Raw genomic sequence first — 57,671 nt, 5'->3', positions numbered from 1 at the left:
GGGTTATCTGGGTCAGAAAAAAATAACCAGTGTTCTCCTGGAGGGAGGTAGTACTTTGAATGGTGCTATGCTGGAAAGGGGTTTGATAAATAAATTATACTGGTTTATTGCACCTAAAATCGTGGGAGGAAGCCATGCACCTGGTCCGGTTGGAGGGGCAGGAGTGGAGTTAATGTCCCAGGCTCTGGTGCTCAAGGATTCACAATTAACCAGGCTGGGGGAAGATTATTTAATAACTGCATATACAGGTTGGTGATGAATTATTTTTACTGGAATCGTAGAAGAAATGGGAAAAGTAAACCGGATGGTACGTGGGGGACAATCATTTCAACTGACCATAGAAGCCGGAAAGGTTCTGGAAGATGTCCAAATAGGTGATAGCATAGCGGTAAATGGTGTTTGCCTTACCGTAATTAGCTTTAATGATCAACAATTTACGGTGGATGTAATGCCTGAAACGGTAGATAAAACTAACCTAAAGCACCTACGCTCAGGTCACCCTGTGAATCTTGAAAGAGCTCTGCGATTAGGGGACCGGATGGGAGGACATCTAGTGCAGGGACATGTGGATGCCGTGGGCACTATAGCTCAGAAAGAGAAGCTGGATATAGCTATTATATATTGTATCAAAGCCCCCCAGCAGGTATTAAAATACACCGTACCCAAAGGGTCAATAACCATTGACGGTATAAGCCTTACGATTATCGATGTATTTCCAGATAGTTTTACCGTATCACTTATTCCCCACACTGCCCAGCAGACTGTTCTGGGGAATAAAATACCCGGCGATGGGGTTAATCTGGAAAGTGATATTATTGGACGTTATGTAGAACATCTCCTGAATTTTGATAAAGATCATAAACAGGGTGGTCTAAGTGTCGAAGTGCTGGCTGAAAACGGATTCTTATAAAGGAGGTTGGATTTATGTTTAAATTTAATACTATTGAAGAGGCCATCAATGATATACGAGAAGGTAAAATGGTAATTGTAGTAGATGATGAGGATCGCGAAAATGAGGGGGACATTGTTGTAGCTGCTGAGAAGGCGACTCCCGAAATTGTAAACTTTATGGCTACTTATGCCAAGGGATTAATCTGTGTACCCATGACTGGGGAAAGGCTGGACGAGCTGGAAATCCAACCTATGGTTATTGACAATACTGATAATCATGAAACTGCCTTTACGGTTTCAGTAGACTATAAAACTACTACCACGGGAATTTCAGCCCATGAGCGCGCTACTACGGTTAAGGCGCTGATATCTGCCGATTCTGTTCCAGCAGATTTTCGTAAACCCGGTCATATTTTTCCGTTACGTTATCGTCCGGGGGGAGTTTTAACCAGAACCGGCCATACTGAGGGATCGGTAGATTTAGCTAAATTGGCAGGACTATATCCTGCGGCAGTAATATGTGAAATCATGAATAATGATGGGACAATGGCCCGTGTTCCCCAGCTAATGGAATTTGCCCGGGAGCACAATGTAAAAATAGTTACTATAGCCGATCTGATTGAATACCGGCGTCGTAAAGAAAAATTGGTTCTCAAGGTAACAGATACCAAATTACCTACCCGTTATGGTAATTTTACCGCGGTTGCCTACGAGTCTCTTTTAGATGGTAAGGAGCATATTGCGCTAGTTAAAGGACAATGGGAAGAAGATGAACCCATACTAGTAAGGGTCCATTCTGAGTGCTTAACTGGTGATGTTTTTGGATCTAACCGCTGTGATTGTGGAGACCAACTTAGTAGAGCACTAACCATGATAGAAGAGGCCGGTAAAGGAGTATTGCTGTATATGCGCCAAGAAGGGCGGGGTATTGGACTGGTTAACAAAATTAAGGCGTATCACCTACAGGATAATGGTCGCGATACCGTTGAAGCCAATTTGGAACTTGGTTTTCCGGTTGATTTGAGGGATTATGGTATCGGGGCTCAGATTCTGGTTGATCTGGGGGTACGTAAAATGCGTTTGATGACTAATAACCCTAAAAAGATAAAAGGATTAGAGGGTTATGGTCTGGAAGTAGTGGAAAGGGTGCCTATAGAAATAGCCTGTAAGTTAGAAAATCGCCGCTATCTGCAAACTAAAAAGGAAAAAATGGGGCATATACTGGCTGGCCTATAAAATCTCAGTTAGAATTAATCATTTCAATCATTAGTACCATGAATAGGGATGGGAAGATAATCCTGTACCCGTCTAAAATAGACTTAGGAGGAATTTAATTGGGCAAAATATATGAGGGTAAGCTGGTTGGAGAAGGGCAAAAAATAGGTATAGTAATATCCCGGTTTAACGAATTTATCACTAGTAAGTTACTGTCCGGATGTTTGGATGCTTTAACCAGGCACAACGTAAAAACTGATGATATTGAAATTGTATGGGTACCGGGAGCATTTGAAATACCGCTAGTGGCACAAAAAATGGCCCTGATGAATTATGATGCCGTTATCTGTCTGGGGGCGGTTATTCGTGGGGCTACTCCCCATTTTGAATATGTATCAGCAGAGGTCACTAAAGGTATAGCCCAGGTAGGACTAGCCAGTGGCAAACCGGTAATTTATGGTATTATTACTGCTGATACCATTGAGCAAGCTATCGAACGGGCTGGAACCAAGGCTGGTAATAAGGGGGTAGATGCTGCCATATCGGCTATAGAAATGGTCAATATTATAAAACAGTTAAATTAATAATACCTTTAAGACTATTAAATTCGTTTTTTAGCAATGCAATAGGTATTAATAAGCTATTGGCAGCTATAAATGTTTTAAGAGCAGGCCGGCGCTGCACAAAATATGGCAAAATATTTTAACGCAGCGCCATTTATATATCTATATCGATTGCCAAATTGCACCAAAAAGAAACAAAAGGATTGTCCCCTTGCTTCCTTTTGGTTAATTTAGTCGGTAATGATGGCATCAGCCCGCCTGCTTAAGGTTTCTGCAATGGAATGTAAATGCTGGACAACGGCTGCCAGCTCCTGAACGATGGCTGCCTGGTTTTGTACCGCATCACTAATTCCTTCTACTTCACCATTTACATTGTTTGAGGCTACATGGATGTCATGGAGGATTTCATCAATAACCTTTATGTAACCCACGCTTTCATCTGATAACTTCCGGATTTCCTGGGCTACCACCGAAAAACCGGCTCCCACCTGTCCAGCCCGAGCTGCTTCTATAGCGGCATTAATACCTAAAATATTAGTTTGCGTAGCTATTCCCCGGATAAATCCTAGCACTTGATCAGTGCTGCTAATTTTCTCGAGAGATTGCATGGATTGTTCATGGAGATGGTTACCAATCCGGTCTAATCCGGTATTAGACTGTTCTAATGAACCAACCATTTCAACCACTTGTTGGGTAGCTTCGTTAAGATTTTCTGCTGCTAAACTAATCTCTTCCATCATTTTAATGTTTTCACAATAAATGATTCCGCCCACTATATTATCTTTGGGATCAATTACTGGAAAAGCCGTCCCGATATAAGGAAACCCGAAAAGGGAGCTGTCATTGCGGACACTGACCCGGCTTCCGGTATGAACTGCCTGGTACATAATTGAACCCGGAATGAGTTGATCCCCAGCTTTTAGTTTATGATCAATCTCTTTTCCGGGCAGGTAAACGCGGTATTTGTCAATATCAGCAACTGCAATTACACAACGCCGGTTAAAAATTTGATGAAAACTGAAAGCGGCCACCGTTAAATAATCCAAAAACTCATATTCTTCCGGATAATCCGGCAAAATAACCCTAACCTGTTCATATCCTTTTGCTTTATACATATTTTCACCACTTTCATTTAAATTAATTTGACTACATGAATCTACAGTGTATAGATTTTTATTGCGGGATTGAAATTTATAACCAGCAGTATAAAGAACCAGAGCGGCGGGTTCGGACCCTATTAAGGGCCCGGTCGCCTCTGTTTTTTGGTTAAAGGGATGTCTAGGGACGAATCTACGTAGTGTCAGGTTTTTTGCCTTGAACTCTTCCGGTTTCACTCTGTTCCAGATTATGCTTTTTAGCCCAATACCATCCTACCTGTCGCAGTACTCCATCTGGATCAGCCAGATTATACATCCAGGTCTTTACGCGCAGCATTAAAAGCTCTGATAACAGGTAGATAATCGGAATCCGATCTACAAGTATATACCAGATAAAAGGTAACAGGGCGTATAGAATACTGTAGCCATTCCGGTATAGGAGAATAGCAAAAATCATATTGATTAGTAGTTTGGGAATGTTACTCGATGCCGGTTTAACCAGGTATTTATTAATAAAATAGTTATAGGAACTCTGGTTAAAAAGAGACATGGACATCATCAGACCAAGTGCTGCCAGTAAAGAATAGCCAATCTTCTTAGTTATAAATAGCAGCACTGGAAACGAGTACACTGCGATTAGGCTAGGAATTAGTACCCAGTAAGCTGTTTCTCCGGCCAGTATTTCCAGGGGACGTTTTTCTAAAAGGATATTAAAGTAGTCAGACAATTCCCGGCGGGAAAAGCTGATTTTCATACCCCCTTTGGTAAGGAGAGCATCTTCGCCAGGTACATCTCTTAGTTCCTCCCAAAAATCGTGAGCCACTAATATTCCTCCTTTCACTGTTATTATTTATAGCTTGCAATAATTGTACCATGTGTAAAAATTACCACATATTTAATCCCAAATAATGTTTGCTATTCTGTCGAAAATAGTCTAACTTTATAGTATATATTAAAAATCAATCCAAAGGATGAGGAATTATGCAGGTAAAAGACATTATGACTCACAATCCCCTGGTGCTTAGCGGCAAAGAATCTTTGCGGACAGCAGCAGGTTTTTTTTTAGAAAACCATATTGATGGGGCACCAGTTGTTGATGAGGAAGGTAACCTGGCGGGTCTGTTGACTAAGTCCCATATCCTTAGGGCGGTGAGTGGTGGGGATGACCTTGAAGTCCTGGTGGAACAGGTTATGGAACGGCAGGTAACCCATATTACTGCTGAGCAGGACCTGCAGGAACTTACTCCCTACAGGGTAGGACGTTTCCCGGTGGTGGAACAGGGCAAAGTAGTGGGAATTGTTACCAGGTCTGATCTGGCCCGGACCTATTACCATTCTACTAAAGGCTTGGAACAGGAACTAACTACGGTTATTGATTCAGTTCATAATGGTATTGTTACCATTGATGAAAAAGGTGATATACGGGTATTTAATACCGCAGCGGAAAAGATACTGGGGGTAGGCCGGGAGGAGGCTATCGGCCGGCCCCTTACTAATATACTTCCTGATAGTACCCTAGACAGTATTATTGAGACAGGTAAAACTGAATTTAGTCAAAAGTTAACTATTAACAACCGTACCCTGATATCTAACCGGGAACAGGCCCAGGAACTTCGCCAGCATTATCAAGAACAATTAAATAAATATCGAACCTCAGATAAATATGTTTTCAAATCCCACAAAGCCAAGGATTTAATTGATCTGGTAATGCGATTAGGCCAGGTTGATTCTACGGTTCTCATAACTGGTGAATCCGGGGTGGGAAAAGAAATAATCGTGGAAATATTGCATAGCAATAGCATACGAAAGGACAAGCCTATGGTAAGTATTAACTGTGGTGCCATTCCCGAAAGCCTGCTTGAATCTGAACTATTCGGCTATGAGTCAGGTGCTTTTACAGGGGCTAAAAAAGGCGGCAAAATGGGACTTTTTGAAATTGCTAATGGGGGAACTATATTCCTGGATGAGATTGGAGAGTTACCACTGCAATTACAAGTTAAGCTTTTACGGGTTATTCAGGAAAGGGAAATAACCAGGGTGGGGGGAACTAAGCCGATCAAAGTTGATGTCCGCATTATTGCGGCTACTAACCGGGATCTATGGGAAATGGTCCTTAAGGACCAGTTTCGCAGGGATCTGTTTTATCGGCTTAATGTTGTACCAGTTAATGTTCCTCCTCTAAGGGAGCGTAAAGAGGAAATACCAGCTCTAGCTTCACATTTTATGCATCTTTTTAACAGCAAGTACGAATTAAATAAAAGATTGGATAGTAGTGTTATTACTAAATTGATTAATTATGATTGGCCCGGAAATATCCGCGAATTGGAAAATGTCATTGAACGGGCGGTAGTAACTTATCCTGGTGATGTCATATATGATATCTGCCTGCCCGAAAGTAACGATGAGTCGGATGGATGTTTGCAGATGAAAAATAGCTCCGCCATTCCTAAATTGAAATCGGCGGTGGAGAACCTGGAAAAGCATTTAATTGAAAATGCGCTAAAGAGGTGTGGTTCAACTCGCAAAGCAGCAGCTGTATTGGGGGTAAGCCAACCTACGGTGGTGCGTAAAGCAGCTCGTTATGGAGTGGTTATAGAGGAAGAAAAGGCGATACAAAACGGTATCGGCGATACAAATGTTGATCAGTAAGTTTTAGTGGTGGTGGGAAATAGGCTCAAGGGACGGTTTATCGGGGTATTGAATATAGTTTTAACTCGGAAGTAATTTGGTTAGTATTCGAAACACTTTTTATGATTAAGTCTTATCAAAGGCCGGCAGGTACTTCTTTTAAGATGTTTGCCATTTACCTGATACAAAAAGGTATCGCTAAGTAGATGGTGGAAAGCTTGTCTAGATAGGAGACCTGATACAAACTAAAATTTCTTCATAATCCAGGCTGGAGTAGCTGTTTTTCCGGGTTGTCAAGGCTATTTATCTTAGACAATCTGGCTTTTTTATCATCATCTCTAAACAGTTGGCACAGACCTTGCAAAATAAATAGGGCAGCAGGTTGATGAATGGTAAAAGGAGGCGAAGTAATAACAGGGACTTGCTAGTATGCATGGGGTGTTAGACTGGAAAAGTTACGGAATTTTAAAAAGAGGTGATTTACATGGCTTTAAAGACTCCCCAAGAGTATTTAGATGACCTGAGAAAAATGAAAATCGATCTCTACATGTTTGGAGAAAAGGTAGAAAATTATGCTGACCATCCTATAATTCGTCCTTCCATTAATGCCATGGCTATGACTTACAAGTTGGCCCTGGATCCAGAGTACGAAGATATCATGACTGCTACCTCTAACCTGACCGGTGAAAAGGTAAACCGTTTCACTCATTTACACCAGAGTACAGAAGACCTGGTTAAAAAGGTTAAGATGCAGCGCCTCCTGGGTCAAAAAACCGGTTGCTGCTTCCAGAGATGTGTTGGTATGGACGCTTTTAATGCGGTATTCAACACCACTTTTGAAATTGATGAAGCTAAAGGTACTAAATATCATGAGCGCTTTATTAACTACATGAAATATGTGCAGGAAAAAGACCTGGCAGTAGATGGCTGTATGACCGATGCCAGAGGTGACCGTTCCAAAGGGCCGGGACAGCAACCTGATCCGGATAGTTACCTGCATGTAGTTGAAAGAAGAGAAGATGGAGTGGTAGTCCGGGGATGCAAATTACATCAGACCGGTATGATTAACTCTCACGAGATCCTGGTTATGCCTAATAATACCCTTAAAGAAGATGAGAAAGAATGGGCCATTTGTTTCGCTATCCCCCTGGATACTCCGGGAATGATTTATGTATATGGCCGTCAATCCTGTGATACCCGTAAACTAGAAGGCGGAGACATTGATATCGGTAACAAATACTTTGGCGGTCAAGAAGTTATGACCATTTTCAATGATGTCTTTGTTCCCTGGGAACGGGTATTTATGGATGGTGAAACAGAGTTTTCCGGAATGCTGGTAGAACGTTTTGCCGGCTATCATCGCCAGAGTTATGGTGGATGTAAAGTAGGTGTAGGTGATACCTTAATTGGTGCGGCCAAAGCCATTGCTGACTACCAGGGTGCTGGGAAGGCTTCCCACGTAAAAGATAAAATTATCGAAATGTGTCATCTAAACGAAACCCTGTATTCCTGCGGTATCGCTTGTTCAGCGGAAGGAAGAAAAACTGCTGCTGGTAACTATTTGATTGATTTACTGTTGGCTAACATCTGTAAGCAGAACGTAACTCGTTTCCCGTATGAAATTGCCCGGTTAGCTCAGGATCTGGCGGGAGGTTATTTTGTCACCATGCCTTCGGAACAGGACTTTAACCATCCGGAAATTGGTCCTCTGGTTAAGAAATATTCCGCTTCCCGTGCTGAAGTACCGGTAGAAAACCGGCAGAGAATGTTACGGCTGATAGAAAACCTAACTCTGGGTTGTGCAGCAGTAGGTTATTTGACCGAGTCTATGCACGGTGCCGGATCACCACAGGCCCAAAGAATTATGATTACCCGTCTGGTGGATCTTGAACACCGTAAGCAATTGGCTGAAACCCTTTGCGGTATTAGAGAAAACCCGGATATAGATTGGAAATAAATATGATTTGACTGGGTGTGTCATAGCAGGTTAAAATCAAATTCTTAAATAGTCAGGTTTAAATAGAAGCAGTAATTAAACTCAACAAATCGTCAAAAAAAGTAATCTATATCTATCACGGCAAGAAAAACAGCTACCCCAGTCTTTTATAAAAGTACCAAGTAGATCAAGTAGACCAAATTAGGTGAGATCTTCAAAAACTAGGAGAGGTAGTCTAGATGAAGTTAAGAGTAAAGTATTGTGGAGGATGCAATCCGAACATCAACCGTTCCCAATTGGTGCAAGAAGTTATTTCCAGGCTAAAAGAGGTAACTGATGTCGAATTAGTTAATGACGGTGCTGATATAGGGCTTATCATAGGTGGTTGTTCGGTGTGTTGTGTAAATATTTTCGAAATTGAAGATCAAGCCGCAAGTTGGATAGTGGTAGGTGGGAGCTTGCTGGACCAGGTGCAGGTTCCTACCCATCACTTACCCCACCTGATTTGCACGAAGATTTTACGGAAGGGAGGATCTAAAAGTTGTTAAATTGGCAAGCACATTATAATAGCCGCATAGTTACAGCAGAGGAAGCAGTAAAAAATATTAAATCGGGTGACCGGGTAGTATTAGGCCATGCCTGTGGTGAACCGAGAATATTGCCTGAGGTAATGGTTAAGAGGGCAGAGGAACTGGAAAATGTGGAAGTAGTTCACATGGTAGCTATGGGCAAAGGCCTTTATGCTCAACCGGAGATGGAGGGACACTTCCGCCATAATGGTTTATTCATTGGTGGACCTACCCGCAAAGCAGTTACTGAAGGAAGGGCCGATTATACCCCCTGTTTCTTTTCTGAAATCCCTACCCTGTTTAGAGATGGGAAAATGCCCATAGATGTAGCTTTAGTCGTTGTAACGCCTCCTGATCAGTATGGCTTTTGTAGTCTGGGGGTTTCAGTGGATTATACCATGCAGGCCATACAATCGGCTAAATTAGTTATTGCCGAGGTTAATCCCAATATGCCCAGAACCTATGGTAACTCCTTTGTGAGGGTTGAAGAAATAGACTATTTTGTTCCTTCCGAAATGCCGATTATTGAGCTTCCTAAACCAAACATTGGTCCGGTGGAAACCGAAATTGGGCGAAACATTGCTAAGTTAATTGATGATGGAGCTACCCTACAGCTTGGCATAGGGGCTATACCTGATGCGGTACTGAATTTTCTTACCGATAAACATGACCTAGGGGTCCATTCAGAAATGTTTTCCGATGGGGTAATGGAACTAGCCAAGAACGGGGTAGTGAATTGTGCCAAAAAGACCCTTCATCCCGGCAAAATGCTAGTAACCTTGTTAATGGGTACCAAAGCTCTTTACGAATGGGTTAATGAAAACCCCGCGGTAGAAATGTATCCAGTAGATTATGTCAATGATCCTTATGTGGTTATGCGTAACGACAATTTAGTAGCAATAAATTCAGCATTACAGGTAGATGTGCTAGGACAAGTAGCTGCCGATACCCTGGGGCCTGTTCAATTTAGCGGAGTAGGCGGACAAGTGGATTTTGTCAGGGGGGCGGCTCGGTCTAAAGGCGGAAAATCTATCATTGCCCTTCCTTCTACGGCTGCTAAGGGAAAAGTTAGCAGAATAGTAGCATTGTTGGATAAGGGTGCAGCAGTTACCACCTCACGTAATGATATTGATTATGTAGTAACTGAATACGGTATTGCCGCCTTAAGGGGTAAGACGGTAAGGGAAAGAATGAAGGCACTTATTAATATTGCGCATCCAGATTTTCGTCAGGAAATTGAGGATCAAGTTAAGTCGGTTTATTTTAAATAGTGATTTCCTTATTAGTCTATATATAGGAAGGAGATTAATATATGCGTGAGTTTCGTCAATATGGTGGAGAAAACCGGTTTATATCTGCTGGACCGTTTAAAGTTCGCCTTCCCGGCGTCCACTATAAATTTGAATGGGCTGACTATATTCAGGGATTAATCATGTGTGCGGTATGTCTCTCTATTATACCGGTTTTACAGGAAACCCTGGGGATGCCTTTTGAGGTAGCTATCGCTATAGTTATTTTGAATGGTTTTCTATATACCTGGCATACATTACTGGGAGATCCAGTAGTACCCGGGTGGATTACCCCGGCTATCCCCCTGCTGACTGCCTATTGTTTAACCTTCCCGGCCGGTGTACCGCGGATGCATGCCCTGATTGCGTTTGAACTAGGTCTAGGCATATTCGCCATCTTTTTAGGTGTTACCGGACTAGCCGGTCGTTTGATCAGCTTAGTGCCCCAGGCCATTAAATCCGGTGTCATAATGGGGGCAGGATTTTCAGCTATATTTATGATCTTTAAAGATGGTGGAAAATTCGAAGCTTTTCCGATTACCACCACCATTTGTTTGGCGGTAGCTTTCTATCTGCTGTTTTCAACCCACTTTCAGAAATTATCCACTCAGGGAGGGATCTGGAAGTCGGTGGCCAATCTGGGTATACTCCCATGTATAGTAGTAGCTATTATTGTTGCACCATTGCTGGGGGAATGTGCCTGGCCGCAGATTGAGTGGAGCATTACTAAACCGGCATTTGGAGTTTTATGGACCGAGTGGGTTCCCTGGGGAGCCTTAGGTTGGCCTTCCGCCAAAGAGTTTATTATGGCTATCCCAACTATTCTGGCTACCTATATAGTTCTGTTTGGTGACGTAGTTCAGAGCCAGGCTTTGGTTAAAGATGCTGAGATTGCCAGGGATGATGAGCATGTCGAATATAACCCGAATCGCGCCCATTTAATATTTGGTATCAGAAACTGCATCATGGGTGTATTTGGCCCTGATATTTCCATGTGTGGTCCCTTGTGGGCCGCTATGCAGGTGGTAGTTTGTGAGCGCTATAAGAAAGGGCGCGACAGTATGGATTCCCTGCTGGGCGGGGCCGCCTCCTTCCGTTGGGGAACCTTTACAGGCTACTGGCTGATGCCTATTGTAACCATTACCAAACCAATTCTTCCGGTAGCACTGTCATTAACCATGATTGTGCAGGGATTTGTTAGTGTACGTATCGGTGCCATGGAAGCAAGAAGCTTTAAGGATTTAGGTATTGCCGGTGTCATAGGCGGTGCCTTACTGGCCCAGGGGGCAGCCTACGCCTTTGCAGTAGGTATCCTGGCCTGTTTGCTAACCTATGGTGGCAACTTCTTTAAAGGTGATCCTGATGCCGGTCGTTTATGGGCTGAGGAAATAGAATCGCAATTAAGTGCGGAAGAAAAACGCTTAAAGGAAGAACTAGCCACAACCGAAGCTTAAATAGTCATTATATTGTTGCACCTCCTTTCGGAAAAGGTGAGGATCAATCCTCACCTTTTCTCTTTATAAATACGGCTATAGCCACAATTATTGAAAATAACGGGCCAGAAACTGCTTATTATACCATAAAGATTAATATTTATTAAAAGCTCCCCTTGATTTTTTTATTCTTTTGCCGTAAATTCAAATAGGACGTTGGCCATTGCAATATTTCACCAAAAGACAGAGCAAGGAGAGATAATATGGTTATTGCTGGACTTGTAGGTATTCTCATTTTAGTATTGGTGCTTCCCTTTGCCGTCAAGAAGGTCGAAGAAAACCTGGAAGCCTTCCTATTTATCATGGGTGTGGCTGCCAGCTCGATTTCCGGCCTCATGAGCAAGGAGTTGGCCTTAAAAGCCCTGGAAGAACCAATTATGATTGCATCAGCGGTTTTTATCGCCGGAGCACTATTCTATTTGCTGCACGATAAGTTCCAGAAGTTTATGAACAAGGTATATGAGAAGATACCGGTGCCGATAGTGGTATTCCTGGTAGTGGCCATATTAGGGCTGCTGTCCAGTGTTATTACGGCTATTATCGCATCTATTGTGCTAGTAGAAGTAATTTATTTGTTGCCGTTGGAGCGCAAACATAAGATCAATGTATGTATTATAGCCTGTTTTTCCATAGGTTTGGGTGCCGCCCTAACACCTATTGGTGAACCACTGGCTACCATTGCCATATCCAAGCTAAATCAGGATTTCTTCTACCTGGTACGTTTATTGGGCAAATTTATTATTCCCACCGTTGTAGCCTTTGGAGTGCTGGGAGGATTATATGCGGCCCGTGCTTTAAAAGATAATAAACAAGCAGGTGAAAATGAAATTGCTGCTGCTACTGTTGAAGTAGAAGAAGAGGAAGTTGAACAGGAAAACTGGAAGGGTATTATTATCCGTGCTTTGAAGGTATACTTGTTTGTTATGGCTCTGGTATTCCTGGGTGAAGGTTTTCAGCCCCTTATTGATAAATATGTACTATCTTTAAATTATAAGCTGTTGTACTGGGTAAACATGGTATCAGCTGTGCTGGATAATGCTACCCTGACTGCGGCTGAAATTAGTAATCAGATGAGTACCATGCAGATTGAAGCCATACTGATGGGACTGCTGATTAGCGGCGGAATGTTAATACCGGGAAATATCCCCAATATTATATCTGCTTCTAAGCTGAAGATAAGCAGTACCGAGTGGGCGAAGCTCGGATTACCCCTGGGCCTGATTGTAATGGGATTATTCTACGTAATCCTCTTTGTTTAATATGGTTTGACTAAAGTAATCTGGTCAAGCTAATGCCGGGACTTAAAGTAATACTGGATTGATGGTATTAGCAGCTACCTGTTTAAAGCCTCATGGGTAAATATATGGTAAGATTCGAAGGCCAACTGTCATAGCATTAAACATGCTTGTTAATCTTGTACAATATGTAATGAAAAACCCCTGCCCTATGGTTTAGCTATAGGACAGGGGTTTTGCTTTGTTATATAATTAAGATTTTAGAAAGACGGGACGCAGGAATCCGGATAGTTATCTTCTAAAAACTTTTTGACTTCAGGTGACTGCAAAGCTTTGATAAGTTTTTGTACACTTTCTTTATTTTCATCGCCAGCCCTTACGACTAGGACATTAGCAAAGGGTGAATCTTTAGGCTCCATAAAAATAGAATCTTTAACCGGATTTAGATTAGCTTCCAGTGCGTAGTTGCTGTTAATAACACATAGGTCAAGATCTTCCAGGGCCCGGGCCAGCATGGGAGCATCCATCATTTTGATATCGAGGTTTTGGGGATTTTCAACTATATCGCGATCAGTTGCCAGTACCCCTACACCTTGTTTAAGTTTAATTAAACCAGCGCTTTCCAGTACTAAGAGGGCCCGGCCACCATTAGTGGCATCATTGGGGATACCTACTGTAAAACCGTCGGCTGTTTTGCCGATATCATCTATTTGTTTAGAATATACCCCCATAGGTTCATTGTGAACTTTAACTACCCATTTAAGATCAGCGTTATTTTTAGCATTGTAATCATCCAGGTAAGGTATGTGCTGGAAGAAGTTGGCATCAATTTGCTTATCCTTTAAAGCCGGGTTTAATAAAGCATAATCGGTAAATTCCTTTATCTCCAGATTAACACCTTGTTCCGCTAATAATGGTTTTACTACTTCCAAGATTTCGGCATGTGGCTTAGCAGTAGCACCTACTACAATTTTATCTGCTTGGGCAGATGGTTGGCTGTCCTTATCATTGCCAACGGCGCAACCAACTAGGGATGATATCGATAGCAATAATACCAGGGTTAAAACTAAAAACCTTTTCATTGCCTGTTTACCTCCTTATTTTAGCTGTTTTAGCTGCCAGGCTATCACCCAGCACCTGAATGGCCTGTACCATAATTATGAGTACTATTACGGTTATCCAGAGAATACCGGTTTCATAGCGTTGATAACCAAAATAATAGGCGAGAGTTCCTAATCCACCTCCTCCCACTATACCAGCCATGGCCGAGTAACTAATTAAATTGATGGTGGTTATAGCCACGCCCAGAATAAGGGACGGTTTGGCCTCCGGTAGTAAGACTTTGGTAATGATTTGCCACGAGTTAGCCCCCATAGAAAGGGCAGCTTCAATAAGTCCCCAATCAATTTCTTTTAATGAAGTTTCCACCATCCGCGCCACAAAAGGTATGGCTGCCAGAGTTAATGGAACCATGGAGGCAACCGTACCTATAAAACCGCCTACAATTAATTGGGTCAAAGGAATAACCAGGATCAAAAATATAATAAAGGGTATAGAACGAAAGGTATTGACCAGAAACCCTAATATTTTGTTTACCGGCATATTTTCTAGAATATGGCCTTTTTCGGTGGTAACCAGAATAACCCCTAAAGGAAGACCAAAAACATAGCTTAAAGCAGTAGAAATAGCTACCATATATATAGTCTCCCAGGTAGCAATTAAAACCCGCTCGGTAACCCAACTATAGTCCTGGTTTACTGCTCCTAGTAATACCGATAAGTCAATCGCCGATAATAGCTCAATCATTTTTCAACACCTCAATCTCCAGACCTTTACTACGCAGATAATCCATGGCTTGAGCCAGGATGGCAGCATCACCAATAAGTTCTAAAATCAGGTTGCCAAAAGGAGTATCCTTAACCCGATCAATGTTACCAAATAGAATATTAGAAGTGATGTCAAATTTGCGCAGCATTGATGATATAATAGGTTCGCCGGCTGATGGTCCGATAAAGGATACCCGCACCACACAGCTATGCTGGTGATCCAAATCGGTCTGAAAGTTAGCTAGATCTTCGGGGAGTTCATTTTTCATTACCGCGCTAATAAAGCTGCGCGAAGTTGAAGTGCCCGGATTAGAAAACATAGTCAGGACATCTCCCACTTCCACAATACGAGAATTATCAATAACGGCAACCCGGTCACATACCTGCTTAATTACATTCATATCATGGGTAATTAAAAGTATGGTAATATCAAGCTGCCGGTTAATATCTTTGAGCAGCTTTAAAATAGATCGGGTTGTTTGCGGGTCTAAAGCCGAAGTCGCTTCATCGGATAACAGAATTTGCGGGTCATTAGCCAGAGCCCTGGCAATACCTACTCTTTGTTTCTGCCCGCCACTAAGCTGGTCGGGAAACACTTTAGCCTTATCTGCAAGCCCGACCAGTTCCAATAATGATTCCACCTTTTTCCGTGCCTCCTGAGACGGTTTGCGCGCGATTTCCAGTGGAAATAGAACATTATCGAAAACTGTTCGTGAGGATAAAAGGTTAAAGTGTTGGAATATCATACCGATCTTCTGACGGGCAAAACGTAATTCGTGTTTGCTCAGGCTGGTAATATTTTGTCCGCCTACTAAAATCGATCCACTGGTGGGCTTTTCCAGCATATTAATACAGCGTATTAATGTACTTTTGCCGGCTCCGCTTAATCCGATGATACCGAATATTTCGCCTTTATTGATAGAAAGGCTGACATCGTCCAGGGCTAGAACCTCCTGGGTAGGTGTCCGGTATACTTTGGTGAGATTTTTAATTTCAATCAAGGGTTAAGCCTCCCAATTTGCAAAAAATAATGCCCCCTGGGCTAACCCAAAGAGGCAAGATACACCTATATCTTGCTCTTATCTGCCAGACAATGCAATCTGCAGGAATTAGCACCATACCAGATTTGGCTGGTTGCCGGGCGTCATTGGGCCAGTCCCTCAGCCACTCTCGATAAGAGAATGAATGGATTCGGTTATTGCAACACTACACATATATTAGCATTCAGCAGGTTTTGCCGTCAATAGACGAGCATGACAGTAAAACTTAACGTTTTATAGGGTCATTTTGTAATATGATTTTAGTTACCTTATTACCCCTTACCTGGAAAATTATACTGCGATTATTGTCACTACCGTAAACAGCATCAAAGTCATCGGGATGGCCACGAGAATAAACATAAGCATAATTTTGTCCATATAAAGCGATAACATCCTCAAAAGCATCTCCCACTTTGCTGCCGTGGGAGGTGGGAATATCCGGGGTTTGAATATGGACGCGATGTAAGATGTTTTCATGTTTAGTAAAGGTAAACAAACAATCTAAATCATTGGAGGAAAAAATAGTACTCATACCCAGGGTCTTTCCCTCGGGGTATAAAGCAGTAACTTCATCCCAATGACTTTGACCTACGTTAACAATACCCTGGCTGGTAGCCAGGCGGAAATCATCGTCAGTTAGCATCACGAGCTGCTGTGGATAGACTGTAACCAGTTTATCCTGGCTAAATACTGCTATTAAGCCGATCAGTGCTGCTACAATAACAATAATGGCGACTAACCGGTATTCTTTAAATATTGATCCCATAGATGTTATCCCCCCATAAATTCCATACCTAATCATTATATACTGCTAAAGGTTTAAAGAAAACGTTACTTAATTCGCATCCGGTAATCTTATGGAATGGTAATTTTTTCCGTTGTCACTGCTTGGTCATAGGCTTTCGATCCTATTTAATACCATGAGTATATCGTTACCATGGTATTTGACAGGTTTCAAGGCAAAACTAACCGGATGGCTACAAGCTTGATTAGAGTTATTTTTTATATGATATTATATTATGGAACTAGAGCAAAGAGGCGATTTATAATGAGTAACCAACTGGACCCGGCCATACTATGGGATGGTAAGAGATATCATAGCTTAAGTTATCACTTGCGTAAGAAGTTCGGAGGAAAAGTCTTTAAAATTCCCCTGGATGCAGGTTTTACTTGTCCGAACCGGGACGGAACCCTGGGAACAGGAGGATGTCTATTCTGCAGTCCCAAGGGATCAGGTGATTTTGCCGGCAGTCGTAATCTCACCATCCCGCAGCAGTTTGAAAAGATCAAGACCATGATGCACCGGAAGTGGCGGGAAGGATCTTATATAGCTTATTTTCAGGCCTTTTCCAACACTTATGCAGATGTTACCCATCTGAACGAATTATACAGCCAGGCAGTTAAACAGCCTGGTGTTGTAGGACTAGCCATTGCTACCCGGCCGGACTGTTTGCCGGAAGAGGTACTAGACCTGCTGTCTATACTTAATGAACGTACTTACCTATGGGTGGAATTAGGCTTACAAACTATCCATCCCCGGACAGCCCATAATCTTAATCTCGGTTATGATTATGAGCAGTTTTACCAGGCGTTGACTAAGTTACGCCGCCTAAATATTGAAACTGTAGCCCATATTATCCTGGGGCTGCCTGGCGAAAACCGAGCGGATATGTTGGCTACCGGTGAGGTAGTAGCTAATCTTGACCTGCAGGGCATTAAAATACACCTGCTTCACCTTATGAAGGGCACCGGGTTAGTTAAATTATATGAGCAGAATAAGCTGCGTTTTTTAGAAAAAGATGAATATATAAACCTGGTAGTTGATATTATGGAAAAGTTGCCTAAAGATATGATTATTCACCGGCTTACTGGAGATAGCCCCCGGGAACTATTAATAGGACCCGAATGGAGTTTGCACAAATGGGAAGTGTTAAATGCTATCGATCATGAAATGGCTAAAAGAAACACCTGGCAAGGGAAATATCAGTAGTCTTATAAAACCTAATTCATTTCTTGACAAGCGTTTAGCCTGTATACTATAATAAATCTTGCTGAGAGCAAACTAAATAAAACAAGCGGCAGTGGCGGAATTGGCAGACGCGCTAGATTCAGGTTCTAGTGGGGGCAACTTCGTGGAGGTTCAAGTCCTCTCTGCCGCACCATAGTAAAAGAAGGAGTTCATTAAGAACTCCTTAATTTTTTTACTAATTATTTTTGCTTTACTTGTTGCCTGGGGGGATTTTTTCTTTGGGGTTGTAGGCCAAGCTTAACAAGGGGATTTTCTGCTAAGCACTGCCATTCATATCGGTTTTACCCTCCGTGTTAGCTGCGGTATTAGCTTATTTCTATTCCCAGTTCATCCCTTTTATCATTCCAATAGGTTCTATTTATTATATATTCATCAGTATTAGATCTTCTAATCCTGGTATCTAAGAAATCATAAGTCCGGCCATCGTACTCAAAGCTATCGGGATCTATAATATATAGATCCCGGTTATCCAATCTTACCCAGCGGTTGTTTATCCGCAGTTCTACCTGGGAAGGTGGCCAGGTGAGCTCAACCCCCTTACGAATAAATACCAGATCACTAACCGCGATACTATCAATATTATCAGTCCGAATTACAATTAGTTCATCGTCACGATCATAGTAAATACCTTTGATAACTTCTTTGCGGTTATTGTATTCGCATTTAAAGGTGTAGTTGTTGATATTATAATTAGTATCATCTATCCTTATCCGATCCCGGGAAAAAACTTCGATATCATCTAAATCATACCGGGTGTTGCCGCGGTAAATCGTTACCTGGGATACCCGGTAACGTCGGCCGTTAATTTCTACATGGCTGGCAAAATTTGATTCCCGCTCGTTGCAGTCCAGGATAATTTCATCTCCCCGAAAACGTATTTCTTTCAACTTAAGCTGATAAGATTTGTCATTGCTTTCTCGTATCCGTATGGTAATCTGATCAGCAGGAAAACGGCGGTTTTTTACTAAAAATACGCCCTCACTATCTATTTTCACCTGGTCTAAATCGAAGTAATCCCCATCAATACGAAATTGAATGGAGTCTATACTGTTGGGGGAGAGGCGATCACCTTCCGAATCATAAATGGCATATATATCGGAAACATTAAGGTATTCCCATTGTTTAATACGGCTGCCTACCTCTATAACCGGCTTTCCCTGGGAATCATTTACTACCCGGGAGAGAAGATAATAATCCCCCTGTAGATATACTCTTAATTCGCCGCTGGGAAGGGCGAAAGTCCTTCCGGCTAGTTTAACAGAATATTGATTAATTACTTCTACATCCGATAGAAAATAGGGACTTGTTTCGCCGTCGATATATACATCCACATAAAATGGATCATAGCGGTGGTCATCATGGATAAGGCCGGCTATTTTCTGGCTGCTTACACTAGAATAGGCCGGATTCCAGATAGGACCGGTACTCTGCAGTTTATCTATTAGGTTTAAACAGACAGTAGCAGCCTGGGCGCGGGTAACGGGATTATAAGGTTTAAATTTCCCATCGGGATAACCAGATATAATACCCTCGCTATAGGCTGTTTTTATATAACCACGGTAAGCACTGTTAGCTATCTGTTCAGCGTCGCTAAATGGCAGGGGACCGTAATCAGGCTGTTTTTTTAAGGCTCTAATCACCATGGTGGCTAACTCCCCTCGGTTAAGGCTGCCATCGGGCTCATATCCATAGGGATATTCATGAAGAAGGATAATACCCTGATCAACTGCCTGGTCGATTTGTGCTTGAGCCCAATGGGTAGATGGTCCCGTCAGGGAAAATGATGGTTTTACATGTAGTATATTCAGTAATAAAGTGATAAACTCGGCCCGGCTAATAGGCTGATCAGGACGAAAAGTGCCATCTGGGTAACCGTTAATATAATGGTAAGTAACTAGAGATTCGATGTTTTTTTGTGCCCAGTGTCCAGATAGGTCCTTATATTCAGCTGCTCCGGCTAACAAGGGAGAATTAAATTGTAAAGTTGTAATCAGTACTACTATAATGATGCTTTTGATAAAATCCTGCACTATGTTCACTCCTGATCAATGTTATTTTAGTGAATAGTAACTATACTATTTACTATACACTTGAATTAGCATAATTCCTCTAAAGACGGTTAATTTTAGAGGCCATATTTTATGCTCATGCCCCGGGAAGATAAGATTTTATAACCAGACTCCTTAAAAAGAAGCCCTTAAAAAGGGTATAATATAAGGAAAGGTATGAAAGGGGAATCGTGACATGCAAACAGTGGAAGTAGGGTTTAAAAAACTAGTAAATTGGGCTCGCCTGCCGGAATATGATACCCGCGGGGCAGCAGGATGTGATATTAGTGTAGCTATTCAGGAGGAAGCAGTATTATATCCTCAAGAGGTAAAAAGCTTTCCGACCGGTTTAGCCCTTCAGTTACCAGATGGATATGAAGCCCAGATGCGCAGCCGCGCCGGGATGGCCCGTAAAGGCATTGTGGTGGCTAATGCACCAGGAACCATAGATTCCGAACATATCGGAGAGGTTACAGTACTGCTTTTAAATGTAACTGATAAGCCGGTAAAAATTTTACCCGATCAGAAGGTAGCCCAGATGGTTTTTGCTCCGATAGTCAGGGCCAACTTTAAACCGGTAGGCGAGTAATTCGTATTAAAATAAGACCCGGTAGTGCGGGCACGATATCTCTCAATTATATATTTTTAAATCAAGGCATCATGATAATATTCAAAGGAGGTATCAACAGATGAAAAAATTCAAACTAGATGCTCAGGATACTCTGTTAGTGGTAATTGATTTGCAGGAAAAGCTGATGAATGCTATGAAAGACCGGGAACGGGTTTATAAAAATACTAACCTGCTTATAAATGTGGCTAAGACCTTTGATATACCTGTGGTGGTAACCGAACAATACCCCCGGGGCCTGGGCAAAACCGTACCGGAAATAAGTGATAATTTACCTGCTTGTGAGGTTTTTGAAAAGACATGTTTTTCGGCTTGTTTACCAGGTTTAATGGACTTTATCCGCCAAACTGGGAGGAAAACAATAATTGTGACTGGTAGTGAAACTCATGTCTGTGTGTTTCAAACTGCACGTGACTTAATAGAGGCCGGTTATTATGTTCACCTGGTAAGAGATGCGGTTTGTTCAAGATTTGATGAAAACTATGAAAATGCTCTTAGTCTCATGCAGGAAATGGGTGCCGTTATTACCAACGCAGAAACTGTCACCTTTGACCTGCTTAAAGAAGCGGGAACTCCCCAATTTAAAGCTATATCACCTTTGGTGAAATAAACAAATAAAACCTAAGCCAATATATGGGGGCCAGTGAATTACTGGCCCTTTACTAACTCAATAGTAAGCAAAGGGACGGTTATGTTGCTTCCCTTGGGTGTGATCTTGTTAAGGTGTTAAAAAAGGAGTGATCCTGCTTCCCACGTATACACTGGGTTATATGGTGTTATTTAACTTGTGCCCGGGTGCCAGAGGCTGTGATAATATTATAAAAGTAGTTTATACTCATCCTTTTTCGAAATGGGAGGAGAGTTCGATGTCTAGAATACTGGTGGTTGATGATGAAAAATCCCTAGTTAAAGGATTAGTACATGCTTTTACGCAGGAAGGGCATGAGGCAGTAGGGGTTTATGATGGGATAACGGCCTTGGAGGAAGCGCGAAAGGGTATATATGACTTAATGATTCTGGACCTGATGCTGCCGGGTATTGACGGTTTTAGCCTATGTCGAAAAATTAGGCAGGACTCCGGGTTGCCTATTATTATGCTAACTGCGCGGGGGGATGATCTCGATAAAATAGCCGGACTGGAAATAGGGGCTGATGATTATCTGGCTAAACCTTTTAACATACGCGAACTAATCGCCCGAGTGCATTCAGTGTTACGGCGTACTACGCCCCGACCAGCTAAGATTATACGCTATGATGATTTTGTTCTAAACCTGGATCAGCGTACTCTAAAAAAAGGGGGAAAATACCTGGAAGTTACCAGCAAGGAGTTTGATTTATTAACCGTTTGCATGAGCGAGCCGGGGCGAGTATTTACTCGCGGACAGCTGCTCGATGCAATATGGTCGCTAGATATTGCTGACGAAAGAACTGTGGATGTAAACATAAGGCGCTTAAGAGAAAAAATAGAGTCCGATCCGCGTAAGCCGGTTTATCTTTTAACCCGCTGGGGAGTCGGATACTACTGGCGGGAGTTGGTATAATTGTTTCCGTACTATTAAGGGAAAGCTGTTATTGGCTTACCTGGTTATTATCATTGTTTTGTTAATCAGCCTTAATATTATAACTATGAGATCCATGTTACAACGAACCTTGGCAATCAGGGGAGAAGATTTAATTGCTTCTACACGCATCATTGCAGTTGAAGCATCTAATTATTTAGAATCTCCTAAACGGTTAGGTCTGGTAGCCAGAGAAAATGCCCTTAAGTATAGAATGAGGGTTTTGATATTAGATAATAAACGGCAGCTAGTAGCTGACTCTCAAAATGAATCTGGGCTGACAAATCGGTCTCTTGGGTACCCCGAATTACTATCGGCTTTAAAAGGTAAGAGCTTCTGGGGGGTTCATACCCTTCCTACTGGTAAAACAGCTATTTATGCTTCTTCACCAGTTATATCCGGGGGAACTATCCGGGGAGCCATTATGGTATCGGCTCCTGGGGATGATATTATCAGCCTTTATCATGATATCCGCAAACAGGTTCTTATATTTTCCTTAATGGCTTTAATATTAGCTTCTGGATTAGGTTTTTTGTTGGCCACGCGTATATCAAATCCGGTAGTGGAACTGACTCGGGCTGCCAACCAGGTTAAAGAAGGGTATCTAGGCAGACAGGTTAAAGTAAAGGGGAAAGATGAACTTGCTCAGTTAGTCGAGTCCTTTAATGATATGAGCCGTCAATTGAGCAAAGTACGAAACCAGCGCAGCAGGTTTTTTCATAATGCCTCTCATGAACTAAAGACCCCGTTGGCTACGTCAATCTTATTAGTTGATAATATCTTATTGGATTTGGAAAAGGGTAAGATTCCGCGTTATGACTTTATAGCGGATGTCCGGGATCAATTAGAAAGATTGCAGGAATTAATAACCCAACTGACTGTGTTGGCACGATTAGAGGAACGGGAGCCGCCGAATTATGCGCCCGTTGACCTAGGAGAAATTCTCCCCCAGGTTTACAGTACCCTGGCGCCGATTTGTGCCCAAAAGCAGATATCCTTTAATAAGGAATTTGATCCGAATAGGCAATATATGGTCTGGGGTAATTATCACCTGCTAAGGGAGGCCATAATAAATGTAGTCGACAATGCGGTTAAATATACCCCGGTTGGAAAGAGCATCTGGCTTAAAATAAGAGAAGAAGATAATACCATAAATATAATAATAGAAGATACGGGTATGGGGATCCCGTCTGAAGACCAAGCACATGTATTCGAAAGGTTCTACCGGGTTGATAAAGCCCGTAGCCGGGAACAGGGGGGGAGCGGCCTGGGTTTAAGCATAACCAGGGAAATTATTAGAGCTCATGGTGGTGACATATTCCTAACTAGTTCATTTAAAATCGGAACCCGGGTACAGATTAGATTACCGGTTTTAGGGCCAAGTGATGGGCAGTATCAAAATGCTGATAGGGTGGAATAATATTATTATGAGCAGTTTATGATTTGTTCTTGACAAAGTACAGAGAGGCCCATATAATTTAGCCTTGGGTGTGTTTTTAGGGGAAAAATCGTAAAAACTTGTTATTTGGGACGATTTCGGCATTTACTTATAGTGATGCCGATTCGTTTTTAGAGGCTATAGGAGGAGTGAAACTATTTTATGCTGGCAGACTTGAGAAATATTGGAATTATAGCACATATTGATGCCGGGAAAACGACAACTTCAGAACGTATATTATACTATACCGGATTAACTCATAAACTTGGTGAAACCCATGATGGACAAAGCGTTATGGACTTTCTCCCTTATGAAAAAGAACGGGGGATAACGGTTGCTTCGGCGGCTACCAAGTGTGTATGGAAAGGAAAATCAATTAACATCATTGACACACCCGGACATGTTGATTTTACTGCGGAAGTGGAAAGAAGTCTGCGTATTCTGGACGGAGTTGTGGTCATCTTCTGTGCCAAAGGCGGGGTAGAACCTCAATCTGAAACGGTATGGAGGCAGGCTGATAAATACCACATTCCCCGGATAGCATATATAAATAAAATGGATGCAGTCGGGGCCGACTTCTTCCGGGTAGTTGAACAGGTAAAAACCCGGCTGGGTGCTAATCCGTTAATTCTAACCATCCCTGTTTTTGATGGAGAGGTGTTTAAAGGGATTATTGATCTGGTGGGTATGAAATGTTATACTTTCGCCGGTCAATTAGGTAATGAGATCCAGGAAATTGAGATTCCCGAGGCATATCAGGATAAGGCAGAAGAATGGCACCAGGTAATGCTGGAAGCCCTGGCCGAAACCAGCGAAGAATTATTGGAAATGTATTTTAATAACGAACCTATACCAGAGGAATTACTGCTTAAAGCTATCCGTGAAAATTGTATAAATGGCAATGTAGTACCGGTATTCTGCGGTAGCTCCTACCGTAATATTGGGGTGCAGCCATTACTGGATGGGATCATTGAGTTTCTGCCGTCCCCGCTGGATGTTCCTCCTACCCGGGGAATTGACCTGAAAACTGGCGAGGATTTAGAGGTCATTCCCGATCCTGATCAACCGTTTGCTGCCCTGGTATTTAAAATTGTGGCCGATCGCCATGTAGGTAAACTGGCCTTTGCTCGTGTCTACTCAGGCACTATTAATGCAGGCAGCTATGCTTTTAATGCTACCAAGCGCAAGAAAGAGCGGATTGGTCGTCTAGTGAAAATGCATGCCAATCATCGTGAAGAAGTAAATGAGGTTCATGCAGGTGATATAGTAGCTTTGATCGGTATGAAGGATATTAATACTGGTGATACCCTTTGTGCAGAAGGACACGAAATATTATTAGAATCAATAGAATTTCCTGAACCGGTTATCCAGATAGCCATTGAACCGAAAACCCAATCCGACCAGAACAAACTGGGAGAGGCTATGGCTAAAGTTGCCTCGGAAGATCCTACCTTTAGGATTTCGTATAATAAGGAAACTGGACAGACCTTAATTGCGGGAATGGGTGAGCTTCATCTGGAAATTGTGGCCGAGCGCTTATCCAAGGAGTTTGGAGTTGATTTTAACTTGGGACAGCCTGAAGTTGCTTACAAAGAAACCATTACCACTTCGGCTGAACAAAATACTCGCTATGTCAAACAGACTGGTGGTAAAGGACAGTACGCTCATGTGGTATTGCAGCTTGAACCGGGTGAAGGCTTTGAGTTTGTAAACAGGATCGTAGGTGGTGCTATACCCCGCGAATACATTCCGGCAGTAGAGGCAGGAATAAAACAGGCCCTGACCGAGGGAGTTTTAAAAGGGTATCCGGTAGTAAATGTTAAAGCCACCTTACTAGATGGGTCTTACCATGAAGTAGACTCATCAGAAATGGCTTTTAAAACTGCAGCTATGCTGGCTACCAAGGAATGTATGAAAAAGGCGGGACCACAACTCTTAGAACCGATTATGAAGTTGGAGATTACTTCACCAGAAGAGTTTACTGGTAATATTATAAGCAATATTAATAACCGCCGGGGCAGGCTTGAATCCATGGAAATGCAGAATAACACTCAAGTGATACGCAGTTGTGTACCACTGGCAGAGCTGTTTGGCTATTCTACCGTGTTACGTTCCCTGACTCAGGGAAGAGCCGGATTTTCTATGGAATTTTCTCATTACGAAAAGCGCCACATAGCATCATAAGTTTAAAAAAGCAACCATCTTTCGGTGGTTGCTTTTTTTTTATGTGTCATAATAATCAGTTTTTATTCCAGTAATTATAAATATATATGTGCTGCTTCCGGCTACGATTATGCAGCAAAGTTAAGATTTGTGGGGATTACTGCATGTATTCAGGTTAAGGTTTGTACCAGTACCTACTAGAACATCGGTGGGGGAGTGTATCCTATTTATTAGGCTAATCGGTTTTGCGTACTAGATTATTTAAGTTCAAATGTAACGATTACATGTGAACTCACTTTTACATCTTCTGGGGGAAGGGGAACTGTTTTTTTTAAGATCATCCCATTAAAATCTTTAGTATTAAGTGGTTTCACCAGCCCCGAGGAGGAAAAGTCTTTCTCAATATCAATTATACTCCCCAGGGTACGTTCGGCAGTAGCAGCAACGATAGCTGCTTTCTCGTGACATTTATGTAGGGCCTTTTCTAGAACCAGGTTTTCCACGGTAGTAATGTTTTTAGGTTCGAAACGAATAAAATTACAATCAGCACCGCTATTAATAGCCGTATGTAAAATCTGGTCTAGCTTATCAAAATCAGAAATTATAACCAATACTTCATTCCTTATCAGGTATCCGGTCAGGACAGGGGGCAAATTACTTTCATAATTATATTGAGGATAAATACTATAATTAAGTGTATGGAGATCCATGCTGGATATTTGCTCCTTTGTTAATGCCTGTATCACCTGACGGGAAAGGCAGGTATTTTCATATTGGGCCTGGTTAAGGCTTTTATCAGTATTATTGACGACTAAAGATATGATGGCCTGATCAGGTGGCACTGAGACTTCCGCATTAGCGCTTACCACTACTACAGGGGTTAGCTCCCTGGAAGTAGTGGCCGGGGAAGCCTGGACAGGAGTATTTAATCCCCCTATAAGCCATAAAGTCATTACTAAAAACGCCACTAAATATGACATTTTAATTGCCCGAACCATTATTTCGTGACCTCCTTAATCTGAATCATAGTAGCCAATTTAGCTAATTTCTCGTAGGAAAGGTCACCTTTAAGGGTAACTGTGTAAGTTTGGCCGGATTGAACCGTAACCCAGGTGTAGCCTGGCTGGGTGGTATTATCCATATAAATCGGTGCTGTCTTTTGGGATATTGAAGTTTTTGGTGGTTCACTGGATGAAGTCACTTTTCCAGAAACGGATGCCATATAAAGCATTTTAGCTGTATCTGTGTTCGTATCATCTGGATGGACTGCGATAGTAATCACCATAGTACTGTTTTGATTATCTGCAAACTTAAAGCTAATTTCCTCCTCCTCATCAGCCATTATCTGCACAAGTTGATAAGCAGAGGGAAGATTAGCCGGATACAGATTAAGTAGACGAGATCTGGGCCCAGTAGACTGTTTATTAGCCTCTGCTACCATCCGACTAGATGCCGATCCTACTGCCTCTTTATCTGCCATGATAGCAATTGTGTTAAATGTTTTTCCCCGGGGTGAATCTAATGATGGTAGGTTAGGAGAGTGACTTTCATCCCTATTTAAATCCGGTGACTCCGAAGACAAAGCATCAGTAGTTACAGCTATAGGTGGTGCTTCTTTTTTACTATCTGTTTTGCTATCCATTGTTTCTTTAGAAGTTTCCGGCATTGATTCCCTTTCATCTGCAGGGGTAGTAAAATCTAGCAGTGCATTGCCCTTATCAGCAACACGAGTAGAATAAACATCTGTTAAACCTGGAACCATAACGAAAAAGAGCAAAATCATAACCGCAGCCACTGAACCTAGTAATATATTCTTCCAAGGGAGTTGTTTACGTCGGGTGTTCTTTATATTCAGATCAGCACACGGGTGTAAAGTCTGAATAGCCGTCATTACCCGGCCGGTAAAATTTTCTGAAAGATCCGGGATATTTGAAATATCTTGCAATATTTCATTTTCCATTCGGGTCAGCTGGTAATTATTTTTACATGTTTGGCAATGAACCATATGGGTCTCTAATTCCTTTTGCAAATGGGGGGACAGGGTGCCATTACAATAAGCATAAATATAATTATCTACCAATTGACAATTCATCACTAACACCCCTTTCCTGCCACTTTTTTTGCAGTTCCCGCCGCAAGGCTTTGCGGGCCCTGTGTACTCGTACTTCAATATTCTCCCTGGTGATGCCCAGAGTATCTGCAATTTCCTGGTTAGTCAAATCTAATTGATAACGTAAAATTAAGACGGTACGATAATTATCAGATAGCTCGCTAATTGCCGAATTTATTTCATCGGCTAATTCTTGACGCTCAAACATAAGCTGTGGGTCAGCCTTATAAAAACCAGGATATTCATGATAAGGTTTACCATAACTATCGTCAAAACTTATACTTATGACTTTCTTTTTCTTACGCAAAGCGCTAATGGTAGTATTTACTGCGATGCGATGGATCCAGGGACCAAACTTTTTCCGGCGATCAAACTGATAAAGTTTTTCATAGACCAGGATAAAAACTTCCTGGGAAATATCTTCAGCTTCCTGATACTGGCCAACCATCCGGTACACGATAGCAAAAACACTTTTTTTGTAGCGGTTAACCAGTTCCTCAAATGCTGATAAGTCACCATTTAAGGCCTGCTCAGCCAGCACTTCGTCGGTAATCACATGACCAGCTCCTCAACACTTTCCATAATATAATACGAGAAAAAACCACCTTGAGCTTACACTAAACGAAAGGAAAAGCCTACCAGTACTTTCGATTATTTCTTATCATATTCCGTTTTCAGTGATAGGATGAGTTGTAGCTATCCGAATTGGATAGTGTTTTTCTCTTCATATTATAGGATATCATAGGAAAGTAGGTAGTAATTTTTATCTTTGGATCAGACATAAAATAAAATATCGAGATAAAACACCGATGGAATTACAAAGATGGGGCTATATCTATGCGATATATACCAATACTAAGTAATAATAAGAATAATCTGTCCTTTGAAGTAAGGGGGGCTAAGGGACTAATTCTGATAGGTGTGATCGCTCTGGAGGATAGTATTAGCAGGATCTACCGATCACCGTGGTTAAGGTACCAGTATCTGCAGCCAGGTGTGTCTGCTGCCCAGGTTGATCACCTATTACCATGGTTAAGGTGCCAGGCTATTCTAGTGTTTCCGGTTAGGAAGGCAGAATTGTCATAAAAGTTATAGAATTTCACTGGAATGAAGAATGTTTATTTTTCTTATGATCTGGTATATTGAACTAGTTGATGAGCATATATGAAAAAATAATATTTGCCACTAGCTGTTACCAATAGCTGTGGGTTAAACGGTTTATCGTTACTAACTGGAGCATAGGTAGGCCCGTAAGTTTAACCAGGGTTTTCTATTCCCGTTCACCCTGAAGAACAAGCGGGCATATGCACGAAAATTACTTGCATAGGGTAAGTTATGGTGTTTATAATTGGATTATAAGATTTATGCTGGAAGGGAGTATATTATGTCGGATCAATGTAAAACTTGTCCATCGAGTGCAGGATGTAATTCCACCCCGGGTAATTGTGGGGTAGAACCGGAAAAATCCTTACTCGGGGCACTAAATGATATTCAACATGTTATTGTAGTAATGAGCGGTAAAGGTGGGGTAGGGAAATCTTCCGTCACCGGCTTAATTGCCACCACCCTGGCCAAACAGGGTAAGAAAGTAGGAATATTAGATGCTGATATAACTGGCCCTAGTCAGCCTAAAGCCTTCGGATTAGGCAAAACCGCCGGTTTAAAAGCTACCGATTATGGAATTATACCTCCTGAGACGGCGTTGGGGATAAAACTGATGTCTATAAACTTTTTCCTGCCTAATGAGGATGATCCGGTAATCTGGAGAGGACCTTTGCTGGCCGGTGCGGTTAAACAATTCTGGGAAGAAGTTGACTGGCGCGATTTGGATTACATGGTGGTGGATTTACCACCGGGAACTGGTGATGTACCTTTAACGGTAATGCAGTCACTTCCGGTTAGTGGTATTGTAATTGTATCTTCTCCTCAGGATCTGGCTTTTATGGTAGTTAAGAAAACCATCAAAATGACCCAAAAAATGAATATTCCTATCCTGGGTTTGATAGAAAACATGAGTTATGCTGTATGTAGTCATTGCCATGAAAAGCTGGAGATATTCGGCAAGACTCAGGGGGCCAAAGTAGCTGCAGATACCGATATTGATTTTCTGGGCGGCCTTCCCTGGGATGCTAGTTTCAATGCCCTGGTTGACAAAGGTAAAATAGAGGAGTACGAATCAAAAGAAATGAAAGATGTGGTAGGCAAGCTGTTAGAACGCCTTTCTTAAGGTATCGTTATATATTTAATAATGAAAGGGTACGCTACAATATGTTACTGTAAGCGTACCCTTAGTTTTTCACGATGCTAATTAAAGCTAGTGGTATATAAAGTAATTAGTTTTCAAGTACCGTATCAGGCGGAGTAATTTCGGTGATATCTTTAGCTGAGCTTACATCCGGGGCAGTAAAAGGAACATCGAAATCGCTAGATTCCATCCGGCCCTGAATTTTAATTTCCATATTTACTTTTTCAGCAGAATTTTCCGGATTAGCTATATTCATCGAAATACTACCATCCATATCAGTAAAACGGGTTAACAAGTTTTCTTTATCAATATAAAAGCTATAGAATAAATCGAATTGGGTATTTTTGAATACATCTTTCAACTCAGCCTGTCCCTGGGGCACAGCAGGCATACTTTCCAGTATCTTTTCGAATTGACCGGTAAATTTATCCTGGTCAACCAGAACATTGATCACCGCATAGTCAGTACCATCAATGGTGGTATCTTCACTAAAACTAGTTATATAACCGAACTCCTTAAACTGTTTCATAATTACGGTCGGATCCTGGCTATTGTACATTTCCATTATGGAACTAATATCTATTCCTTCCATCGGTGTACGTACCCAGCCGTTAGGAGGCATATTCATGTACATACCTTTTTCGTTTATCAAAATTTCTATTTTCATATTTTGCAACTCTGCAGGAGTATCAGGGATACCTGACATGGATAAGCCTTCTATAATGTAAAACATTAAGGGATCCTTCTGGTAGTAGGAGTCTACATCTACATCCATTTTGATTTCAGGAACCTGGGGGACATCCATACCGGATGTTTTAGTTTTAATAGATGTGGTCAGGTTACCGGTGGTCCGGTAAGTATTAAAGTCCTGTATTAATTCTGAAGATTTAGCCAGCATTTGCTCGGAGGTCAAATCCTGTTTCTGTTCCACAAACTGTATCCCGGCCGTCTGACTATCCTGCTGCCAGGTTACTGTCGCACCTAGAGCTTCAGCTATGGGGCGCAGGGGGACCATCAAGCGGTTACCGTTAACTTGTGGAGCACAAAGGAGCTTTATGTCTTTACCGTCCAGGCTTGCAATCAGATTATTAGCATTAAGTTTTAATACGTGCCCATTTTTTTGAAATTCAACCTGGTTATCACCGGTGTTTAACTTGGCTCCTAAAACCCTGCTCAAAGTAACCGAATCAACTAAAGTAGTTCCATCCTGTAATACTGGTGAGGCCAATTTAGTAATACTATTACCATTGACCTGTACATCGACTGCCATTACTGGGGTAGCCAGGAGTAAAATCATCACTAGGGTGGAAATTACTCCTATTAACTTGTTCCTCATCTTTAAACCACTCCTTTAATCTCGCTTACATTAAGCCTTAATACGGCTTTATGCGTGTTTCTACCAGTATAGCATGGAAATATAGCAAAAAATAAGGGAAAGGTTTCCATCCGGTTATAAAAGCGGGTGCAAATTCCCCTTAATTTTGTGTATAATCAACATATATTAATAATGCAAATTAAAGGGTAACAGCTAGTCCGTCGACAAGAAACGCTCGGATAGGAGGTTGGATAAATGATCACTAAACTTTTTATGGAGTTAAAAAAGCTGTTTGCTGATCTGGCTTCAGCCTTAATTATTGGTAAAAATCAGGATGCTGCCGATCTAGCCATGATACTAGCAGAGAAAAGTAAAGCGCTGGCTGAGGAACTGGGCAAATAATTATGGATTCGACAGCAGAATAAGATAAAAAACACCGCCGGGTGCGGTGTTTTTTTATCCCAATTAGGGGCGGTGCTATAAGAATTAACGAAAGGTAGCGGAAATTAAGCAAGCGTAATAGTATATAAAGCAGATTAATAAAAGATTATAACGAAGATTATGGAATTGCTTACCGGTGATTCTATTTGCACAGTAATTAGGGGTGACTTTCCATTAATTTTGTTTGACATGTTTTACAGGTACTGCCATAAAGTATTTATAACTATTCTAATTACGGGAAATGTTTATTTAACTTATTGATTTATCAGTGTTAGGGAGTTATAATACTAATTGCGGCACACAACTAGGGCCATTAGCTCAATTGGCAGAGCAGCTGACTCTTAATCAGAAGGTTACAGGTTCGATTCCTGTATGGCCCACCATAATAAAGCAAGTAACCACGGGATTTTCCGTGGTTTTGTGTTTTCTGGTGTTTTACGGGGGGGACACGGGGACAGGTACATTGTCCCACTATACACCGTTTAATCTAAGATGTTATCCCGGATTACTTTCCATTCCTGGTCAGAAACCAAACCTAGCCGCCATAGGGCGATACCTCCCAGTCCGTATTGCCTGGCGATGTTGATTTTATCGGCTATACTTGATTCTGACTCGCTAACAACGGATATGCCGAGTAAAAGCTTATTAGCAGCAACCTGGGAACTGGCAAGCTTTACTGTTTGCTCTACCTGATCATTAGGCTCTGGTCTGGGCCCATAATCATAAGCCATAATTATGATTTGATCGGCTAACCTACCTAGAGCAGCATAGTCCTAACCAGGGTAGGCTGAGTTGGGCGCATGCAAGGTCAGGGTTAATGTCTTACCGGCGGCGTGCAAAGGAGTAACCAGATCCTGCACAAAAAGGGTGAAATCCGCTCTCGCTTGTGACAAAAGCGTTTGTTATTTAAAGGAAGCATTATGGGATACCTGGCGCAGGAGGTATTAACATTGGTGAACTATTATCAGTAGCTAAACCAGTTGGCAATCATCTTACTGTTTTTATTATCTATACCTTTAATTTTAGCGCCAGCCACGGTGCTACCAGAAGCTATGGCTACCGTAAGAGAGTTAATATTGCGGCGCTTTTGGAAAAAATTAGCGGATAAATGCATAGATTGAATTCTTCTGCGGGGAACAATGGTACTTACCCGGCCCAGACTACGGGTTCGTAGCAACAGCTTATTATCCTCTAACTGCCAGCCGGTATCATTAAACTGCCAATTACCCAGCCAGGCTGCTACCGGCAGTAATAAAAAAGCCAGGTAGCCCCAGGTTAGGAATACAGTACATGAAACTGCGATAATAAAAGCAGGTATTATATTAACTAATAAGTAACGATTTTTGGACCGGACCGGTAATTTCTGCACTTCAAGAGATATAGCAAATTCAGGCACAATCTCTTTAAGAAAAGGCCCTAAATTTTTGCTGGCTATTAAGGGGAAGAGAATACTACCTTCGCCTTTTTCTCCGGTATTGCTTATACTTATAACCTGCACGCTAACCATACCCAGTGGTTGCCTCAGTATGCCTTCCACCAGCCTTATGGCCTGAATCCTTTTAATAGGAATAGTTAACTGTTGTTTTTCCAGAAAACCCTGGGTTATTTTTAAAGTATCACCGTCTCTTACCACCCGGAATCCTCCAAACTTGATAATAGTCCCCAGTAGTGATAAAAGCCAGGCGAAAAGCAGCAGGACTAAACCGGTTATAATTATCAGGCTTGCTTTACCGGTGAACAGATTCTCAGCGATAGTTTCTAGTTTACCCCAGATATTCAGGGTAGAAAATACTTCATTTAATTGTGAAAAAACTACTAGTATGGCACTGAAAATTACCCCAATACCATTAGAGGTACTGGCTAATAGTAATAATGAGCGGGTAGAAAGTTGGTAGTCAATTAAATCAGTTTCCGCAATGTTATCGTTTTTTATAAATTGTGTATTCATCTGTATCGTTTGGCGCAATTCCTCGGCTTTTTCCCGGGATAGGGCTGCCAGCACAAACTCTGCTTGGTTACCCCCTCCGGCTGTTTCCACCTGCACCTTGACCAGTCCAAACAGGCGCTGTAAGATACCAGCCGTAATCTGCACAGTTTGAATTCGTTCGAAAGGGATATATCTTTTTTTCCTTACCATAACCCCATATTCCAGGCGTAATTCCTGTCCACTTATATAAAAAACATACCGAAACCAGTAAGCAATAAAATAACCCACAAATAGAGCCAATACGACTGGTAGTGCCACTAACAACCATTTGCGGCTACCTGTATCTCCTATAAAAAGAACTAAAAGGGGCAGCAAGGACTGGACCAGTTTATATATATTGCGTACCAAAAAATCCAATATAGCCATAGGGTGTAACCGTTGAGGCTTATACATCTTCATCTACCACCCGGGCCAGTTCTGAAATACGATCTCGTAACATGGCTGCAGTAACATCATCTAGCGCTGGTATCTTGTGAGTTCCAGCGGCTGTGGAGATGGTTACAGTAGACAGTCCAAAATGCTTAAGTAGTGGTCCCTGTTCGGTATCTACATGTTGGACCCTCACCATCGGAATCAGGGTACGAGTTTTGACAAACACTCCTCGGAACAGATCGATTTCCCGGTCGGATACATCATAACGCCATGTCTTCCAGGTAATATCGGGCACAAAAAATATTGAAAAAATAGCAATTGTCAAGGATATAATCAGCAAAATAGCCGTGATCCAAGCTGGCCAATTCCATAGATGAACCCCCGCATAACAGACCCCGGGAAACAAGAATAAAAAAATTGACTTAATAATTGCCGACCAGCGCCAGTATTTAACTGCCTTCGGATCTATACGTTGTTTAGGATTTTGTCGCACTTTAACTTCCTCGCCTATGTACTCATTACTTACATTTGGTATTTCATAAATCTTAATGTAATAATAACGAAAATAATCAGCTTAAACTCTTAACTTAAAAATACCACTACAACCGGTATTTGAATATTGGAAATTGATGTTAAAAAGCTGTTATCTTACTGTGGTCAGACACTATTTAACTAAGTTTTCTAAAATGTTACCCGGATTACTTCCATATCTTGATCATCTTGATCAGAAACTAAACCTAGTCATCTTTGGGAAAACCTCTACCTATATTGCCTAGCGATGTTAATCTGGTCGGCTGTATTTGGTTCTGACTCGCTGGGAGCGGATATGCTTATGGGACGGTGAACCTGTCCTCTTGTCCCTGGATGTGCCGGTGGGACAGTGAACCTGTCCCCCTGTCCTACCTGTCTAATAGATAAAACGGACGTCGTCGAAATAGACGGTACCACGGAGGTTTTTACTTTTATCAGTTTCCACCATATAAAAGTAATCCAAGGAGACTGGCAGGGGAATATCGGCAGGAATGTCCACGTCAACGTATTTCCAGCCGACCCAGTCGATGCGGGAGGCCAGGTTTAAGGTTCTTCTATTTCCGTTTCCGTCGCAGAGATTGACACGCAACCAGGGGGCCTGTCCGTTACCATATACCCACATACCAAGCTTTTTGGGGCGTATGGTACTGGTATAACTAGCCCCTCGTTTATCCGCATTCATTATGACATTAATTGTACCATTGTATACCCTGGCCCACCTGCTATAATCATAATCCACTCTCAGACTTTGGCTGCCATGATTGACCTGATCTCTGGAGATTTGACAGCTGCCCCCGGCATAACCGGTAATGGAATAGGTATTGGTATCTAAGGTTTCATAGCTGTCGATTAACTGGGATTCTTGTCCTACCACCACATTAATCGAAACTTCTTTGTCATCTACTTTGGCCGTTACTGTACCATTTCCTTTTCCCTTTGTGGTAAAGAGCCCGTTATTATCGATGTTCCCAATTGTCGATGGAGTTACTGACCACTGGGCGGCCGAGTTAGAAATAATAATGGGGCGGCCATCTTGGGCATAAGCTACCAACTGAAATTGCTTTTGACCATTCGGTGCGACAGCCAGCATACCACTATCTGTTAAACCTAAAGAATGAATGGCATCTACTATAGTCACCGTAGCATAGCTTTGCACCGGGCCGATACCGGCATAAACCGCTTCGGTTGCCGGTCGATTCCCGGCTACGTACAGGCCCTTCTGATCAATAGTGCCGCTCACCGAATGGCCGGCAGCATTACCCAGCGGACTAATATTCCAGCGGATATCGGTTTTGGTCAAATCAGCCGGATTACCGTAGCTATCTTGTCCTCGTACCTGAAAAGCATAACTGCTATTCTTGTAAATAGTAATGTCCCTGTTAACCTTCAGTTTCTTAATATCAGAGGCCTTAGGTACGTCGGATATAAAAAGAATGGTATTGGTTACCGGGCGTTCTTTGGTGTCAGAAGGACGATTTCTTAATTGGACTTCCGTTTCACCGAATAGGCGAGAATTTATCTGTGATGATCCACCCCCATCAAGACTGACAGCGGCTACAGCCCCTAGTCCTTTCATCCTTACTGCCATTCCGGGAAGATCCATACCATAACTGTCCTGGCCTTCTCCACCTCCATCAAAGACCAGGCCAATAACCTTATGGTCCGCTGTATATCCGACTGCGGTCCTGGCTTTATCGGTAGCCTGGATAATAGCAGTTCCGCCACCCCAGTCATCCTTGCATTTTTCCAGCATTTCGGCCGCTGTTAACGCATGCCCGTTTTCAACCAGGGGCAGCCAGGCACTAACTGCCTGATCAAGGTAAAGGTTTTTCCCTGTCCGGTCTTTCAAGTTGACTGAAAATCTGATTTTATCGCCTTTTTTTATATGTTGCCTTACCCAGGAAGCTTTGACCCCCTGACTGGCTAACACCATGCCATCAGCAGGAACCGTTATGTGCTGCAAACCGGTGGCGGTATCGCTGACAGAAACTACATCGGCTTCATATTCCCGGCCAATTTGGATAGAATCATCCTCAGAGCCACTGGTAATTTTCAAAACGGTCAGTGTCCCATTCATTGCCTGTTCATCAGTAAAGCCTACAGTCGGATTATCGGTCAGCTGCGGTGTTACCAAAATCATTTGATCAGCCATTAAGGTGGTGTTGGTGCGGTTAATAATATCAATGGTTGTGGTTAAAGCTGAATGGGGATTAGGTACGCCATGTTTAGCTTCATAAGAAGCATCAACTACAGATAGTTTGGCATCCAGGGATATGTAGTCAATTAAGGGTTGGCGGTTTTTAGTAATCGCAAAGACTGGAAACCGGGATTCTGCCCACACGCTATCAGAGCTAACCAGTATCTTACCATCTTTTATCTGCAGCCCCAGAGGAATGCCATAGTCGGCCGTACCCAGGGACATGTTGTACATATCACCATTAATACCTGCCACTACGTTTTGCCCCTTTAACTGTTCACGAGCAATTTGTTTGGACAGGGTTTCCAGCTTAAGTACTTTGTCTTGAGCTTTGCCCGTAATAATTTTTACGGTGGGATCATTTAGATCGGCCGTGATGATAAATTCTCTTTCACTCCGGGGTGGAAATCCCGGATAGCTATTATATTTATGTTCCTGAAACATAATTCCCCGGGCAATCTTTTCATTGTAGATGTGTTCGACGTTAGCCTTGGCTGCTGCCTGGGCAGGCCGGTTATTAATTAACAAGCTTTGCATAATTAGGGTGATCAGCAGTAATACCAGGTATTTTTTTAAGCTACTTCGTCGTAAATAATTGGTTTTCATATTTTGCCTCCCAAGTTATAGGATTTTTTGTAAAGATATTGGGGTAAAGCTATTACATAGCTGCCATATCTTAACTCTATTCTATCTATACGTGTAAGCTGCCCTATTTCTTTCTTGGTATCCTTATCAAGGAAATTGTGATTGGGGCAAGACTACTCCTGATTAAATACTTCTTAAAAATCGAATATAAAAGCATAATCTTGCTGTGGACTACCTAAAGCAGACAAGGGTAATATAGCTAGGTGTTAAAATGGCGACCGGGATCACCTGGCGAATCGGCTGTGTTTACGAAAAATTTGATCGTCAGGGGTGATCAACAAATAATAAGCACTGGGCTGGAACTTTATCGCCCATGCCCCGTGTGGTCATCCTTTTAAGTACCCGACTGCCAATCGGTAAAGCTGAAATAAAAATAACCCGTCAATTAAAAAGATGACCGCAATTAGGCTGAGTTATTAACAATCGGGGGGAAGCCGGTTAAGCTGCCAAAATCCATATTGGGCCGGTCTTATCGCCTATCCTAAATTAAAACAGGCGACCAGTCCAAAATGCTAAACTTGATACTTGACATATCCGATGGGATTAGTATACATTATGATTATAAATCAGCCAATTTTTAAGGGCAGAGTGAGCTCAATCCACAACCTTAAAAGGGAGGTTTAAGAAATGAAAGCTATATATATGGATCATAGTGCTACTACTCCAGTCGATCCAGAAGTTTTTAATGCTATGATACCCTACTATACAGATATATATGGTAACGCATCCAGTGTTCACTCTCAGGGACAGAAGGCGGCCCGGGCGGTTGAGCATGGCCGAGAACAGGTAGCTTCGCTTATTGGTGCTTCGCCTGAAGAGATAATTTTTACTGCCGGAGGTACTGAAGCTGACAATCAGGCGATAATCACGTTTATGCAACATGAGCGTCAGAAGCAGGGCAAACATATTATTACTTCGGCTATTGAGCATCATGCGGTTTTGCATACCTGTGAATATTTATCCAAACAAGGATTTAAACTTACGGTTCTTCCTGTAAATTCTGTTGGGTTGGTTGAACCTGACATCCTCCAGGCAGCACTTCGACCAGATACTGCTCTAGTCTCGATAATGCATGCTAATAATGAAATAGGAACTATTCAGGATATTAAGACACTGGCCGCCATCAGTCATGAAGCTGGGGCTGTCTTTCATACTGATGCGGTACAAACTACGGGAAAGATTCCTGTAAACGTTAGGGATCTGGGGGTAGATTTTCTTTCTGCTTCTAGTCATAAGCTGTATGGACCGAAGGGAATAGGCTGTCTTTATGTGAAAAAGGGAGTCTATATCGGCAGCTATATGCACGGAGGAGCACATGAACGTAATTTAAGAGCTGGTACGGTTAATGTACCAGGTGTAGTAGGGTTTGGAAAAGCCGCTGAACTAGCTAAAGAGAGACTTTCCCAAAACATGCCTCACTTAAAAGACTTAGCCCAGCATTTAACCAGGGGCATTTTAGATACTATTCCCAATTCCCGCTTAACTGGGCACCCGGTGAATCGCTTGCCGGGAAGTGTTAGCGTAGTATTTGATTATGTGGAAGGAGAGTCTATTCTTCTGATGCTTGATAGCTATGGAATTATGGCCTCTAGTGGCTCGGCATGTACCTCCGGTTCCCTGGACCCTTCGCATGTTTTGTTAGCTATTGGTCTGCCTCATGAAACTGCTCACGGTTCCTTACGACTAACCATGGGCAAGGACAATAGCCGGGAGGATGTTGATTATGTTCTGGAGAAACTACCCCTGATAATCAAGAATCTGCGTACGATGTCACCACTCGGAAAGTAGAGGAGGAAAAGTATGGCATACTCACAAAAAGTAATGGAGCATTTTATGAACCCCCGCAACGTTGGCAAGATTGGATTACCTAACGGTATAGGTGAGGTAGGAAATCCTACCTGTGGGGACATAATGCATATTGAAATAGCAGTAAAAAAAAATAAAATAGAAGATATCAAATTTCAAACCTTTGGCTGCGCTGCAGCTATTGCCACTAGCAGTATGATTACCGAAATGGTTAAGGGGAAAACCCTGGAAGAAGCAGAGAAGATTACCAATAAAGCTGTAGCTGAAGCTCTGGACGGTCTGCCGCCGATTAAAATGCATTGTTCTAACCTGGCTGCCGATGCTCTGCATGAAGCCATAAAAAACTATCGGGAAGGCCGGGAAAATCCAGCCAATGTTACTAAAGACTGCTGTCAGCAGGGATCCGACTCCTGTTGTAGTAAGATTGAGGAATAATGGAGCACGGATGACAAGGGTGGGGTTTGTAGGTAGGGGAATAGTTCTGTTGTCCCCCTATCCGGAACCTCACCTTTGATTATTAACCGCAGGAAGGTGCAAGGGTCAACCGAGGCCCTTTTTTTGCGGGACTTTACTATTATATTCTCCCGGGCAGGTAGTAGACTTATGCCTATGCCTTAACAATCCCTCTGGAACGGGGGCTTTTTTAATGTTTTCTTCTCTGATCACCCATACCTAATTTTTATTCCAGGATAATAAAAAAATTAATAAGGCATATTAATATATGGTAGTAATGGTAATGATTTTTCGAACAAGAAGGGTGACTTAATTATTCCCATAAGATATAGTTATGGTAAGACAAAGTATAGATAATATATATGTTAAATAAGAAGGCTTGATATAATTTTTTGGCGAATTAAGAAGAAAGGATTAATATTTCATGTCTCTGGCGTGTTTGCAGTTTTAAGGAGGTGATAGAAAATGGCAAACTACAAAGACATAATAGCCAAATTTAGTGATAAACCAGGGGGCATAATAGAAGCTTATCATGCGCTGCAGAAGGAGTTTAATTATATACCTCCCGAAGCGGTTGAGGAGGCTGCCCGGGTGTTTAAGGTCTCGGAGGCTCAGGCGTATGGGGTGGCCACCTTTTATTCGTATCTGTCGGTCAAGCCCAGGGGGAAGTATATTATAAGGGTTTGCGAAAGTGCACCTTGTCATATTGCTGGGGCTGACGAAGTGATTAAGGCATTTGAACGTGAATTAGGAATTAAGGTGGGGGAAACAACCCCGGACGGTAAATTCACCTTTGAATTTGCTGAATGTGTGGGACAATGCGAGGGATCTGTGGTGGTTACTATAAATAGTCGTCCCTACCATGATGTTACCGTCGCCAAGGTTCCTACCCTACTGGCTGAATGCCGGTGATGGTCAAAATATACCTAAATAACCTGTTATTATACCTACCTCAATAAAAAAAGGTTATATTGACCACATTTTCTAGTGATGCTCACAGATTATTTCGAGTTAAATTGACACCAGATAACCTGTATTTATGGGTAGCTGCTGGGGAGTGAAGATATAGTAAACCTACTTGTATAAAGCACACTGATTTTTTCAAACATTTTTCTACGCTTTTGAACACATTATTCATCCTAACTACCTGATTTATTCAACTAAATATTTTTATTAGGCAGGAGTTTTCCAACTAAGAGAGCGTCCTGAAACTTTGGCGTCAAGAAGCAATTATGGAGTTCCTCCTCAATGGTTTCGGTATTGGCATAGAACCGAGCCTGCGGAACTACCAGGTAGGAAATTATATTAACCTGGGTGCTGGTAAGATGTTTAAAGATATCTGATACCGGTTCAGGTTGGGTAGAGAGATTAGAAGGGATTGTACTACAGAAAGCTTGTAGCCGACGAAAGAGAGGGGAGGTAAGTAGATGGCTGAGGAAATGCGCATTGTGTTACGCAATGCCGATAAGATCGACCCTAAGAGTATTGATGACTATATCACCTCCGGGGGCTATAGCGCATTGGAAAAAGTCCGCGATATGGCTCCAAAAGATTTGATCAATGAAGTTAAGAAATCAAATCTAAGGGGGAGAGGTGGAGCTGGTTTTAATGCTGGAATGAAGTGGTCATTTGTACCGCCAGGGGAAGTTAAATATGTGGTATGTAATCTAGATGAAGGGGAGCCAGGAACTTACAAGGACCGGATTATAGTGCAAAAGGATCCCCATACCTTATTGGAAGGCATGGCTATTTGTGCCCATGCTATTGATTCGCGTCAGGGATATATTTATTGCCGGGGTGAATACCCATATGTGGTTGAGCATCTTAATGAGGCGATTGCTCAGGCTAAGAGCCGGGGAGTACTGGGCGAATTTGACATTGAGGTACGTATGGGTGCCGGGGCTTATGTTTGCGGTGAAGAAACTGCTCTCATAGAGTCTATTGAAGGACACCGGGGTGAGCCTCGCTTTAAACCTCCGTTTCCAGGAGTTGCGGGCCTGTGGGGGAAACCTACAGTGGTTAACAATGTTGAGACTTTTGCTAATCTTCCGGAGATTATTAATAAAGGGGCCGAATGGTATAGCCAAATAGGGGCACCGGGGTACCCGGGCACTAAGGTTTTGACCTTATCCGGGGATATCGTCAATTCTGTCTGTATAGAGGTACCCACAAATACAACAGTTAGAGAAGTAGTTTACGAATTCGGTGGAGGTATACCGAATGGTAAAAAACTTAAGGCTGTACAGATCGGTGGAACATCGGGAGCTTTTATTCCAGCCTCGATGTTAGATACTCCTATTGATTTTGATTCCATGAGAAATGCCGGTTTTACCTTGGGTACCGGAGCGGTATTTGTTATGGATGAAACCAGAGATATTGTCGATATCGTTACCCGTATTAGCAAATTTTTTGAACATGAATCCTGCGGTAAATGCAACCCATGCCGGGAAGGCACCTTCCGCAATTATGAAATTATGAAAAAAATAAATGCTGGGCAAGGCTCGCTGGAGGATGTTGCCAAACTAAAGACTTTGTGTCAGGTAATGACCAGGGCTTGTTTGTGCGGTTTAGGTCAGGCAGCACCAGGGCCGATCCTTACAACCATGCAGCATTTTGATTACGAATATGGGCGCAAGCTCCTTTTATCTTAAAAGAAAGGAGGATTAACTGTGATAACCTTAACCATCAATGGCAAGGAAGTGCAGGTTCCGCGCGGTAGCACCGTGCTGGATGCCTGTAAAATACATGGAATAGAAGTACCGACCCTGTGCTATGACCAAGATTTGAGACTGGCTGGTTCCTGTAGGATGTGTCTGGTAGAGGTAAAGGGCCGTCCTTTATTTGCAGCCTCCTGTGTTGCTCCTGCTGAGCAGGGGATGGTTGTTGAGACGGAAAGCCCGGCTATCGTAGAGGCCAGAAAAGTGATTTTAGAATTACTATTAGCCCGTCACAAAATGGAGTGTCATACCTGCGAAAAGAACGGGGATTGTCGCTTACAGGATTACTGTTATAGATATGGGATTACCGAGAGCCGCTACACGGAAGGTGGTCAACCAGGGTATCCCATCACCGATGCCAATCCATTTATTGTTCGTGACTATGAAAAATGTATTATGTGTACCCGTTGTGTAAGAGCCTGTGAAGAAATAACCGTTGCCCGGGCCATTAATGTACGTAATCGTGGTCATCAGGCAAAGATAGCTACTGCTTTTGACGGTGATTTAGCTGATTCTCCCTGTGTATTTTGCGGACAATGTGTAATGGTTTGTCCGGTAGGGGCTCTTAGCAGCCGGGTTAGTGCCGGTAAGGGCAGACCCAGTGATATTGATAAAAGGGTCCTTACTACCTGTACTTACTGTGGAACTGGTTGTACATTGGAGCTCAATGTTAAAGACAACCGGGTAGTAGGGGTAACGTCAAATCGAGATGAAAACTGGAGTCCGGTCAATAAAGGGGCCTTATGTGTTAAAGGTCGTTTTGGCTGGGATTTCATTAACTCTCCTGATCGTCTGACCAGTCCTTTGATAAAAGAAAATGGCGAACTTAGAGAGGCTTCCTGGGATGAGGCCTTAGAGTTAGTAAGCCAACGGCTCCTTAATATAAAAAACACCTATGGGTCGGATAGTTTTGCATTCTTTAGTTCCGCTCGAGCTACTAACGAGGAAAACTACGTAGCTCAGAAATTTACCCGGGCGGTGATGGGTACTAATAATGTTGACCATTGTGCCCGGCTCTGACACTCCGTTACTGTCGCCGGTCTGGGGGCAGCATTTGGAAGCGGAGCAATGACTAATTCGATTAATGAACTGGAAAAAGATGCTCGCTGTATTTTTGTTATTGGTACTAATACCACGGAAAACCATCCGGTTATTGGTATGAAGATCAAAAGAAATGTGCTTTACAACGGGGGCAAATTAATCGTAGCTGATCCGCGTGAAATTGAATTATCAAAGTATGCTGATGTCTACATGCAGCATAAGCCTGGCAGTGATGTAGCCTTAATTAACGGTATGATGAATGTCATCATTAATGAGAATTTATTGGATAGTGATTTTATAGCTCAAAACACCGAAGGCTATGAAGAGATGAAACAGGTTGTTCAGAAGTATACGCCGGAGTATGCATCGGAAATTACCGGCGTGCCCGCCCAGGATATTATTAAGGCGGCTCGTCTTTTTGCTGAGTCGGAGGCCGGGTCCATTTGTTATGCAATGGGCTTAACCCAGCATAGTACTGGCACGGATAATGTAAAATCATGCTGTAATTTAGCTATGTTAACCGGTAATATGGGGCGTCCCGGTACCGGAGTTAACCCCCTTAGAGGACAGAACAATGTTCAGGGTGCCTGTGATATGGGATGTTTACCGGTAACTTATCCGGCTTACCAGAAGGTAATCGATGAAACTCCACGACTTAAGTTTGAGCAGGCATGGGGAGTTAAACTACCGGATAAAAATGGGCTAACTCTGACAGCTGTTATTAATCAGGCTTATGAAGGTAATGTTAAAGCCCTGTATGTAATGGGAGAAAACCCCATGGTTAGTGATCCCGACCTGGATCATGTAGAAGAAGCTCTGGATAAACTGGAATTTTTAGTGGTCCAAGATATCTTTCTTACCGAAACTGCTCAGAAGGCAGATGTGGTTTTCCCTTCAGCTAGCTTTGCTGAGAAAGATGGTACCTTCAGTAACACTGAGCGTCGTGTTCAAAGGGTTCGTAAAGCCATTAATCCTCCTGGAGTGGCGCAGGAGGACTGGCAGATCATTAGCAACCTGGCAACCCGCATGGGCTATCCTATGCAATATAAAAATGCCGAAGAGATTTTTGAAGAAATACGCAAGCTAACTCCATCTTATGCAGGTATGAATTATACCCGTCTGGAGGGTAAAGGTCTGGTGTGGCCGTGTCCTACGGAAGATCATCCCGGGACTTCCTACCTGCACAAGGATGGTAATTTTAGTCGCGGTAAGGGGTTATTCTCAGCGGTGGAATACAATGATCCTGCAGAGGTACCTTGTGAAGAATACCCGTTGATTTTAACTACGGGTAGGAATCTTTATCATTACCATACGGGAACAATGACCCGTAGATCTCAGGCCCTTAACCAACATGTACCGGAAAACTGGGTCGAGATTAATCCGACTATGGCTAAAAAACTTAATATTATCGATGGAGAAAAGGTTAAATTAGCTACTCGTCGGGGCAGCATTGAAGTAAAAGCCTGTATTACTGATCGTGTTGCTGATGATGTGGTATTTACCCTGTTTCACTTTAGTGAAGCTGCCGCTAATCTGCTTACTAATGCGGCAGCTTTAGATCCAGTCGCCGGTATACCTGAATATAAGGTTTGTGCCGCTCGTCTGGAAAAGCTTTAAAGAGATAAGGATCATTAATGGGGTAGGAGGCTAACTTCAAAACATCAGGATTCATTATAAAAGGGGAATGTGAAAAAATAGAAAAGGAGCGTGAACAGGTAATGAACTTTTTATCACCTGCGGAAATAGCTGCGGCTTGTTCTAAAGCCGGCACTGGTAAATCCAAACTAGCCTTTGGCCCAATGTTTGCCTTAGGTATTCTGGCAGGGGTTTATATTGGCTTTGGAGCCAATCTAGCTACCGTAGTTGGGGCCACCTGGCCGCCGGAATTAGGCGGCTTATCACAGTTTTTCTTTGGTGCAGTCTTCTCAGTAGGTCTGATGTTGGTAGTTATCGGTGGAGCAGAACTTTTTACCGGGAACAATATGTTTTTACCAATTTCCTGTCTAAATGGTGAAGCAACCTGGGGGGGGCTGCTTTACAATTGGGTAGTCGTTTTTATCGCTAACTTTGTAGGTTCTTTACTGTTGGTATACATAGTGTTCATGGGTCTTTACTATGTGGGCGCTACGGATACTGCAGGTAATGTGACAGCTTTAAGTGCTACCGGTACTAAGGCGGTTGCAATTGCTAAAGGGAAACTTAGTCTGGACTGGTCCCAGGCCTTTTTCCGCGGTATTGGTTGTAACTGGCTAGTTTGTATGGCGGTATGGCTGGCCATGGCTTCCAAAGATGTTGTAAGTAAAATATTTTCCTGTTTCTTCCCCATTATGGCTTTCGTAACCAGTGGATTTGAGCACTGTGTGGCGAATATGTACTTTATACCAATGGGTATTAGTGTAGCTCAGTCTGCTCCGGGAGCAGTAGCTCAGCAATTTGCTATGACTCCGGAAGCGGTTACTGGACTATTTACCTACAGTGGCTTTATTATGAATAACTTGATTCCGGTTACTCTGGGTAATATCGTTGGTGGTGGCGTATTTGTAGCAGGTTTCTATTATTTTGCTTATCTAAGACCGGCTAAAAAACAAAAGGTTAGTGCTTCAGGTAAAGCTGCACAGGCTTAGGTTTAAATTAGCCTCCTAACCCGGCCGGAACTATCTAAAAATAGATAGTTCCGGCTTTTTTACTTCTATCCGGCATGAGTGTTGACTACATGGTGAAAATCCCCAATGGTGAAGGTAGCTATATAATCCCTTATTAGGATGCTTTTTAAAGAATGTTTTTTCATGATATTATGGGTGGAATCAAAGTTTTGGTGACAATAAAAACTAATTTGGATTAGTTTCGTATTTGGGGTGAATAATAGTAAGCGAAGGCTGATTGTGGTATATTAACCATAAAAATGAGTAGCAAGGAGGAGGCCTGATGAGCATGATGAAGAAAGCCCTATACTTGGGATTGGGAATATTCAGTGTGACCCGTGAACGGGCGGAAAAAATGGTATCCGAATTAGTGGAGAAAGGCGAAATGACTCGTGATGAAGCTAAACAGGTTATTGATGATATGGTAACCCGGGGCGAAGAGGAAAAAGAGGGGATGCGGAAAATGGTCCAGGAGGAAGTGGACAAACTTAAAAAAGAGCTACCCTTAGTTAGCCGCGGGGAATTGGAGGCCTTACAGGTCCGAATTGAAGCACTGGAACAAAAAATTGGGCAAGAATAATTTTTTTAATATGGCTGCCGGGATATCCCCGGCAGTATTTCTGGTGGAGGAATTAAGGTGGTAATTAGAACTGGTTTAAGTCATATTAACCATCTGCCCCGCTATCGGGAGGTAGCCAATGTTTTAATTAAACATGGCTTTGGTTTTATATTTGATCGTTTTACCCTAATCCGCTTAAAGCGTAATGATGCATCTAACCGGATTCCTAAGGATTGGCGGGCTCCTAATATAGCCCGACGCTTAAGACTTGCTTTTGAAGAATTGGGCCCTACCTTTGTAAAACTGGGACAACTACTTAGTGTTAGACCAGATATATTAGGTGCGTCCTTTGTAAAAGAATTGGAGAAGCTGCAAAATGATGTACCTGCTTTCCCTTATTCTGAAGTAGTACGGATTTTTCAAGAAGAGGGATTAGATCTGGACGAATTTGCATATTTCTGCGAAAATCCTATTGCAGCAGCATCCATGGCCCAGGTTCACGAAGCAGTCCTAACCACGGGGGAAAAAGTAGTAGTTAAAGTACAACGCCCTGGAATAGACCGAACTGTAGAGATTGACCTGGAGATTCTTTATGAACTGAGTCGTATGCTGGAGAAAAGGACTAGTTGGGGGCGCTTGTATAAGGTTAGTGAAATCGTGGACGAGCTGGGGGAAGCATTACGAAACGAATTAGATTTTCAAAGAGAAGCCCGTAATGCGGATACTTTTTATCGTAATTTTAAGAATAACCCCGATGTTATAATACCACGGGTTTACTGGGCCGAATCTTCCCGCCGTATTTTGACCTTGGAATATGTAAGTGGCATTAAGATATCTGATTTTATTAATCTTAAAAAAGAAGACTTCAATACTAAGCGTATTGCCAGTAATTTAATTGATGCTCTTTTTAAACAGATTTATGATTACGGTTTTTTCCATGCCGACCCTCATCCTGGCAATATAGCCATAACCAGCGGGGAAAAAATCATATTTTATGATTTTGGACAGGTGGGAATTGTGGATGATCTGCTCAAGGAAAGGTGTATGAACCTACTTATTGGTATGATGCGTTATGATACCAATAGCGTAACCAGATCGCTACTAGACCTGGGAATTGGCAGCCAATATGTAAACCGGGAAGAGTTTCGCCGTGATGTGGCTCGTTTGCAGCAAAAGTATTATGGACTGCCCCTGTCAGAAATTAATGTAGGGGAAGCTTTATCAGAATTAATAGAATTGTCGGTCAAATATCAAATGCGGTTACCGGCTGAACTATCTTTGATGGTGAAAATGATGATGACCGTGGAAAATATCGTCTCGCAACTAGATCCCCAACTAAGTATTGTAGACATGGCTGAGCCTTATGGTCGTAAACTATTACTAAAAAGGCTGGCTCCCGAACGATTAGCAGATAACTTGCGTGATATGGTGCTTGATTATGCTAGTGTAGCCCGTTCGGTTCCTCGCGAAATAGACAGTATTTTAAAAATGCTGGAGGAAGGTGAGTTAAAAATCAGGATGGAGCATGCCAACCTGCACCGTCTTTCTTCTCGTTTGGATATCATGTCTAATCGCTTATCAGTAGCCATCATTCTGGCCAGTATTATTATTGGCACCTCCCTGGTGGTAGATAAAGCAGCCAGTGGGATTCTAAACCGTATACCTTTAGTTGAGGTTGGCTTTTTAATAGCACTTATACTGGGATTATTTTTAGTCTACTCGATAATACGCAGTGGCAGATATTAGACCTGGTATAAACCCCTTTTCCCTTCAATATATATAATACAAGACCTTTTAAGGGGGGGAAGATAGGGTGAAAAAAGCCCTTGGGGGATTAGTATTATTAATAACAATTATTTCATTACTAGCAGTACCAGCTACAGCGGCAGAAAAAACTCAACCGGCGGAGGAGGAATCATTAAAACTGCCCCAGCATATTTTTGTTATCAGTGTGGATGGACTCAACTACGAAGGTTTTGTTAGTTCATTAACGACTAATATGGATCATATGGCTAGTGAAGGGGTTATCGATAAAAAGGCTTATGCTTTCAAAGTTAATTCAGTAGAAGCAGCGGAAGCGTCACTACTTACCGGCACCTTCCCCGAAGAACATAAATTTATTACCCGCGGCGATAAAGTAGCAGTGGAATCAGTTCTGGATGTGATGCGTAAACAGGGAAAAAAGGTTATGGTAGTAGATGGCTCGGGGGGACGTTTAGAGGCTCTTATAAATGTTCCTCAAAGCTATATTAAATTGGAATCTAAGGCTAGTGATCGGGAGGTATTTCAAACTACCATAGAAAGTTTTAAAAAAGATAAACCTTTTTTTACCTACATATATATAGATGATTGTATGCAGGCTTTGTTATCGTTAAACGAAAAAACCTTTTATAGTAGTATCAGCCGTCTTGATGAACAATTAGGCAATTTTGTAAATTTTTTACGGAGAGAAGGTCTTTATTATGAATCAATGCTTGTAGTTACCTCCTCAAGGAGTTCTTCTCCCAGTAATGCAGTGCCTTTAATTATTCACGGTCCAGGTATAAAAATGAACTTGCCAATTAAAAATACCATGCTAATTGATTTAGTGCCTACGATCGCCTATACGTCAGGAATCCCGACACCATATAACGCGCGGGGAATTCCTATTTATGATGCCTGTAAAGTCCCTACCCGCGACCAGGTTTATACCCTGACTAAATGGGTTAAGGATTTACAAAGTGATCGGATTAATACTTGGAACCGTTATTATGAGACTCAAGATGAACTATATCGCACCATAAGGCAGCTGACTGCTATTAAAGAAGAAAGACAGAGTATTTTTAATTTCGCCGGGCAAAAAGAAGAAACCATCCTGGTTTTGAAGTCGCGGATTAACAAAGAGCGGACAATTTTTCTGGGGGTTTTCGCGGTTATGTTATTAGGATATGTGGCTGAATACCAGTTACTTAAAAAGAAATTCCTGCTCTTTAAATAATACCTTGACGGTTAGCCAGCCTAATGATAGTATAGTCTAATAATTGATATATTAACACGATGAGCAGATAAGTAGTTGGCTTGGTTGCTTACAGAGAGCCGGGGTAGCTGGAAACCGGTAGTAAAAGGCCAATGAAAGCCGCCTGTGAGTGCTGATGAAACACCCGGTAAGGGTGCCAGGTCAGACGGATGGTCTACCGTTAAAGGACTTTTTAAGCTGGGCCCGAGCCAATTAGGGTGGTACCGCGGGAGAACAACTCTCGTCCCTTGAGGATGAGGGTTTTTTTTTATTCTTATATGTACGTACAAGTGGAATAGTAAAATTTTAGTGATATTAACAGATACTTAATTTAAGGAGGCTGGGATATTTGGAATTGAGGAAAAAGATCCTTAACCTTATTGAGCATGATGCCAAGTTAAGTACCAAAACTATGGCAGTAATCCTTGATGAGGATGAGGAGAAGATAGCAGCCACTATCAAGAAGATGGAAAAGGAAAAAGTAATTCTGGGATACAATACGGTAACTAACTGGGAAAAGATGGGAGATGACGGTGTCACTGCCATGATTGATGTTAAAGTAGTTCCAGAAAGAGAAGTTGGGTTTAACCGGGTAGCGGAGCGCATCTGTCGTTTTCCAGAAGTCAGGTGTGTTTACCTGATGAGTGGAACTTACGACCTGTCGGTAGTGGTTGAAGGAGATACTATGAAAGACGTGGCCTGGTTTGTTTCTCATAAGCTTTCGACCCTGGAACAGGTACAGAGCACTACTACTCATTTTATTCTCAAACGCTATAAACAGGATAATTTTATATTTGAAGAACCCCATGAAGATAAAAGGTTGGTGGTTAGTCCGTGAACGATATGAACTGTTATTTATCAGACATAGTAAAATCTATACCCCCGTCAGGGATTCGTAAGTTTTTCGACCTGGTTTCCCAGACCGAGGGAGTAATATCTCTGGGCGTAGGTGAGCCTGATTATGTAACTCCCTGGCATATCAGGGAAGAATGTTTTTATTCCCTGGAACAAGGGTATACCATGTATACTTCTAATGCCGGCTTACCGGAACTGAGGGAAGAAATAGCTCTTTATGAAAAACGAAAGATCGGAGTAGAGTATGCTCCTGTTAGTGAAATATTAGTTACGGTTGGAGTAAGTGAGGCTTTGGATCTGGCTTTAAGGGTGTTGCTTGAACCGGGAGATGAGGTTCTAATCCCGGAACCATCATTTGTAGCCTATGCTCCTGGAACTGCTTTAGCATATGGTAAAGCAGTAGCGGTGCCTACTTATGATGAGGATGAATATCGTCTCCGGCCTGACGTTCTGGAGCAGCATATTACTGCGCGCAGTAAGGTACTTATTCTACCTTACCCGAATAATCCCACCGGGGGAATCATGACCAGGGAAGATCTACTGGCTCTGGTCCCTATAATACAGAAACACGATTTGCTGGTTATATCCGACGAAATTTATTCGGAGTTAACCTACCAGGGCGAACATAGTTCCATTGCTTCTTTATCAGGGATGCGGGACCGTACTCTAGTACTGAATGGTTTTTCTAAAGCTTATGCTATGACTGGGTGGAGAGTTGGGTATGCCTGTGGACATAAAGATATTATAGGGGCCATGACCAAAGTGCATCAATACACCATTATGTGTGCCCCTATTATGGGACAAAAGGCAGCTGTAGAGGCCCTGCGTCATGGAGAAGTTGAGATGCGAAAAATGGTAGAAGATTACAATAACCGCCGTAAAATTATCCTGTCTGGATTGCGGGAAATAGGTATGGAATGTTTTGAGCCTAAAGGGGCATTTTACTGTTTTCCTTCTGTTAAGATTTCTGGAATGAACAGTGAAGAATTTTGTGAGCGATTACTTAAGGAAGAACTGGTAGCAGTAGTACCAGGTAATGCCTTTGGTTCTAATGGTGAGGGTTTTATCCGCTGCTGTTATGCAGCCAGCATAAGCAACATCGAAGAGGCCCTGGAACGTATGGGAAATTTTATTCTTCGACACAGAAATCGATAAAAAAACGGATAGGCATGATCCATATTGCTGAATCATAGCGAATAGTCCTGAATTCCCCGGTAATTATACGATAATTAACGGCAGGAAAATTCCTGGTAAAGTGGAAACCTCCTTTAGTAGCGGTCTAAAGGAGGTTTTACTATGTTAGGAGACATTAGTGCCAGCGAGATCGAATTAATAAATTCCTATCAGATACTGGGCCCTGGATTCCAGCGGGAGTTAAAAGAATATACACGTTATTTGTTGACTAGGCAATATCGCCGTGAGTCAATGGTAGCGGTTTTCCATAACCGCCTTATTAATAATTTATTTCATAGCCTAATCTATATGGTAGAAAAGGATGATTTCGATTTTCAACAAGTTCGTCGGCGGGTGATGCAGATAAAAGAATTGTATTATGGAATATTTGAACAGGTGCATACCCGCTATAGTGAATTAGTAGAAGATTTGGATAGTAATGAAATAGTTAGAGAATTCGGGCGTAATTCTTTTGAAAATCTGGAGAGGGCCTTAAAGAGTTCTAATCATAATCTTATACGTATGGAGGTAATTGAATTTTACCAGGAGTTTGGTAAACTGGCTAAAAAAAAGGACGCGCGCCAGATTGTTGCGGTATAATTGTAAGTAAACGTAATGTACACGTAGGGGAGGAAAATAAACTATGATAATAAGATTCCTGGGCGCAGCGAAAACGGTTACTGGATCTTTCCATGTAATAGAATCAGAACCGGGTTGTTTTGCGGTTGATTGTGGTTTGTTTCAAGAGAGCAAAGCCATAAAAGAGCGCAACTATAAGGAGTTTCCCATCGACCCGAGTTCGATTGATTTTGTAATATTAAGCCATGCACATATTGATCATATCGGTTTGATTCCTAAACTTTGTAAACATGGATTTAAAGGTCCGATTTATTGCAGTCATGCTACCCAGGAGTTGGCGAGTGTACTGCTTCCTGATTCCGGACATATCCAGGAATCAGAGATAGAAAGGAAGAATCGCAAGCTGAAAAGGGCCGGAAAAGTGCTCTTAGAACCGATTTACACCGTAGAGGATGCTGAAAAATGTCTGAGCCAGTTTCGTTCTCTAAATATGGATGAAACTTTTGAAATTGTTCCCGGTATTCAATTGCGTCTCCGGGATGCCGGTCATATTTTAGGATCCTGTATCCTCGAACTATGGATAAATGAAAATGATAAAACATCGAAATTGGTATACAGTGGTGACTTGGGTAATAGTAATCAGCCTATTATCAAGGATCCCAGCATTATTGAAAATACCGATTACCTGATGGTGGAATCTACTTATGGAAATCGCTTTCATAAAGGCATATTCCGGCGTCTAGAAACGCTAGAAGAAGTTATCAATTACACTATGGACAAAGGTGGTAATTTAGTTATTCCTGCCTTTGCAGTAGAAAGAACCCAGGACCTTTTATATGATCTTAATCGGCTTTATATGGCGGGAAAATTAGATCCAACTATTGATATTTATATTGATAGCCCCCTAGCGATTGCGGCTACTCAAATATTTGGCGAATTTTTGGAGTATTATGACCATACTACCCGGCAGATGGTAGCTTCGGGGAATCATCCCTTTAAACTACCTAATTTGAAATATTCTAAAACTCAGGAAGAGTCCATGGAACTAAATAAGGTAAAGGGAAATACTATTATTATTTCTGCTAGTGGTATGTGTGATGCGGGTAGGATTAAACACCATTTGAAACATAATTTATGGAGACCGGAAAGTACAGTATTATTTGTGGGCTACCAGGCTAACGGAACCCTGGGTCGACGGATCCTGGATGGTGAAAAACTGGTGACTATACATGGCGAATCAGTAGTAGTTAAAGCTGATATCCGTAGTATTGAATCCTATTCAGCCCATGCTGACCGGGCCGGTTTGGTAGACTGGATTAAGAAGTTTGTCGTACCACCGAAAGGTATCTTTTTAGTACACGGTGAGGAAGAGGCGCAACAGGACCTGGCTGATTATATCCAGGAAGAAATGCGTATACCCGTGTTTATCCCGGACTGGATGGATGAATTTGAATTGAAACCGTCGGAGAGAGTTCAGTCTGCTACTCCGCTAACAGGAGATAACATGAGTAAAGCCTTGTTAGCGGAACAGATGTACTTACAGTTAAGGCTAAAAGTTAACGATATGTTCCGGGAAAAGTGGGTAGCATCGGAGTACGATCAGATTATAGACAAGATAACCCAGGTTAATACGTTGTTTAAACACGATACGGATAATAAATAACTTAGGTCTGCTATTGTCCGGAAAGCCATTAGTTTAGGAAAATACTGCCAAGGCAATCAGTCAAGTAGGGAATTGATTCAATTAGTTTGTGTTTAACTCTTTATTTCGCTTTTATGATCGTATTGTTAGATATTGTTGGCTAAAACTAGAAGCTGCATTTCTTGAGAAGTACTGAACCAAGGTGATATAATTTCTGTACTTCGGGTTATGGGGGCAAGATACAAAATGCACGGAAAAGCAGCTATATTAGAAATAATGCGCTGGGGTAGTTCCAATGTTCCCGGCGCACTATTTTACTACGGACAAGAGCTTGATCTGAATATGGAGGATATCGGCGTTTTAGCGGCAATTTTTTATACCCTGGAACGTACTAAACCCCTTTTTCAGACCGGAGTTAGTGCCGGACAGGTACTGCAGCTTTGTCCTATTATGACCAAACAAAAGCTTTCCCGCCGAATTAGTCGGCTTAAAAAGCTAGAAATAATAAGTGTGGAAGATAAACCGGGCGGGTTTGCTAGTAAGAATATTAGCCTGGAACCGCTGTTCCAAAAACTAGAGGCCTTAATAGGCCGGGATCATATCGAAATATCTCATACTCATAAGGATTACCAACCAAAGGACGAGCCTACGGAGCAGATTTTGGAGGAGTATCGTAATCGTATCCAACAGCTGGAACTGGAATTGGAAGAGGAGAAAAAAAGACAGTTACCAGATATGCTGGCTTGTTCAGATAGTAATTTTAAAACGGTAGCTGATTTTATCTCTGAAAAAACAGGTAATCTCATGAGTGTAAAAATGGCGACCGAGTTAAAACGTTGGCTTAATGATATGGCATTTACTCCTCAGTTCTTGCTTATGATGTTGGAATTGTGTTTTGAACGAAACATACATAATCCTCGCGATATTACTAGCATAGCTCGCGATCTAAAAGAATATTCCATCAATACGGTGGAAGGTTTAAATATGTACTTTAGCAAGTGTGTAGATGCCGATAAAATCTTTAGTATGCGCCGTAAAAAGTTTGATCCGGATATTGCTGAGTTTGGTAGCTTTACCGGGATAGACATGAATGCTGAAGCACGTAAGAATGTTTATTACAAGTGGCGTTATGATTGGGGTTTCACCCATACTATGATCATGAAGGCTGGGCAAATCATGTGCCAGCGTACGAAAAACGGTGGACTGGAGTATGTTGATAGCGTGCTTTATAACTGGATGAGCAAAGAAATTCGTAGTCCTGAAGATGCCGAGCAGGAAATTAAAGATTTTAAAGCTCGCAAGCAATCAGAAAAGAACTCATCCGGTGGGAAAAAGTCCCATAAGAGAAGCGAAAATGAATATGAGATATATGTGGCTCCTTCTAGTATAGAAGAACTGAAAAGTAATCTTTAAAAAATACCAACATTAAAATATAAGGTATAATAATAATCGGGATTTTATATCCCGATTTTATTATGGACGGTGATCAAGGTGAATTACCCCCTTCAGCAAATAGATGATAATATACTTTTTGACCTGGAGAGTGAGCGACGGGTACTTTCAGCTATGCTTCATTCAGAGGAGGCTTGTGTGGAAGCCTATCATACCCTGGTGGTTTCCGATTTTTATTCTCCTAAGCATGCTACTATTTACGAATTAACCTGTAGCTTATTTGAGAGGGAAATTAGGCCTACTTATGTGGAACTTTTAAAGGAAGGGCATAACCTTGGTGTATTTACTAATCCGCGTGATATTGATGAGCTTCAGTATATAGCTGAGCATTATATTGACGATGAAAACATTAAGTATTGGATAAAAAAAGTAAAAGATAAATCGCGTCTACGTAGATTTGAGTCTTTTTTGCGTAAAGGCTACCAACTGCTTAAGGAAAAAACTGATCTGGAAGCTGATCAGATTCTTATGGAGGCGGAAGAGGAGTTAACTAATCTTACCGCCTTAGATCATGATGACCGTATAGATACACCGGAAGATGTGGCTAATCTAGGTTACGATGAGGTGGAAAAGCGGTTTATCCGTTTTAAAGAGATCCGCGAGCAGCACAAGGGTGTTCTGCCCTTAGAGGGTTTACCTACCGGTTTTGACACCCTCAATCATATTACTCTAGGGTATAAACCAGGAGATCTGGTTATCCTGGGAGCGCAAACCGGACATGGTAAAACTGCCTTTGCTCTCCACACGGCTAAAGCAGTAGCTGTGGAAGGGCAGAGGACTGTAGTGTATCTTAATACGGAAATGAGCCGGGTACAGATCGCATTAAGGTGGGGATCAATTTTATCCGGTATCGAACATGAACGTATTCGCAGTGGAGATATTAATGAAACGGAATTATCAGTTATTTTAAGGGGATACTCACGCCTGCGGGAAAGCGGCTTTTACTCCTACCCTTGTCCCAACCTGACTCCTGAGAAGACTATATCAGTAGCTCGAAAATTCAAAACCCAAAAGAATATTGATATGATGGTAGTTGACTACGTGGGGAGAATGGATAAGCTGGATCCCCGTCTGCAGGAATGGCAAATGCTCGAACAGATTGTAAAGGCATTGAAAACTTTAGCTCAAAATCTTAAAATAGTGGTTATGTGTCTAGTACAGTTAAATCCGGATGGCAGTCTTCAAGGGGCTAAGCGCATGAAAAACGAATCTGACCTGATGTTAAAGTTAAGTCCCATACCTCGTGAAGAACTGGAAGAAAATGAGGAATTAAAAAAATATCTTAATCCCAATTATTATATTTATATTGATAAAAACCGGGATGGTCGTAGTGGAGTCCGTATTCCCATTACTTTTGATCTGCAGCGTCAGATCATGCAAGATGCAGAAAGGATTGCACTCTGATGATAAGGGATGATCGGCGTACCAAGAAGGTTTACGATGAGACTGCTACCCTGATTACCCGGTTAGGCATAACCCATCAACTTGAACCTCGGGAAATGGAGTTTTTACTTAATCTACTGGACGAAGTGATTGTAAAACGGGATAACCCTACCCTGGTAAGGTTATTAAAAAAATGGACTATGCAAAAGGATATTCCCCCGGAGACCGATGAGATTATTCGGGCAACGGTGCTAGCAACGGATTGGAACGACCCGGACTCAGTAATGTCCAGTGCGGAATTGATTAGAGATCTTTTAGCTAGCCGCTAAGGACAAAAAATCGGTTAGGAGGTAGTTTAATTTTGGGTAACTATTGGATTTATGAAAACCACACCGAAGGATATGAGGTTCGCTGGAAACTCAAGTCAATTCTCCACGAGGAGAAAACTGCTTTTCAAAAACTAGCAGTAGTGGATACGCTTGAATGGGGGAAAGCCCTCATACTAGATGGAGCACTTCAGATTGCGGAAAAGGATGAGTTTATCTATCATGAAATGATCGTGCATGTACCTATATATGCCCATCCCCATCCGGAAAGGGTGCTGATTATTGGTGGTGGTGATGGTGGAACCCTGCGTGAAGTGGTAAGACACGCAACTGTTAAAAAAATAGATATGGTGGAAATTGACGAGCGGGTAGTGAAAGTAAGCCAGCAGTATTTTCCTAAAGTAGCCAGCGCTTTTAATGATCCCCGGTTAAATCTTCATATAGGTGATGGTATTAAATATGTGGCCGAAACTACCCAAGAATATGACCTGGTTATAGTTGATAGTTCTGATCCAGTAGGACCGGCAGTACAACTTTTTAGTCGTGATTTTTATCAAA

51 protein-coding genes, 2 tRNA genes, 1 riboswitch and 1 other annotated feature (2 of these 55 running past the window's edge) are annotated in these 57,671 nt (G+C 42.1%); of the genes, 38 read left to right on the top strand and 15 right to left on the bottom strand.

The annotated features are described in order from the left end of the window. From ribD to ribH, 4 genes are all read left to right on the top strand, one after another. Positions 1 to 256, top strand: the 3' end of a protein-coding gene (ribD, locus tag ACZ5Q0_RS00830) for a bifunctional diaminohydroxyphosphoribosylaminopyrimidine deaminase/5-amino-6-(5-phosphoribosylamino)uracil reductase RibD (RefSeq protein WP_446819981.1). Its footprint begins 851 nt before the window's first position; the window shows 256 of its 1,107 coding nt (coding positions 852-1,107); the start codon falls outside the window, past its left edge; its stop codon occupies positions 254 to 256. Between the two features lie 30 nt (positions 257 to 286). Beyond that, positions 287 to 910 carry a riboflavin synthase gene (locus ACZ5Q0_RS00825; protein ID WP_464827189.1) on the top strand — a complete coding sequence of 208 codons (624 nt, stop codon included), beginning with the start codon at positions 287 to 289 and terminating at the stop codon, positions 908 to 910. A 14-nt stretch (positions 911 to 924) separates the two neighbouring features. Continuing rightward, on the top strand, positions 925 to 2,127 hold the full coding sequence (locus ACZ5Q0_RS00820) for a bifunctional 3,4-dihydroxy-2-butanone-4-phosphate synthase/GTP cyclohydrolase II (protein ID WP_447182644.1): 1,203 nt from the start codon (positions 925 to 927) through the stop codon (positions 2,125 to 2,127). 98 nt (positions 2,128 to 2,225) lie between these two features. Beyond that, positions 2,226 to 2,690 carry a 6,7-dimethyl-8-ribityllumazine synthase gene (ribH, locus tag ACZ5Q0_RS00815; protein WP_446819985.1) on the top strand — a complete coding sequence of 155 codons (465 nt, stop codon included), beginning with the start codon at positions 2,226 to 2,228 and terminating at the stop codon, positions 2,688 to 2,690. Positions 2,691 to 2,899: 209 nt separating this feature from the next. On the opposite strand, the gene ACZ5Q0_RS00810 is transcribed toward ribH, so the two are convergent. Together ACZ5Q0_RS00810 and ACZ5Q0_RS00805 are read right to left on the bottom strand one after the other, a co-directional pair. Then, positions 2,900 to 3,784: a methyl-accepting chemotaxis protein gene (locus ACZ5Q0_RS00810; protein WP_446819986.1), complete on the bottom strand. Its 885-nt coding sequence runs from the start codon at positions 3,782 to 3,784 to the stop codon at positions 2,900 to 2,902. Between the two features lie 175 nt (positions 3,785 to 3,959). Then, entirely contained in the window at positions 3,960 to 4,589 is a 630-nt protein-coding gene (locus tag ACZ5Q0_RS00805) for a hypothetical protein (RefSeq protein ID WP_446819988.1), read from the bottom strand. A 158-nt stretch (positions 4,590 to 4,747) separates the two neighbouring features. On the opposite strand from ACZ5Q0_RS00805, the gene ACZ5Q0_RS00800 reads away from it, so the two are divergent. The 6 genes from ACZ5Q0_RS00800 (at position 4,748) to ACZ5Q0_RS00775 (ending at position 12,940) form a co-directional block, all read left to right on the top strand. Continuing rightward, positions 4,748 to 6,415, top strand: coding sequence for a sigma 54-interacting transcriptional regulator (locus ACZ5Q0_RS00800; protein WP_447182643.1), 1,668 nt, complete (start codon positions 4,748 to 4,750; stop codon positions 6,413 to 6,415). 463 nt (positions 6,416 to 6,878) lie between these two features. Then, positions 6,879 to 8,351: a 4-hydroxyphenylacetate 3-hydroxylase family protein gene (locus ACZ5Q0_RS00795; protein ID WP_446819991.1), complete on the top strand. Its 1,473-nt coding sequence runs from the start codon at positions 6,879 to 6,881 to the stop codon at positions 8,349 to 8,351. A 218-nt stretch (positions 8,352 to 8,569) separates the two neighbouring features. Continuing rightward, entirely contained in the window at positions 8,570 to 8,878 is a 309-nt protein-coding gene (locus ACZ5Q0_RS00790) for a hypothetical protein (protein ID WP_446819992.1), read from the top strand. Beyond that, positions 8,872 to 10,170, top strand: coding sequence for an acetyl-CoA hydrolase/transferase family protein (locus ACZ5Q0_RS00785; protein WP_464827188.1), 1,299 nt, complete (start codon positions 8,872 to 8,874; stop codon positions 10,168 to 10,170). The genes ACZ5Q0_RS00790 and ACZ5Q0_RS00785 overlap by 7 nt, the downstream gene beginning before the upstream one ends. A 41-nt stretch (positions 10,171 to 10,211) precedes the next feature. Then, positions 10,212 to 11,642: a hypothetical protein gene (locus ACZ5Q0_RS00780; RefSeq protein WP_446819995.1), complete on the top strand. Its 1,431-nt coding sequence runs from the start codon at positions 10,212 to 10,214 to the stop codon at positions 11,640 to 11,642. Between the two features lie 242 nt (positions 11,643 to 11,884). Beyond that, positions 11,885 to 12,940 (top strand): DUF1646 family protein, encoded by a 1,056-nt coding sequence (locus tag ACZ5Q0_RS00775; protein ID WP_446819996.1) that lies wholly within the window; start codon positions 11,885 to 11,887, stop codon positions 12,938 to 12,940. A 236-nt stretch (positions 12,941 to 13,176) separates the two neighbouring features. Here the strand turns inward: ACZ5Q0_RS00775 and ACZ5Q0_RS00770 are convergent, their stop codons facing one another. The 4 genes from ACZ5Q0_RS00770 to ACZ5Q0_RS00755 form a co-directional block, all read right to left on the bottom strand. Next, entirely contained in the window at positions 13,177 to 13,998 is an 822-nt protein-coding gene (locus ACZ5Q0_RS00770; protein WP_446819997.1) for a MetQ/NlpA family ABC transporter substrate-binding protein, read from the bottom strand. A 7-nt stretch (positions 13,999 to 14,005) separates the two neighbouring features. Next, positions 14,006 to 14,722 (bottom strand): methionine ABC transporter permease, encoded by a 717-nt coding sequence (locus ACZ5Q0_RS00765; protein ID WP_446819998.1) that lies wholly within the window; start codon positions 14,720 to 14,722, stop codon positions 14,006 to 14,008. Beyond that, positions 14,715 to 15,743 carry a methionine ABC transporter ATP-binding protein gene (locus ACZ5Q0_RS00760; RefSeq protein WP_446820000.1) on the bottom strand — a complete coding sequence of 343 codons (1,029 nt, stop codon included), beginning with the start codon at positions 15,741 to 15,743 and terminating at the stop codon, positions 14,715 to 14,717. Before ACZ5Q0_RS00760 ends, ACZ5Q0_RS00765 begins: the two co-directional genes overlap by 8 nt. 75 nt (positions 15,744 to 15,818) lie before the next feature. Next, positions 15,819 to 15,922, bottom strand: a riboswitch (SAM riboswitch). An 86-nt stretch (positions 15,923 to 16,008) separates the two neighbouring features. Next, positions 16,009 to 16,548 (bottom strand): hypothetical protein, encoded by a 540-nt coding sequence (locus ACZ5Q0_RS00755; RefSeq protein WP_447182640.1) that lies wholly within the window; start codon positions 16,546 to 16,548, stop codon positions 16,009 to 16,011. 282 nt (positions 16,549 to 16,830) lie between these two features. Between ACZ5Q0_RS00755 and mnmL the strand changes: the two genes are divergently transcribed. Further along, a complete protein-coding gene (gene mnmL / locus ACZ5Q0_RS00750) occupies positions 16,831 to 17,772 on the top strand; it encodes a tRNA modification radical SAM protein MnmL/YtqA (RefSeq protein WP_446820003.1) in 942 nt (313 codons plus the stop codon). A gap of 85 nt (positions 17,773 to 17,857) precedes the next feature. Further along, positions 17,858 to 17,944, top strand: a tRNA-Leu gene (locus tag ACZ5Q0_RS00745). Between the two features lie 172 nt (positions 17,945 to 18,116). On the opposite strand, the gene ACZ5Q0_RS00740 is transcribed toward ACZ5Q0_RS00745, so the two are convergent. Continuing rightward, positions 18,117 to 19,841: an S-layer homology domain-containing protein gene (locus ACZ5Q0_RS00740; RefSeq protein ID WP_446820005.1), complete on the bottom strand. Its 1,725-nt coding sequence runs from the start codon at positions 19,839 to 19,841 to the stop codon at positions 18,117 to 18,119. Positions 19,842 to 20,055: 214 nt separating this feature from the next. Between ACZ5Q0_RS00740 and dut the strand changes: the two genes are divergently transcribed. The 5 genes from dut to fusA all read left to right on the top strand — a co-directional run bounded on the left by dut (position 20,056) and on the right by fusA (position 25,668). Next, complete coding sequence (dut, locus tag ACZ5Q0_RS00735) at positions 20,056 to 20,448, top strand: dUTP diphosphatase (protein WP_446820007.1); 393 nt, start codon at positions 20,056 to 20,058, stop codon at positions 20,446 to 20,448. A gap of 100 nt (positions 20,449 to 20,548) precedes the next feature. Then, positions 20,549 to 21,097 carry a hydrolase gene (locus ACZ5Q0_RS00730; protein WP_446820009.1) on the top strand — a complete coding sequence of 183 codons (549 nt, stop codon included), beginning with the start codon at positions 20,549 to 20,551 and terminating at the stop codon, positions 21,095 to 21,097. 256 nt (positions 21,098 to 21,353) lie between these two features. Further along, entirely contained in the window at positions 21,354 to 22,028 is a 675-nt protein-coding gene (locus ACZ5Q0_RS00725; RefSeq protein WP_446820010.1) for a response regulator transcription factor, read from the top strand. Between the two features lie 31 nt (positions 22,029 to 22,059). Then, on the top strand, positions 22,060 to 23,466 hold the full coding sequence (locus tag ACZ5Q0_RS00720; RefSeq protein WP_446820011.1) for a sensor histidine kinase: 1,407 nt from the start codon (positions 22,060 to 22,062) through the stop codon (positions 23,464 to 23,466). A 180-nt stretch (positions 23,467 to 23,646) separates the two neighbouring features. Then, positions 23,647 to 25,668 carry an elongation factor G gene (fusA, locus tag ACZ5Q0_RS00715; RefSeq protein ID WP_446820012.1) on the top strand — a complete coding sequence of 674 codons (2,022 nt, stop codon included), beginning with the start codon at positions 23,647 to 23,649 and terminating at the stop codon, positions 25,666 to 25,668. A 236-nt stretch (positions 25,669 to 25,904) separates the two neighbouring features. On the opposite strand, the gene ACZ5Q0_RS00710 is transcribed toward fusA, so the two are convergent. The 3 genes from ACZ5Q0_RS00710 to ACZ5Q0_RS00700 are packed head-to-tail and all read right to left on the bottom strand — an operon-like array spanning position 25,905 to position 28,313. Further along, on the bottom strand, positions 25,905 to 26,645 hold the full coding sequence (locus ACZ5Q0_RS00710) for an SIMPL domain-containing protein (protein WP_446820022.1): 741 nt from the start codon (positions 26,643 to 26,645) through the stop codon (positions 25,905 to 25,907). After that, positions 26,645 to 27,739 carry an anti-sigma factor family protein gene (locus tag ACZ5Q0_RS00705; RefSeq protein ID WP_447182639.1) on the bottom strand — a complete coding sequence of 365 codons (1,095 nt, stop codon included), beginning with the start codon at positions 27,737 to 27,739 and terminating at the stop codon, positions 26,645 to 26,647. Before ACZ5Q0_RS00705 ends, ACZ5Q0_RS00710 begins: the two co-directional genes overlap by 1 nt. Continuing rightward, positions 27,717 to 28,313: an RNA polymerase sigma factor gene (locus ACZ5Q0_RS00700; protein WP_447182638.1), complete on the bottom strand. Its 597-nt coding sequence runs from the start codon at positions 28,311 to 28,313 to the stop codon at positions 27,717 to 27,719. The genes ACZ5Q0_RS00705 and ACZ5Q0_RS00700 overlap by 23 nt, the downstream gene beginning before the upstream one ends. Positions 28,314 to 28,594: 281 nt before the next feature. Between ACZ5Q0_RS00700 and ACZ5Q0_RS00695 the strand changes: the two genes are divergently transcribed. Together ACZ5Q0_RS00695 and ACZ5Q0_RS00690 are read left to right on the top strand one after the other, a co-directional pair. Continuing rightward, positions 28,595 to 28,843: a hypothetical protein gene (locus ACZ5Q0_RS00695; protein WP_446820026.1), complete on the top strand. Its 249-nt coding sequence runs from the start codon at positions 28,595 to 28,597 to the stop codon at positions 28,841 to 28,843. Positions 28,844 to 29,141: 298 nt separating this feature from the next. Beyond that, positions 29,142 to 29,984, top strand: coding sequence for an Mrp/NBP35 family ATP-binding protein (locus ACZ5Q0_RS00690; protein ID WP_446820028.1), 843 nt, complete (start codon positions 29,142 to 29,144; stop codon positions 29,982 to 29,984). A 106-nt stretch (positions 29,985 to 30,090) separates the two neighbouring features. Here the strand turns inward: ACZ5Q0_RS00690 and ACZ5Q0_RS00685 are convergent, their stop codons facing one another. Then, positions 30,091 to 31,338 (bottom strand): DUF6612 family protein, encoded by a 1,248-nt coding sequence (locus tag ACZ5Q0_RS00685; protein ID WP_446820030.1) that lies wholly within the window; start codon positions 31,336 to 31,338, stop codon positions 30,091 to 30,093. A gap of 234 nt (positions 31,339 to 31,572) precedes the next feature. Here ACZ5Q0_RS00685 and ACZ5Q0_RS00680 point away from each other — a divergent pair, with 234 nt between their 5' ends. Together ACZ5Q0_RS00680 and ACZ5Q0_RS00675 are read left to right on the top strand one after the other, a co-directional pair. Further along, complete coding sequence (locus ACZ5Q0_RS00680) at positions 31,573 to 31,719, top strand: hypothetical protein (RefSeq protein WP_446820032.1); 147 nt, start codon at positions 31,573 to 31,575, stop codon at positions 31,717 to 31,719. Positions 31,720 to 32,065: 346 nt separating this feature from the next. Continuing rightward, positions 32,066 to 32,141: transfer RNA gene (locus ACZ5Q0_RS00675), tRNA-Lys, on the top strand. A gap of 99 nt (positions 32,142 to 32,240) precedes the next feature. Here the strand turns inward: ACZ5Q0_RS00675 and ACZ5Q0_RS00670 are convergent. The 4 genes from ACZ5Q0_RS00670 to ACZ5Q0_RS00655 form a co-directional block, all read right to left on the bottom strand. After that, complete coding sequence (locus tag ACZ5Q0_RS00670; protein ID WP_446820034.1) at positions 32,241 to 32,489, bottom strand: hypothetical protein; 249 nt, start codon at positions 32,487 to 32,489, stop codon at positions 32,241 to 32,243. Between the two features lie 233 nt (positions 32,490 to 32,722). Then, a complete protein-coding gene (locus tag ACZ5Q0_RS00665; RefSeq protein ID WP_446820035.1) occupies positions 32,723 to 34,138 on the bottom strand; it encodes a PH domain-containing protein in 1,416 nt (471 codons plus the stop codon). Continuing rightward, complete coding sequence (locus ACZ5Q0_RS00660; protein WP_446820036.1) at positions 34,131 to 34,610, bottom strand: PH domain-containing protein; 480 nt, start codon at positions 34,608 to 34,610, stop codon at positions 34,131 to 34,133. The genes ACZ5Q0_RS00665 and ACZ5Q0_RS00660 overlap by 8 nt, the downstream gene beginning before the upstream one ends. A gap of 414 nt (positions 34,611 to 35,024) precedes the next feature. Continuing rightward, positions 35,025 to 37,451 (bottom strand): phosphodiester glycosidase family protein, encoded by a 2,427-nt coding sequence (locus ACZ5Q0_RS00655; RefSeq protein WP_446820037.1) that lies wholly within the window; start codon positions 37,449 to 37,451, stop codon positions 35,025 to 35,027. Positions 37,452 to 38,117: 666 nt separating this feature from the next. On the opposite strand from ACZ5Q0_RS00655, the gene nifS reads away from it, so the two are divergent. The 17 genes from nifS to speE form a co-directional block, all read left to right on the top strand. Continuing rightward, positions 38,118 to 39,278, top strand: coding sequence for a cysteine desulfurase NifS (nifS, locus tag ACZ5Q0_RS00650; RefSeq protein WP_446820038.1), 1,161 nt, complete (start codon positions 38,118 to 38,120; stop codon positions 39,276 to 39,278). A gap of 12 nt (positions 39,279 to 39,290) precedes the next feature. Further along, positions 39,291 to 39,731 (top strand): Fe-S cluster assembly scaffold protein NifU, encoded by a 441-nt coding sequence (gene nifU, locus ACZ5Q0_RS00645; protein WP_446820039.1) that lies wholly within the window; start codon positions 39,291 to 39,293, stop codon positions 39,729 to 39,731. Between the two features lie 483 nt (positions 39,732 to 40,214). Then, complete coding sequence (locus tag ACZ5Q0_RS00640) at positions 40,215 to 40,661, top strand: NADH-quinone oxidoreductase subunit NuoE family protein (RefSeq protein ID WP_446820040.1); 447 nt, start codon at positions 40,215 to 40,217, stop codon at positions 40,659 to 40,661. 515 nt (positions 40,662 to 41,176) lie between these two features. Then, a complete protein-coding gene (nuoF, locus tag ACZ5Q0_RS00635) occupies positions 41,177 to 42,400 on the top strand; it encodes an NADH-quinone oxidoreductase subunit NuoF (RefSeq protein WP_447182637.1) in 1,224 nt (407 codons plus the stop codon). An 18-nt stretch (positions 42,401 to 42,418) separates the two neighbouring features. Next, on the top strand, positions 42,419 to 45,124 hold the full coding sequence (gene fdhF, locus ACZ5Q0_RS00630; RefSeq protein ID WP_446820042.1) for a formate dehydrogenase subunit alpha: 2,706 nt from the start codon (positions 42,419 to 42,421) through the stop codon (positions 45,122 to 45,124). Positions 45,125 to 45,225: 101 nt separating this feature from the next. Continuing rightward, entirely contained in the window at positions 45,226 to 46,131 is a 906-nt protein-coding gene (locus ACZ5Q0_RS00625; protein ID WP_446820044.1) for a formate/nitrite transporter family protein, read from the top strand. 301 nt (positions 46,132 to 46,432) lie between these two features. After that, on the top strand, positions 46,433 to 46,729 hold the full coding sequence (locus tag ACZ5Q0_RS00620; protein ID WP_447182636.1) for a phasin family protein: 297 nt from the start codon (positions 46,433 to 46,435) through the stop codon (positions 46,727 to 46,729). A 57-nt stretch (positions 46,730 to 46,786) separates the two neighbouring features. Beyond that, positions 46,787 to 48,454 (top strand): ABC1 kinase family protein, encoded by a 1,668-nt coding sequence (locus ACZ5Q0_RS00615; protein ID WP_446820046.1) that lies wholly within the window; start codon positions 46,787 to 46,789, stop codon positions 48,452 to 48,454. A gap of 67 nt (positions 48,455 to 48,521) precedes the next feature. Further along, a complete protein-coding gene (locus tag ACZ5Q0_RS00610; protein WP_447182635.1) occupies positions 48,522 to 49,685 on the top strand; it encodes an alkaline phosphatase family protein in 1,164 nt (387 codons plus the stop codon). Between the two features lie 50 nt (positions 49,686 to 49,735). Next, positions 49,736 to 49,955: a binding site (T-box leader), on the top strand. A 97-nt stretch (positions 49,956 to 50,052) separates the two neighbouring features. After that, on the top strand, positions 50,053 to 50,541 hold the full coding sequence (locus tag ACZ5Q0_RS00605) for an Lrp/AsnC family transcriptional regulator (RefSeq protein WP_447182634.1): 489 nt from the start codon (positions 50,053 to 50,055) through the stop codon (positions 50,539 to 50,541). A 5-nt stretch (positions 50,542 to 50,546) separates the two neighbouring features. Beyond that, positions 50,547 to 51,713 carry an aminotransferase class I/II-fold pyridoxal phosphate-dependent enzyme gene (locus ACZ5Q0_RS00600; RefSeq protein WP_447182855.1) on the top strand — a complete coding sequence of 389 codons (1,167 nt, stop codon included), beginning with the start codon at positions 50,547 to 50,549 and terminating at the stop codon, positions 51,711 to 51,713. A gap of 141 nt (positions 51,714 to 51,854) precedes the next feature. Further along, the gene (locus ACZ5Q0_RS00595; RefSeq protein WP_447182633.1) at positions 51,855 to 52,331 is read left to right on the top strand and encodes a hypothetical protein; all 477 of its coding nucleotides are present in this window, start codon (positions 51,855 to 51,857) and stop codon (positions 52,329 to 52,331) included. Between the two features lie 43 nt (positions 52,332 to 52,374). Continuing rightward, positions 52,375 to 53,973, top strand: coding sequence for an MBL fold metallo-hydrolase RNA specificity domain-containing protein (locus ACZ5Q0_RS00590; protein ID WP_447182632.1), 1,599 nt, complete (start codon positions 52,375 to 52,377; stop codon positions 53,971 to 53,973). Between the two features lie 225 nt (positions 53,974 to 54,198). Then, positions 54,199 to 55,365 carry a DnaD domain-containing protein gene (locus ACZ5Q0_RS00585; protein ID WP_446820054.1) on the top strand — a complete coding sequence of 389 codons (1,167 nt, stop codon included), beginning with the start codon at positions 54,199 to 54,201 and terminating at the stop codon, positions 55,363 to 55,365. A gap of 78 nt (positions 55,366 to 55,443) precedes the next feature. Next, complete coding sequence (locus ACZ5Q0_RS00580; protein WP_446820055.1) at positions 55,444 to 56,808, top strand: replicative DNA helicase; 1,365 nt, start codon at positions 55,444 to 55,446, stop codon at positions 56,806 to 56,808. After that, complete coding sequence (locus ACZ5Q0_RS00575; RefSeq protein ID WP_446820057.1) at positions 56,808 to 57,116, top strand: hypothetical protein; 309 nt, start codon at positions 56,808 to 56,810, stop codon at positions 57,114 to 57,116. The genes ACZ5Q0_RS00580 and ACZ5Q0_RS00575 overlap by 1 nt, the downstream gene beginning before the upstream one ends. A 32-nt stretch (positions 57,117 to 57,148) precedes the next feature. Next, a protein-coding gene (gene speE / locus ACZ5Q0_RS00570; RefSeq protein WP_446820058.1) for a polyamine aminopropyltransferase crosses the window boundary here: on the top strand, positions 57,149 to 57,671 show its 5' portion. Its footprint extends 308 nt past the window's final position; only the first 523 of its 831 coding nucleotides appear in the window; its start codon is at positions 57,149 to 57,151; its stop codon lies beyond the right edge, outside the window.

The sequence above is a fragment of the Syntrophomonas erecta subsp. sporosyntropha genome (assembly GCF_055395365.1).
Note: the sequence above shows the minus strand (reverse complement) of the source record. Positions and strands in the feature narration are given on the sequence as shown.

Coding starts and splice junctions, on each gene's coding strand:
- ACZ5Q0_RS00825 (WP_464827189.1), top strand. CDS start 287: ATGGGAAAAGTAAACCGGATGGTACGTGGGGGACAATCATTTCAACTG.
- ACZ5Q0_RS00820 (WP_447182644.1), top strand. CDS start 925: ATGTTTAAATTTAATACTATTGAAGAGGCCATCAATGATATACGAGAA.
- ACZ5Q0_RS00810 (WP_446819986.1), bottom strand. CDS start 3,784: ATGTATAAAGCAAAAGGATATGAACAGGTTAGGGTTATTTTGCCGGAT.
- ACZ5Q0_RS00800 (WP_447182643.1), top strand. CDS start 4,748: ATGCAGGTAAAAGACATTATGACTCACAATCCCCTGGTGCTTAGCGGC.
- ACZ5Q0_RS00795 (WP_446819991.1), top strand. CDS start 6,879: ATGGCTTTAAAGACTCCCCAAGAGTATTTAGATGACCTGAGAAAAATG.
- ACZ5Q0_RS00790 (WP_446819992.1), top strand. CDS start 8,570: ATGAAGTTAAGAGTAAAGTATTGTGGAGGATGCAATCCGAACATCAAC.
- ACZ5Q0_RS00780 (WP_446819995.1), top strand. CDS start 10,212: ATGCGTGAGTTTCGTCAATATGGTGGAGAAAACCGGTTTATATCTGCT.
- ACZ5Q0_RS00775 (WP_446819996.1), top strand. CDS start 11,885: ATGGTTATTGCTGGACTTGTAGGTATTCTCATTTTAGTATTGGTGCTT.
- ACZ5Q0_RS00770 (WP_446819997.1), bottom strand. CDS start 13,998: ATGAAAAGGTTTTTAGTTTTAACCCTGGTATTATTGCTATCGATATCA.
- ACZ5Q0_RS00765 (WP_446819998.1), bottom strand. CDS start 14,722: ATGATTGAGCTATTATCGGCGATTGACTTATCGGTATTACTAGGAGCA.
- ACZ5Q0_RS00755 (WP_447182640.1), bottom strand. CDS start 16,548: ATGGGATCAATATTTAAAGAATACCGGTTAGTCGCCATTATTGTTATT.
- mnmL (WP_446820003.1), top strand. CDS start 16,831: ATGAGTAACCAACTGGACCCGGCCATACTATGGGATGGTAAGAGATAT.
- dut (WP_446820007.1), top strand. CDS start 20,056: ATGCAAACAGTGGAAGTAGGGTTTAAAAAACTAGTAAATTGGGCTCGC.
- ACZ5Q0_RS00730 (WP_446820009.1), top strand. CDS start 20,549: ATGAAAAAATTCAAACTAGATGCTCAGGATACTCTGTTAGTGGTAATT.
- ACZ5Q0_RS00725 (WP_446820010.1), top strand. CDS start 21,354: ATGTCTAGAATACTGGTGGTTGATGATGAAAAATCCCTAGTTAAAGGA.
- fusA (WP_446820012.1), top strand. CDS start 23,647: ATGCTGGCAGACTTGAGAAATATTGGAATTATAGCACATATTGATGCC.
- ACZ5Q0_RS00710 (WP_446820022.1), bottom strand. CDS start 26,645: ATGGTTCGGGCAATTAAAATGTCATATTTAGTGGCGTTTTTAGTAATG.
- ACZ5Q0_RS00705 (WP_447182639.1), bottom strand. CDS start 27,739: ATGAATTGTCAATTGGTAGATAATTATATTTATGCTTATTGTAATGGC.
- ACZ5Q0_RS00695 (WP_446820026.1), top strand. CDS start 28,595: ATGCGATATATACCAATACTAAGTAATAATAAGAATAATCTGTCCTTT.
- ACZ5Q0_RS00690 (WP_446820028.1), top strand. CDS start 29,142: ATGTCGGATCAATGTAAAACTTGTCCATCGAGTGCAGGATGTAATTCC.
- ACZ5Q0_RS00685 (WP_446820030.1), bottom strand. CDS start 31,338: ATGAGGAACAAGTTAATAGGAGTAATTTCCACCCTAGTGATGATTTTA.
- ACZ5Q0_RS00680 (WP_446820032.1), top strand. CDS start 31,573: ATGATCACTAAACTTTTTATGGAGTTAAAAAAGCTGTTTGCTGATCTG.
- ACZ5Q0_RS00670 (WP_446820034.1), bottom strand. CDS start 32,489: ATGGCTTATGATTATGGGCCCAGACCAGAGCCTAATGATCAGGTAGAG.
- ACZ5Q0_RS00665 (WP_446820035.1), bottom strand. CDS start 34,138: ATGTATAAGCCTCAACGGTTACACCCTATGGCTATATTGGATTTTTTG.
- ACZ5Q0_RS00655 (WP_446820037.1), bottom strand. CDS start 37,451: ATGAAAACCAATTATTTACGACGAAGTAGCTTAAAAAAATACCTGGTA.
- nifS (WP_446820038.1), top strand. CDS start 38,118: ATGAAAGCTATATATATGGATCATAGTGCTACTACTCCAGTCGATCCA.
- nifU (WP_446820039.1), top strand. CDS start 39,291: ATGGCATACTCACAAAAAGTAATGGAGCATTTTATGAACCCCCGCAAC.
- ACZ5Q0_RS00640 (WP_446820040.1), top strand. CDS start 40,215: ATGGCAAACTACAAAGACATAATAGCCAAATTTAGTGATAAACCAGGG.
- nuoF (WP_447182637.1), top strand. CDS start 41,177: ATGGCTGAGGAAATGCGCATTGTGTTACGCAATGCCGATAAGATCGAC.
- ACZ5Q0_RS00625 (WP_446820044.1), top strand. CDS start 45,226: ATGAACTTTTTATCACCTGCGGAAATAGCTGCGGCTTGTTCTAAAGCC.
- ACZ5Q0_RS00620 (WP_447182636.1), top strand. CDS start 46,433: ATGAGCATGATGAAGAAAGCCCTATACTTGGGATTGGGAATATTCAGT.
- ACZ5Q0_RS00600 (WP_447182855.1), top strand. CDS start 50,547: ATGAACTGTTATTTATCAGACATAGTAAAATCTATACCCCCGTCAGGG.
- ACZ5Q0_RS00595 (WP_447182633.1), top strand. CDS start 51,855: ATGTTAGGAGACATTAGTGCCAGCGAGATCGAATTAATAAATTCCTAT.
- ACZ5Q0_RS00590 (WP_447182632.1), top strand. CDS start 52,375: ATGATAATAAGATTCCTGGGCGCAGCGAAAACGGTTACTGGATCTTTC.
- ACZ5Q0_RS00585 (WP_446820054.1), top strand. CDS start 54,199: ATGCACGGAAAAGCAGCTATATTAGAAATAATGCGCTGGGGTAGTTCC.
- ACZ5Q0_RS00575 (WP_446820057.1), top strand. CDS start 56,808: ATGATAAGGGATGATCGGCGTACCAAGAAGGTTTACGATGAGACTGCT.